This is a genomic window from Acidimicrobiales bacterium (assembly GCA_035630295.1).
Lineage (GTDB): Bacteria > Actinomycetota > Acidimicrobiia > Acidimicrobiales > Iamiaceae > Iamia.
In genome coordinates, this window is sequence record DASQKY010000008.1 from 1 (window position 1) to 55179 (window position 55179).

Here is a 55179-nt window from a genome sequence, read left to right on the forward strand (position 1 = left end):
TATGTTCGCAACAAATGGCCGCCAATCCATCTCATCGTCATGTCGGGCAAAGTCGACCTGGCGTCCATTCGGCTGCCCAGCACCGCCCGCTTCATCGCCAAGCCCTACCAGGAACGCCACCTCTTGCGGATCATCGATGAAATGCTGACCTCCAACACTGGTGGCCAGGCCTGAACGCTGTGACTGATCCTGCCCTGGCGACGCGCGCGCCCGGCGCCAAGAGCTGGGACGCCGCCGCCGTCGTCGTCGCCGCCTGTACCGGGCTGGTCATCGTCATCTTCGCCATCTTTGGCCTCTTGGTCTGGCAGGCCTATGCCAGCGCCGGCCCGCGCGCCGAGCGCGAGGCGCAGGCGAGCGCCGACCTCCTCGCCGAGGAGGCGCAGTGGCTGGTGGGCGGCGCGCTCACTCTGATCACGCATCTGTCGACCGACGCGCTGCGCAACCCGGCGCAGATCACCACCGCCGACAAGCCCGAACTCGACCAGTTGCTCAAGACCCTCCCGGCCGACGTCGAGCTCGCTTATTACGACGCCAACGGCGACGTCCGCTTCGGCACCCCGTTCATGCTGCCGCAGTCCATCGCGGCGGCGCGCTTCTTCACCAACCTCGCCGGCGCCACCGAGTGGACCATCACCGCCCAGCCGCTGGCCGGGCGCCAGACGCCCGGAATCATCCTTGCCAAGCGCATCGAGCGCCCCGACGGCGACGGACCGGCCGGCGCCGTGGTGCTGGCCATCGACACCGCTTTCCTCGAGCGGCATTGGACGGCGCAGGATCTGGGCCAGGATTCGACCATCAGCCTCATCGAGCGCAGCGGCGCCGTGGTAGCGCGCTATCCCGCGCTCACCGGCCCGCTCAACGTCGGAACGCAGCCGGGCTTTGTGAGCGCCGCTGCCGCCGACAGCGGCACCTACTGGTCGGACAGCTCTCCCGCCGATGGCGTGGCGCGCGTCGTCGGCTTCCGCCACATCCCCGCGCTGAACCTCATCGCCCTCGCCTCGATCTCCCGGGACACAGTGTACGCCGGCATCCTCAACTCGACCTTGATCGTCTTGGCGCTGCTCGGCCCGATCGCCCTGGCGCTGCTGCTCGGCTCGATCCAGATCGCCCGCGAGATTCGCCGGCGCGAGGCGACGATGGCGAGGCTCTCCGAGGCCGTGGCCCAGAACGAGGTGCTGTTCCGCGAGATCCACCACCGGGTGAAGAACAACCTGCAGACCATCTCGTCGCTGCTGCGCCTGCAGGGCCGCCGCCTGTCCTCGGCCGAGGCCAAGGGGGCCATCGGCGAGTCGGTGCGGCGCATCTCCTCGATCGCCCTGGTGCACGACATCCTGGCCCGGGAGGCGGGCGAGGACATCCCGTTCATCGAGGTGTTGCGGCCCCTGGTGCGCATGGTGGAGGAGAGCCTGACCTCGCCCGACCGGGAGGTGCGCTTCAGCGTGCACGGCGACCCCGGCATCCTCCCCGCCCTGGTGGCCACGCCCATGGCCGTGGTGCTGAACGAGCTGTTGCAGAACACCATGGACCACGCCTTCCCCTCGGCGCCGGACCGCTCCGACCACGACGGCCAGGCGGGCGGGGCGGAGGGGGACGGCACCGACGACGACGCCGAGCGGCCCGTCGGGCAGGTGCGGATCGAGATGGAGAACGACGGCCAGCAGCTCGTCGCCCGGGTCATCGACGACGGGGTCGGCCTGTCGGAGGGGTTCTCGGTCGAGACGGCCACGGGGCTGGGCCTCTCCATCGTGCGGGCCCTGGTGACCTCGGACCTGAACGGCACCATCGACATGTTCGAGCCCCTCGACGGCGGGCCCGGCACCGAGGTCGAGCTCCGCATCCCGCTCGACGCCGAGCACTCGGGCTGAGGGGCCCGGACGCGACGACGCCCGGGGAGGGGGTGCCCCGGGCGACAGTGCGGGTGTGGCGGTGGCGGTGCCGGGCCGGGGCCCGGCGGGGTCAGGCCGTCTGGCGGGCCCGCTGGGCCTGCTTGCGGAGCTGGCGACGCTCGTCCTCGGAGGTGCCGCCCCAGATGCCGGAGTCCTGGTTGGTGTCGAGGGCGTACTCGAGGCACAGGGTCTGGGCCGAGCAGGCCCGGCACACGGCCTTGGCGTTCTCGATCTGCTCGATGGCCGGGCCGGTGGTGCCCACCGGGAAGAAGAGGTCCGGATCGGTGTCCTGGCAGGCGGCGTCGCGGCGCCATTCGGCCGAGGCGACGGTCAGGGACAGCAGGTGGCTGGGGCTCAAGGCCACGAGGGGACCTCCAAGGGTCGGTGAGGGAGGTCTCGTGACTCCCTTCACATGCGTCGCACCCGCGAAGAAAGACGGTGTGCGCGGCGGCGGGTACCGGGGGAGGCTACCCCTCCTTGCTAGCTGCGGCAAGCACTTTTTTGCTCCATGACCGGCGCATCGGCTAGCGACGTGACATCCGTCGGTCCGGAGGGGGCACGTGGCCACTGAGCGTCCCACCATCATCGCCCACCGTGGGGCCTCAGTCGCTCACCGGGAGAACACGGTGGCTGCCTTCGCCGCCGCCGGGCCGTTGGGCGCCGACGCCGTCGAGCTGGACGCCCGCCGCACCGCCGACGGGGTGATCGTGGTCCACCACGACGACACGCTGGACGACGGCCGGGTCATCGTCGAGCTGGAGCGGCCCCAGCTGCCTCCCCACGTGCCCACCCTGGCCGAGGCCCTGGACGCCTGCGGCGGCCTGGTGGTCAACGTCGAGGTCAAGAACTGGCCCGAGGACGCCGACTTCGACCCGGGCGAGGCGGTGACCGAGGCCGTGGTGGCCGAGCTGGCCCGCCGGGGCCGGCCCGACCGCTACCTGGTGTCGTCGTTCCACCGCCCCTCCATCGACCGGGTCCGGGAGCGGGCCCCCGGGCTGGCCACCGCCTTCCTGCACGCCCAGGTCGACGGGGCCACCGCCCTGGCCGAGGCCGTGGCCCACGGCCACCGGGCCCTGCACCCCTGGTACGGCTGGGTCACCGAGGAGCTCATCGCCGCCGCCCACGCCCAGGGGGTGGTGGTCAACACCTGGACCGTCGACGACCCCGAGCTGATGGCGCGCTTCGCCGGCTGGGGCATCGACGGCATCGTCACCAACGTGCCCGACATCGCCCTCGCCGCCCTGTCCTGACCCCCCGACCCGGGCACGAGCGTGCCCGACATCCCGACACTTTCGTGCTCGGTGCGGCGGGGGTCGACAACCCGGCATGAAAGTGCCCGACGTCCCGGCGCCTTCGTGCTCGGTTGGGCGATGAGGTCAGCGGCCGAGGAGGCCCCCCAGGCCGCCGCCAATGCCGCCGCCGGCCGCCCCGCCGGCCGGGCCGGTGTTCTGGCCGCCCTGGTTCATGGTGGCCAGGTCGAACTCCGAGGGCTGGACGATGACCCAGCCCTGGCCCTGGAAGCCGATCTGCAGGGCCTCGCCGCTGCCCCGGCCGATCAGGTTGCCCAGCTTGAACGACGAGGCGACCGAGGTCTGGAGGTTGGCCGACCAGGCCACCACGGCGTTGGAGTCCACGAAGGTGGGGGAGTCGGTGGAGAGCACCACCGGGCTGCCCTTGGAGGTCACCGCGATCCAGCCGTGTCCCTGGATGATGGTGTTGAACAGGCCACCGGCCGCCATGCCGCCGCCCCCCACGAAGTGGACATCGGCCTCCAGGGTCGACTGGTAGGCCAGGACGTTGCGCCCGTTGATGGAGATGGCGTCGCCCTCCAGCAGGATCAGGTGGATGTCCGAGGCCTGGTCGGCGAAGAACACCTCGGCCTGGCCGCTCACCCGCATGGTGGCCACCCCCTCGCCGGTGAGCTTCTGCTTGAGCATCTTCCCGAGGCCGCCGGCCCCCTGGTAGTCGAACTGGGCCTGCCCCTGGTAGGCCACCATGGCGCCCTGGCGGGCCAGCATCTCCGGCGGGTTGCCGTCCAGCCCGAGTCGGACCTTCAGCATCTTGGAGTTCTGGAGGGTGAACGCGTCGGTCTGGGTCGACTCGGTGTTGGAAAAGATGTCGCTCTTCATGGCGCGCACACTACGCACCGTCGCCCACAGCCGGAAGGGGTAGCGACCCGAGATCGTCGGGGGTCGGGTCCCCGATCGCGCTGCTGCTACTCGGGCCGGGGCCGGGGGAGCGGGAGGACGACATCGAGCACGTCGGGCCGGTGGCGGATGGTGAGCGTCTCGGCGTCACCCAGGTGGTCGCCGTCCATCTGGTAGGGGAACGGGCCGTGGCCCACCACGTCCACCGCGGTCACGCCCCGGCGCTCGTCGACGGCGCCGATCCGGCCCACCCGCCCCCCGCCCTGAAGGGCCGCCCCGGCCACCCGCAGGATGGTGTCGATGCGCATGGACCGGATGGTGATGACCACCAGCGGCGAGTCCAGGGTGGCGGTGGGGGCGATGTCCAGGGGCCGGTTCCCCAGGTACGTGTAGGGGTTGGTGTTCAAGATGACGGCGAAGGAGCCGTCCTCCACGGTGCGCTCGGGCTCGGGCCCGTGGGGGAAGCACACCCGGAAGCGGGGGTGGCTGCGGTCGAAGTGCCGGAACCAGGTGCTGAAGGCCGAGTACACGAACAGGGGGTGGCCCAGGTAGCGCTTGAGCTGGGGCCGCCGCTCCACCTGCTCGATCACCGCGGCGTCGAAGCCCAGCCCGGTGTGGAACAGGAAGTAGCGGCCGTTGAGCGAGCCCAGGCCGATGCGGCGGATGGACCGGGCGGCCAGGGCGTCGAGCAGCTCGCCGGTGGCCTCGATGGGGTCGTTGGTCAGGCCGATGGTGCGGGCGAAGACGTTGGTCGAGCCGCCCGGCAGGGCGGCCAGGGCGGTGGCCGTGCCGGCCAGGCCGTTGGCCGCCTCGTTGAGGGTGCCGTCGCCGCCCAGCACCACCACCACCTCCGCCCCTTCGGCGGCCGCCCCCTTGGCCAGGTGGGTGGCGTGGTCGCGGCGCTGCGTCTCGACCATCTCCACGTCGTGGTCGGCGGAGAGGGCCTTGCGGATGACCACCCGGGCCCGGGCCGTGACCGAGGAGGAGAAGGGGTTGACGACCAGGACGATGCGCACAGCGGCCCGACCCTACCGGTGCCCCCCGGCCGAGGGCCCGACGCACCCGACCGGCGACCCGACGGCCCGGAAGGAGGCCCGGAGGAGGCGTCCCCCGGCCGCTTCGGAGAGCTCCGAGCCGGATTTGGCCGACCGTCGACCAGCCGACAGACTCCCTGCCCATGAACGTGGTCGTCTGTGTCAAGCAGATCCCGGACCCCGCTGATCCCGGTGCTCTCGAGCCGGATCACACCCTGAAGCGGGACGGGAAGCTCATCCTCGACGAGTCCGACACCTACGGCGTCGAGATGGCGCTGCAGCTCGTCGACAAGGCCGGGGAGGGCGAGGTCACCCTGGTGTCCATGGCCCCCAACGGCGAGGTCTCCGGCCTGCGCCAGGCCCTGGCCATGGGGGCGGCCAAGGCCATCCTGGTCAGCGACGACACCCTGGCCGGCGCGGGCGCCCTCGACACCGCCAAGGTGCTGGCCGCGGCCATCGGCAGGGCCGGCGGCTACGACCTGGTGCTGGCCGGCGTGGAGTCCTCCGACGGCTACACGGGCGTCGTGCCCGAGCAGATCGCCGCCCTCCTGGACCTGCCGTCCATCGGGTTCGCCAAGTCGGTCGACGTGGCCGACGGCACCCTCAAGGTCCAGCGCCAGACCGAGGCCGGCTACGACGAGTGCGAGTCGCCGCTGCCGGCCCTGGTGTCGGTGACGGCCGGCGTGGTCGAGCCCCGTTACCCCTCCTTCAAGGGGATCATGGCCGCCAAGTCCAAGCCCCTCGACACCCTCACCGTCGCCGACCTGGGCATCGACCCCGCCACCGTGGGGTGGGACGGGGCCGGCCAGGAGATCGTGGACGTGACCGCCGCCCCCGAGCGCGAGGCCGGCGAGAAGATCGTCGACGAGGGCGACGCCCACACCAAGATCGTCGAGTTCCTCGACGGCCTGAAGGTCATCTGAGGGACGGAAGGAACGCTCATGGCACTCTCCAAGATCTGGGTCCACGTCGAGGTCAACGAGGGCACGGTGGCCCCCATCACCCTCGAGATCCTGACCAGGGCCCGCGCCCTGGCCGACACCGTCGAGGCCTTCGTCGGCGGCTCCGCCGACGGCCTGGCCGAGGTCCTCGGGGCCCACGGGGCCACCAAGGTCCTGGCCACCGGTGACCTCGGGGGCGGGCTCCAGGGCGCTCACGTGGCCGGTGCGCTGGCCGCCGCCATCGAGGGCGGCGACGCCCCCGACGCCCTCTTCTTCGGCACCACCTACGACGGCCGCGACATCGCCGCCCGCCTGTCGGTGAAGCTGGACAAGCCGGTCATCTCCAACAACACCGACGTCGAGGTGGACGGGGACAACCTGGCCGTGTCCACCCCGATCTTCGGTGGCACGCAGGTCGTCAAGACCCGCTTCGCCGCCGGCAGCCCCGCCATCGCCCTCTTCCGCCCGAAGTCGTTCGTGGCCGAGGCCTCCGCCGGCGGCCCCGCCGAGGTGGCCGAGCTGGCCCGGGGCGACGTCGGCGCGGCCGGCGCGGCCAAGGTCCTCGACCGCCACGTGGAGGAGACCTCCGGTCCCAAGCTGGACGAGGCCGCCGTGGTCGTGGCCGGCGGCCGGGGCCTGGGCGAAGCCGGCAAGTTCGACATGATCGAGACGCTGGCCAAGCTGCTCAAGGGCGCCCCCGGCGCCTCCCGGGCCATCGTCGACGCCGGCTGGGTGCCGTACGCGTACCAGGTGGGCCAGACCGGCAAGGTCGTGAAGCCGACGGTCTACATCGCCGCCGGCATCTCGGGCGCCACCCAGCACATGGTGGGCATGAAGGGCTCCAAGAACATCGTGGCCATCAACAAGGACGAAGAGGCCCCGATCTTCGGCGTCGCCGACCTGGGCATCGTGGGCGACGTCCACAAGGTGCTGCCCAAGCTCATCGAGGCCCTGCAGGCCCGCTGAGCCCCCCGACCGCGGACACGGCCCCGGGTGCGCCCGGGGCCGTGTCGCGCTCGCCCCATCCCCCGACCCCGCCCCCCGAGGCCCCGCGTGCCCGCCCCATCCCTCTCCCGGCTTCGTTGGCGGCGCGCCCGCCGCGAGGTCGCGGCCCGGCGGGGCCACCTGGCCGGGGGCGGGGCCGTCGAGCTGCCGTGCCGGGCCCGGCGGACCACGGCCCGGGGCTGGGGCGAGTGGGTCGGTGGCCGGCTGCGCCTGCCCGGCCCCGAGGGGGGAGGGGCCGACTTCGTGGCCGACGACCCCCACGAGGTGGCCCTGGTGACCCGGCGGGGCGAGGCCCCCGTCCGCCTGGAGCCGCCCCTGGAGGTGGCGGTGCGGGGCGTGCGCTACCGGGCCGAGGCCTTCCACGGGCCCGAGGCCGAGATCATCACCGTCACGTCGCCGCGCCGGGTGGTGGAGATCGCCCTGCCCCCCGGCGAGGTGGAGTCGACCGCCCGACGGCTGGCGGCCCTCACGCCGGGAGGCTGAGCCCCCGCAGGGCCATGGCCAGCAGGTCGTCGACCAGGGCGTCGCGGTCGGGCCACGGGAGGCCGGGCTTGGAGACGAGCAGCGAGGCCAGCCCGTGGACCGCCGACCAGAGCAGGAGCCCGACGTGCAGGTCGCCCCGCTCGGCCACCTCGGGCCGCAGGGTGCCGGTGCCGATCAGCTCGCCGGCCACCCGCAGGAGGAGGTGGAACGACCGCCCCTCGGTGACCATCTCCTCGACGTACTCCTGGGCCGAGAGCTCGTAGCGCGCCATGAACAGCAACCGGTAGTGCTCCGGGTTGTCCAGGGCGTAGCGGATGTAGGCCCGGCCCAGCGCGTGCATGACCTGCCTCGGGTCGACGATGCCGGCCAGGGCGCCCTCCAGGGCCGTGTCGAAGCGCTGGAAGCTGTGGCGGCACACCTCGAGCAGGAGCATGTCCTTGTCGGCGAAGTGCCGGTAGATCGACGGCGGCGTCACGCCCACGGCATCGGCCACGGCCCGGATCGAGACGGCGTCCTCGGAGCCGGTGGCCAGCAGCAGGCCCTCGGCCGCTTCCAGGATCTCCTCCCGCAGGCGCTCGCCCTGGCCCCGGCGCGACCGGGCCCGGGTCACCGGGCTCATGGGCGACCCACCCCCACCCGCCGGTCGGCGTCGTCGCCCGCCCCCGCGGTGTCACCGGGCCCGAGGTCGTCGCCCCCCCCGGGCCTGTCCAGGTCGACGTGCTCGCTGATGCCGAACCGGGCGTGGAACCGGCGCAGGGGCCCGGGCGCCCACCAGTTGGCCTCGCCGGCCAGGCGCATGAAGGCGGGGACGAGCGTGGCCCGGATGACGAAGGCGTCCATCAGCACGGCCAGGGTCAGGCCCACGCCGAAGAGCTTGATGAAGCTGACGTGCGAGGTGGCGAAGGCGGTGAACACGACGGCGATCAGGAGGGCGGCGGCGGTGACGATGCGGCCGGTGCGCTCCAGCCCCACGGCCACGGCGGAGCTGTTGTCACGCCCGGCGTCGTGCTCCTCCTTGATGCGCGACAGCAGGAACACCTCGTAGTCCATGGACAGCCCGAAGGCGATGCAGAACATGAGCACGGGCGTGGTGGCGTCGATGGTCCCGGTGGCGGTGAAGTCCAGGGCGTCGGACAGGTGCCCGTCCTGGAACACCCAGACCATGGCCCCGAAGGTGGCCGACAGGCTGAGCAGGTTCAGCACCAGTGCCTTCAACGGCACCACCACGCTGCCGAACATCAGGAACAGCAGGGCGAAGGTGACCAGGGCGATGATCCCCAGGGCCAGTGGCAGGCGGTCGAGCAGGCTGGCCTTGCTGTCCACCATCCGGGCCGGCTCGCCGGTCACCAGCACCTCGAACGGGGCGTCGAGGGCGCGGATGCGCTCGACCAGGCGCTCCCCGGCGGCCGACACCGGCTCGACGTCGGGCACCACCGACAGCCAGGTGCCACCCTCGCCGGCGAAGCGCGCCGTCACCTCGGGGCCCACGGGGATCTCGGCCCCGTCGATGTACACACCGGTGCCGGCGTCCACCCGGCCCACGCCGTCCAGGCGGGACAGGGTGGTGGCGTAGCGGGCCACGGCCTCCTCGGCCGCCGGGCCCGAACCGGCCGACGCCGTGTCGGGCACCACCACCGACAGGGCGCCCGCCTCCTGCGAGCCGTAGTCGTCGCGCAGCACGTCGGAGACCTGCCGGCTCTCGGCCGAGGCGGGCAGGACCCGGTCGTCGGGGCGGCCCAGGTCGAGGTGGCGGAACGGGCTGCCCACCAGCACCAGGCCCACCACCACCACGGTGATGACGGGGATGGGCCGGCGCATGACGGCGGTGGCGATGCGGTGCCACACCCCCTCGCCGACCGGCGGGGCGGCCCGGCGCCCCAGCGCCAGGGCGTCGACCCGATGGCCGAGCACGGCCAGGAGGGCGGGCAGCACCACCACGGCGCACAGGCCGGCCAGGGCCGCCACCGCCACCCCGGCATAGGCGAAGGACCGCAGGAAGGCCTGGGGGAAGACCAGGAGCGCGCACAGGGAGGCGGCCACGGTGAGGGCGCTGAAGGCCACCGTGCGCCCCGCCGTCCGCACCGTGCGCACCACGGCGTCGTGGGGGGCGTGCCCGGCGGCCAGCTCCTCCCGGTAGCGCGACACCACGAACAGGCTGTAGTCGATGGCCAGGCCCAGGCCCATGGCGGTGGTGAGGTTCAGGGCGAAGATCGACACCTCGGTGGCCTCGGCCAGCCCGCGGAGCACCACGAAGGTCCCCACCACCGAGAGGGCCCCGATGGCCAGGGGCAGCAGCGAGGCCACCACGCCCCGGAAGATGAGGAGGAGCAGGATGATGGTGATGGGAAGGGCGATGACCTCGGCCCGCAGCAGGTCCTCCTCGACGGTGTGGTTCACGTCGCCGAAGACGGCGGCGAACCCGCCGGTGGTCACCGTGGCCCCGTCGATCCGGCCCCCGAAGCGCTCCCGCAGCTCGCCGGCCCGGGTGACGACGTGGTCCTGGTCGCCCTCGATGCGGGCCACCACCAGGGCGGAGTCGGCGGCCTCGGAGCGCAGCGGCGGCGGCCGGCCCAGGCTCCAGTACGAGGCCACGTCGTCCACGTCGGGCTCGGCGGCCAGCTGGTCGGTGAGGGCCTGGGCCGAGGCGGCCACGGTGGCGTCGTCGACGGTGGTGCCCTCCTCGGCGGTGACCAGGAGGACGAGGTTGGGCGAGCCCGTGCCGAACCGCTCGGCCAGGACGTCCTCGGCCCGGGACGACTCCGACGAGGGGTCGTCGAAGCCCCCGGCCGAGAGGTGGTCGGCCACGCCGCCCCCCACGGCCCCGGCGGCCACGAAGGCGACGGCGGCCAGGACCAGGATCAGGACGCGGCGGCGGACGGAGAGGTGGGCGAGCCGGGTCAGCATGCGGGGGCCCTCGCTTCCAGGTACCATCGATAACGTAACGTTGATAACCATGCCGGGTCGAGGCGGCGCTGTCGAGATGACGTGCGTCACCGGCCCGATGTGACGACATTGACCCCGGTCGGGAACAGAACCGGCCCCCCGTGCGTCTGGACAGTTGATGAGCGAAGGGAGGCGGGGCCTCGTGGTCGCCCGTGAGGACGAACCCACCCCCTCCCAGGCCGGCCACCACAGCCGACCTGCCTCCTGGAGCCGCTCTGGCGGGAACCAGCCAGTCGTCGGGGCCACGAACCCCGACGGCTGGCCTTCCGGCCTGGCCGAGCTCTACGTCGAGGAGCGCCTGGCGTTGGTCCGCCTGGCCTACCTGCTGACCTCCGACCCCCAGGTGGCCGAGGAGCTCGTCCACGACGCCGTCCTCGCCCTCCGCCCCCGGTGGGACGACATCGACCACCCCCCGGCCTACCTGCGCACCGCGGTGGTCAACCGGTGCCGCTCCTGGCTCCGCCGGGCCCGCACCGAGCGGGCCCACGCCCCCCTGCCCCGGCCCCCGGCCGAGCTGGAGGCCGACGAGCTGTGGGACGCCCTCGCCACCCTGGACGACCGTCGCCGCACCGCCATCGTCCTCCGCTTCTACGAGGACCTGCCCGACGAGCAGATCGCCGCCGTCCTGGGCTGCCGCCCGGCCACGGTGCGGACCCTGATCCACCGCGGCCTCCACCTCCTACGGCGGGAGATCGCACGATGACGCCCCCCCCGGGCCCGGGCCCCGACATCGAGCTGGAGGGCGAGGTGCGGGCCATGCTGCGCCGCCGCGCCGCCGACGTGCAGGTCGGCGGCCTCGCTCCCGGCCTGCCCGCGGGCCGGCGCCCGTCCCCCGGCGCCGCCGCCCGACCCGGCCACGGCCCGCCCCCGGCCCGGCTGGCGGTCCTGGCCGCGGCCCTGGTGCTGGTGGTGGCGGTGGCCGCGGTGCTGGTGACCGAACGGGGGGGCGGCGACGACGAGCCGATCATGGCCGAGGGCCGCGACCCGGCTGCTGTCGAGGTCGTGGGCGTGCTCGAGGTCGACGACCTCCCGGCCCTCGACCTGGCCTCCGTGCCCGCGCTGTGGACCGCCGACGAGCCGGCCATCGACGTGGCCACCGCCTACCTCTCGGCCCGCCTCCGGACCGGTCCCGGGCGCTCCCTGGCGGTGGAGCCCGGCGAGGTCCAGGGGCCGCGCTGGGCGTCGGTGTCGTGGTCCCTGGACGGCGGGCGCCCCACGTCGCCGCCCGTCCCCGCCACGGGCACCACCTACCTGCGCCGCCACGCCGCCGGCTGGAGCGTGGTCGCCACCCTGAGCGGCGGGGTCGACCTCACCACCACCGCTCGCCGGGGCGGTGCGCTCCTGGGATCGGTGGAGAGCACGACCGACGGCTCGTTGGCCGTCGACGTCACCGACCTCGACGGGGTGCCGGTGCCCGGCTCCCCCAACCTCGACGGCGCGGCCTCGGGCCCGGGGGGCCCTCCACTGGGCACGGCGGCCCGGTCGGCCGAGCGGCCGGTGACGGTCGACGTCCCGGTCCCCGACGGCCAGCCCGCCGTCCTGCGGGTGTCGCACCTGGACGGCGACCAGGAGCCGCGGGACCTCTCCGAGATCGCCTTCCCGCCCGAGCCGGACCTCGAGGACGAGAGCGAGACCGCCACCACGTTCTCCCCGCCGTTCGAGGAGCCCGATGTGGCCCACGTCTGGAGCTCGGCGCCCGGCCAGCCCGGCCAGGTGGTCTCGCCGGAGGAGGCGGCCAGCCGGTTCGTCTCCGAGCGGGCCGGGGTCGAGGTCGTGGCCGCCGAGGCGGCCGGTCCCGACGGCACCGGCGCCGTCGAGGTGGTGGCCACCGTGCCCGGGGGCGCCCGGGTCCGGGTGGACCTGGAGCCGGCCGGCGGCCTCTGGCTGGTGGTCGAGGTGGGCGGGGGAGGGGTGGCCCTGGCCACGCTCGACGGCGTGCCCACGCCCACCTGGGACCGCTCCCGGGTGCCTCCCGCGGCCGACACCTACTCCACCGACGTCCGCGACCGGGGCCGGGGGTGGCGGGACCGCTACTCGGCCGGCGTGGCCGCCGACGGGCCCGGCCCCCCGCTCACCCTGCCCGGGACCGGCCCACCCCCCGGTGACATCGGGGCCGCGGTGGTGGTGTGGCGCGACGGTGCGGGCCAGGTGGTGGGCATCGCCGCCAACCCCCTCTGAGGGCGCCCGACACCGGCGCGCTGGTCAGATCAGGGGCCAGGGGATCCGGCGGCCCGTCGGGTCGTGGGGGAACTGCCGGGCCGAGCGCAGCACCCGGGCCCGGCGCAGCACGGCCTCGGCCTCGTCGTCGAGGAGCAGAGCGGCGACCGGCCCGGGCAGGCCGGTGGCCAGCAACGTGGCCACCCCGTCCATGACGTCGTCGGGCACCGGCAGGCCGGCGAAGTCCCAGATGACGGTGCGGAGCCGGGCCTCGGTGGAGAAGCACAGGCCGTTGTCGATGCCCCAGACGTGGTCGTCGCCGTCGACCAGGACGTGCCCGCCCTTGCGGTCGGTGTTGTTGGCCAGGAGATCGAAGGCGCACATGCGCATCAGCTGGCCGTCGTGGTGCCCTTCGTCCCGCAGGACGAAGTAGTGCCGGGAGAAGTCGGCCTCCACGAAGCGCTGGAGCGAGCCCACGCCCAGCGGCGCGTCCTCCCGCACCACCGTGCCCGGGACCAGGTCCCAGCCCAGGGCGGCCGACAGCTCGTAGGCGGCCGCCTCCCGGCGGAACAGCCCCTCGGGGAAGTCCCACAGCGGCCGCTCACCCCGCAGGGGCTTGTACACCGCCTTCAGCCCCGGCGGCAGGTCGGAGGTGTCGCGCCGTCCCGGGGGGCTCCGGTCGGGGGCATCGTCGCCGGCCTCGACGCGCACCTCGGCCCCGGCCGCGGCCAGGGGCTGGCCGGGATCGTCGCCGGGGTCGTCATCGGGATCGGCCCCGCCGGCCTCGACCTCGGCCACCGACACCAGGAACGTGGCGTTGCTGCTCTCGACGATGCGACCCAGCAGGGCCACGGGCGCGGTGCGCAGCCGATCGAGGGGTTCCGGGGGCGGGGCCACGACGGTCGGCCGGGCGGGATCAGCGGGGCGGGCCGTGGCCGTTGGTGCGCGGGCAGGCGTGGTCGGGACCCATGGGGTGGCCGCACACCGGGCACGGGGGCCGGCCCCCCTCCACCAGGGCGGTGGCGTGGTCGACCAGGGCCGTGACCTGGGCCCGGGTCAGGCGCACCCGCAGGCTGGCCCGGTTGGCACCGAGGAGGTCGTCCTCGTCGTCGAGCTCGCCCGCCTCCTCGACCAGGATGACGATGCGGTCGGCCACGTCGTCGTAGGCCACCGAGAGGGTGCCGGCCACCCAGGCCGGGTCGTGCGGCGGGACCAGGGCCAGGTCCAGCGCCGGGTCGCCCTCCACCACCGGGAGGTCGGCCAGCACGCCCTGGAGGTACTCGGCCAGGGCCGCCACCTGCTGCTTCTCGCACTTCACGGTGACCTGGGTGTCCCCGGCCACGGCCTGGAGCAGGAAGACCCTCCGGCCGGGCTCGCCCACCGCGCCGGCGGTGAAGCGGTCGACGGCCTCGAAGTCCTGGCTCTCGCTCATCGCCGACCTCCCCGGTGGGGGGGACGGCCGGGACGGGAGCCGTCCCGCCGGCGGGGGGGCCCGCTCACGAGGCGACCAGGGCGCCCAGGTCGCCCTCGGTGGTGTTCACGGCCAGGACCACGGTGGAGGTGGGCCCGTAGGCCACCGCCGAGACGGAGCACGGGGACACCACGATGCGCTGGAAGGCGTCCAGGTGGGCCCCCAGGGCCTCGTTGAGGGCCGCCTTGATGGGATCGGCGTGGCTCACCAGCACGATGGTGGCCCCGGGGTGGGCGGCGCACAGGCGGCGGGTGGCCCCCACCACGCGGCCCTGCATCTCGGCGAAGGACTCCCCGCCCGGGAACCGGAAGGCGCTGGGGTGGCCCTGGACCGCCTTCCACTCCGACCGCTTCCGCAGGTCGGCCAGCTTCGCCCCCGTCCAATCGCCGAAGTCGGCCTCCAGCAGGCCCTTGTCCACCTTGACCCGCAGCCCGAGGGCCCGGCCGATGGGGGCCGCCGTCTCTTGGGTGCGCTCCAGGGGCGAGGCGTAGACCGCCGCCACCCCCTTCAGCCCGCCGATGCGGCCCGCCGTCGCCTCGGCCTGGGCCCGGCCCTGGTCGGCCAGGTGCAGGCCCGGCGCCCGCCCGGGCAGCACGGCCCCGGTGGTGGGCGTGGCGCCGTGGCGCACGAACAGGACGCGGGTGGCCTTCGGCTGGGTCGGGCGAGCCATGCGTCGGGCAACCTAGCGGCCCGTCTCCCGTGCCCCTCCCCGCCGCGCCGGGCCGGACCGGCCCGTCCACCCCGTACCCTCCGGGCGTGGCCCCCCGCCGTCGCCCCGACACGCTGGCCCGGCTGGAGGCCGACATCGTGGCCTGCCGGGCCTGCCCCCGCCTGGTGGCCTGGCGGGAGCAGGTCGGCCGGGACAAGCGGGCCGCCTTCCGGGACGAGGAGTACTGGGCTCGCCCCATCCCGGGCTTCGGCGACCCGGCCGCCCACCTGGCCATCGTGGGCCTGGCCCCCGCCGCCCACGGGGCCAACCGGACCGGGCGCATCTTCACCGGCGACCGTTCCGGCGACGTCCTCTACGCCGCCCTCCACCGGGCCGGCTACGCCAACCAGCCCCACAGCACCCACCGGGACGACGGGCTGGAGCTGACCGGGGCCTGGATCACCTGCCCGGTGCGGTGCGCCCCGCCCGGCAACGCTCCCACCCCGGCCGAGCGCGACACCTGCCGACCGTACCTGGAGCGGGAGATGGCCCTGCTGGCCGACGTGCGGGTGCTGCTGGTGCTGGGCGGCTTCGGCTACCAGGTGGTGTGCGGGCTCCTGGGCGTGCGTCCCCGGCCCCGCTTCGGCCACGGCGTGGAGGTGCCGCTGCCCGATGGCCGCACGCTCCTGTGCTCGTACCACGTCAGCCAGCAGAACACCTTCACCGGGCGCCTCACCCCGGCCATGCTCGACCAGGTGCTGAGCCGGGCCCGGGCCCTGGGCAGCGATTCGGGGGCATCCGGGGGGCGCCGGTAGGGTCGACGCCCGATGTCGCGCTCCGTCCCGTCTCCCCGCTCCCGGCGCCTGGTGCTGGTCGCCGTCGCCCTGGCGCTGGTCGCCCTGTTCGGGGCCTGCACCCACCAACGCCAGATCCCCGACAAGTACGGCGAGACCACCGAGAAGAACTTCGCCGAGGGCTGCACCCGCACCCTCCGGCAGAGCAGCCCCGACGCCGAGGGGGCCAACGCCACCGACCTGGGGGGCTCCGAGCCCTACACCGCGGCCGAGGCCGAGGACGTGTGCACCTGCACCTACGAGGGCATCTCCGGCGAGGGGGGCATCCCCTACGAGCGGTTCAAGGAGATCACCGCCGACCGGGAGGAGGAGGCCGGGCCCCTGCCCGAGGAGGTCCTCACCATCGTCGAGCGGTGCCGCTCCGAGGTCCGCCCGGGCTGATCCCTCAGGCGCCGGCCCCCGGCGCGGTCGCGGCCGCAGTCGTGGCCTCGGCCGGGGCCCCCGGGGCGGTGCTGGCTGCAGGGGCCGCGTCCGGCTTGGGTGCCGGCGGCGGGAGCATGCGAGGGGTGTCGACGGGCACGCCCTCGGCCGGCCAGCGCTTGCGGCTCTTGGCCGCCAGCTTGTGCATCAGCTCGATGGCCCCGGGGTCGTCGTCGCCCGGCCGGGTCTCGATGCGCCCGGCCGCCACCAGCCGCTGGATCACCTCGCGGCCCAGCTCGGTGCGCACGATGGTGAGCGTCCAGTCGTTGTACTTGCCGATGCCGCCGGTGGAGATGTCGGCGTGCTCGGCCGCGAAGTCGGGGCAGTGGGTGCAGCCCTCCCGGGTCCAGGCGTGGCACTCCTTGAGCGGCACCTCGTGGTACTCGCCGTCGTGGGTCCAGATCTGGAACTTGCCCTTGATGTTGACCTTCTTGATCATGGCCCGGGTCAGGCCGTACTTGGCCTCGAACAGCTCCTCGAAGATGGCGTCGTCGAAGGTCTTGGAGCACAGCAGCCCGATGTTGAACTTGATGGGCTTGCTGACCTTGCCCACCTTCCTCGACCACATCACCGGCGGCACCGAGCTCTGGCAGCTCATCCCCACCAGGGCCAGGTCCTTCAGGCCCCTCTCCATGGCCTCCGGGAGGGCCAGGGTGTTGGCGGAGTACGTGTAGCGGCTGCCGGCCGCGGCCATGATCTCCTCCGGCGTGGTGGCCAGGCCGGGGACGGCCTTCCAGGTGGAGCCGTCGCCCTCCAGGTAGGAGACCAGGGCGCCGTCGATGTAGCCCTCCTCCAGCAGCCACAGCAGCATGGCGCTGACCAGGCCGCCGTCCTGGCCGGCCTCGTGGACGCCGTCGTCGGAGGCCCGGGTCAGGAGGATGTCGGAGTAGACGCCCGAGATCTCGTCCTCGGTGCGGGCCCGGCCGAAGAGGTGCTCGTCGGCCTGGCTCTCCCAGTGCTGGTAGCGGGGGCAGGCCCGCGTGCAGGTGGTGCAGCCCTTCTGGCCGTGGACGCAGTCGCCGGCGCCCAGCTCCTCCTCCAGGTGGAAGGGCTTGTAGCCGCCGGCGACGTGGTCGTAGCCGATCACGTCGTGGGGGCACGAGATCACGCAGCCGGCGCAGCCGGTGCAGAGGTTGGTCGTGATGACCTCCTCGTAGAGCTCCTTCCACTGCGCCGTCCACCGCGTGCGGGGAGCCGGCGCGGCAGGGGGGGAAGAGGCCGCTGCCACATCCGTCATGCGGCGCATCGTAGGACCCCGCCCCGGGCCCGCCCCACCGACGGGGCGCCGTTGGCGCCGCCCGGGGCGGTCGACCACCATGGCGCCATGGACCTGACCTATCCGGCCGAGGCCGAGGAGTTCCGCCGCCAGATCCGGGCCTGGCTGGTGGAGAACCTCCCCGAGGGCTGGTTCGACGAGGGCTTCGAGATGAGCCCCGAGGAGCGGGCCGCGTTCAACGAGCGGTGGACCAAGACCCTCTACGAGGGCGGGTGGATCTGCGCCACGTGGCCCGAGGAGTACGGGGGCAAGGGCCTCTCGCTCATCCAGGGCGTGGTCCTCTCCGAGGAGTTCTCCCGGGCCAAGGCGCCCATGCGGGCCGACTTCTTCGGCGACACCCTGGTGGGGCCGACCATCCTCCAGTGGGGCACCGAGGAGCAGAAGCAGCACCTCCTGCCCCAGATCCTGAAGGGCGAGGTGCGCTGGTGCCAGGGCTTCTCGGAGCCCGAGAGCGGCTCCGACCTGGCCTCGCTGTCGACCCGGGCCGTGCTCGACGGCGACGAGTGGGTCATCACCGGCCAGAAGGTGTGGACCACCCAGGCCCAGTTCGCCGACTACTGCTTCCTCCTGGCCCGCACCGACCCCGACGCCAAGAAGCACGCCGGCATCTCCTACCTGCTGGTGCCCATGCAGCAGGACGGCATCGAGGTGCGGGGCATCGTGCAGCCCGACGGCACCGACGAGTTCAACGAGGTCTTCTTCGACGGGGCCCGCTGCCCCAGGGGCAACGTCCTGGGCGGGCTCAACGACGGGTGGAAGGTGGCCAACTCGACGCTCGGGTTCGAGCGGGGCATGTCGGCCACCACCGGCCACCGCCGCTTCGAGGAGGAGCTGCGCCTGATGGTCGGCGCGGCTCGGGCCAACGGCGCCATCGATGACCCCCTGGTCCGCCAGGGCCTGGCCCGCTTCCACACCAAGATCCAGATCCTGCGCATCAACGGCCTCCGCAACCTGACCGCCAACCTGACCGGCAAGCGGGACCCCGGCGTGGCCGCCCTGGGGGCCACCAACAAGATGTTCTGGTCGGAGATGCACAAGGAGGCCATGGAGCTGGCCCTGTCCATCTTCGGGGCGGGGTCGCTGCTCTCGACCGTCGGCCCCGAGAGCGGGGGCTGGCCGGGCACGGTCCGCTCCGCCGGCCGGGAGGCCTACCCCGTGAGCCCCATGGTCTCGGCCTTCTTCTTCAGCCGGTCCGAGACCATCTGGGGCGGCACGTCGCAGATCCAGCGCAACATCGTGGGCGAGAAGGTCCTGGGCCTGCCCCGCGAGCCCAAGCCCGCGTCGTCCCCGGCCGCCGGGTAGGCCCCCGGTGGGCGGGGAGGGGAGCGGCGACGGGCTGGTCGAGGCGGGCTGGTGGCGGGCCCGGCAGGACGACTACCTGGCCGCGGCCACCACGGCGTGGTTCCCCCGCTCCCCGCTGAACGTGATCGACCACCTCGAACGGTCGCGCCGCCAGCCGGAGCACCGGTTCGACCCCGCCGTCCTGGACGAGGAGGTGGTGGCGGCCTGGTGCCGGCGCGTCGACGGGTGGCTGGACTGCGCCGACTTCGACGTCCTGCGTCTGCTCACCCTGTGGCACGGCTACCGCGACCTCCTGCCCGACCACGTCCTGGCCGCCCTGCGGGAGCGGTTCCTGGGCTTCCGCTACTGGTACACCGACCCGGCCCCCGACGGCGTGGTCGACCACCGCTGGTACTGGTCCGAGAACCACCGGCTGATCTTCCACACCTGCGAGCACCTGGCCGGCCAGGCCTTCCCCGACGAGCGCTTCGGGGCCGCGGGCCTGACCGGCGACGAGCACCGCCGCCGGGCGGCCACCGCCCTGGGCCAGTGGTTCGACGAGAAGGCTCGGGACGGCTTCAGCGAGTGGCACTCCGACGCCTACTACGAGAAGGACCTGGTGCCCCTGGTGAGCCTGGCCGAGCTCGCCGACGACCCGGCCCTGGCCCAGCGGGCGGCCACCTTCGCCGACCTGGTCCTCTACGACTTGGCCCTCCACTCCCACAGCGACAACAACGGCTCCACCCACGGGCGCTCGTACATGCGGTTCAAGGCCACTGCCCCCAGCCAGACCGTGTTCTCGGCCCTCAAGCTCTGCTTCGACCGCACCGACGCCCCCTGGCCCCTGGAAGACGGCGACGAGGCCGAGCTGCTGCCCCGCCACGAGGGGGCCACCTTCCTGGCCCGGGCGGCCCGCTACCGCCCCCCCGACGTCGTCCGCCGGGTGGCCCGCCACCAGGGCGAGGTGGTGGACCGGGAGGGCATGGGCGTGGCCCTCGACCCGGGCGAGCCGCTGGCCGACGACCCGCAGCGGCCCGACGGACTGTCCTACACCGACCCCGACCTGGTGCCGTTCTGGTGGGATCGGGGGGCGCTCACGCCGTGGCAGCTCATCGGCTTGACCGTCGACACCCTGGACCGGCACGACCTGTGGGACAGCGCCCTGTTCGCCCAGTTCAAGGCCGTGCGTGACGTGTTCGGGTCCGACCCGGCGGTGTTGCGCCAGCTCACCCACGACCTGCATCGCCTGGTCAACGCCGGGCTGCTGGAGCGGGTCGACACCTACACCTGGCGCAACCGCCACGCCCTGCTGTCCACCGCCCAGGCCTACCGGCCCGGCTGCGTCGGCTACCAGCACCACATCTCGCAGGCCACCCTGGACGAGCACGCCGTGGTGTTCACCACCCACCCCGGCAACGGGCCGTCACCCCGGGCCGGCGACTACCTGGACCACGACCGGTGGTGGACGGGGAGCGCCACCCTGCCCCTGGCCGTGCAGCACGGGAGGGTGGTGGTCCAGGCCTACGCCCCCGGCTTCCCCTCACCCGGCGAGGGCCCGCTGGCCCCCTTCGCCTACTGCGACCACACCCACGCCTACCTGCCCACCGAACGCTTCGACGAGGTGGTGACCGAGGGGGCGTGGACGGTGGCCCGGCGGCGGGACGGTTACGTGGCGGTGTGGTCGTGGCGACCGACGCGGTGGGCCCACCACGACCCGGCCGAGGTGTTCACCAACGGCCTGGTCGAGCCGTTCGAGCTGGTGGCCGAGGGCGGGCCCGACAACGTGTGGGTCCTGGAGGTGGGCGACGCCGAGCGGTGGGGCAGCTTCGACCGGTTCCGGGCCGCGGTGGCCGCCGCCCCGGTCGAGGTGGAGGACCAGGGCTGGGGCGACGACGGCGCCCACCGGGGCTTCGCCGTCCGCTACGCCTCGCCCGCCGAGGGCGTGGTGGAGGTGGACCCCGACGGCTCGCTGCGGGTCGACGGCGAGGCCGTGGCCATCGACGGCTACCCCCGCTTCGCCAACCCGTTCTCCACCGTGGCCGGCGGCGATCCGGAGCTCACCATCGCCGACGACCTCGGCGCCTTCACCCTCGACCTGGCCGCCGGCACCCGCGGCCCGACCGACCGACCGACCTGACGAGGAGGGCCCCGTGCCCGGCATCACCCTGGAGCGCCACGACGGCGTGGCTGTGCTCACCGTGGACAACCCGGAGCGGCGCAACGCCCTCGACCCCGGCATCGCCCGTGACCTGATCGACGTGTGCGACGAGGTCGACGCCGACCCTGCCGTGGGCGCCGCGGTGGTGCGGGGGGCGGGGGGCACGTTCTGCTCGGGCGCCGATCGAGCCGTGCTCGACTCGGGCCAGCCCCAGGCCGGCGACGAGACCTACAAGGCCATGGGCCTGGTGTACCGGTCGTTCCACCGGGTGGGGCAGCTGGCCGTGCCCACCGTGGCCGCGGTGCGGGGGGCGGTGGTGGGGGCGGGGCTCAACCTGATGCTGGCCACCGACCTGCGGGTGGTGGCCGACGACGCCAAGGTGCTGGCCGGGTTCCTGCGCATCGGGGTCCACCCGGGGGGCGGCTTCTTCACCCTGGCCGGGCGGTCGGCGGGCCGGGAGGCGGCCGCCGCCCTGGGCCTGTTCAGCGAGACGCTGGTGGGCCCGGCCCTGGTGGAGGCGGGGGTGGCTTGGCAGGCCGTCCCCGACGGGGAGGTGGACGAGCGGGCCCTGGCCCTGGCCGGCCGGGCCGCCGCCGACCCCGAGCTGGCCCGCCTGGCCGTGCAGTCGTTCCGGCGGGAGCTGGGCCCCCCGGCCATCCCGTGGGACGTGGCCATCGACTTCGAGCGCCCGTCCCAGATGTGGTCGCTCGACCGCCGCGCCGCTGTCACCGACCCCTGATCCTCGGCGAGGCACCGCCGTCGACTAGAACGGAGCATATGCTCGGTTTCGGGGGGGAGGGTGGGACGGCTGGCGGCCGCCCCCGGGGGGTGGGGTCGTCGTGACCGGGCTCGAGGTGCTGGTGGCGCTGGCCGCGGTGGCCGCCGGGTCCACCGTGCAGCGGACCCTCGGCTTCGGAGCGGCGCTGGTGTCGGTGCCCCTCCTGTTGCTGATCGACCCCCGCCTGGTGCCCGGGCCCATCACCATCGCCGGCCTGGCCCTCATCGGGCTGATGTTGGTGGGCACCCACCGCGACGCCGACTGGCGGGGCGTCCGGTGGATCGCCGTCGGGCTGGTGCCGGGCACGGTGGTGGCCGGCGTGGCCGTGGCCCTCCTGCCCCAGACGATGCTGGTGGCGGGGGCCGGCCTGCTCATCCTGGCCGCGGTGGGGGCGGTGCTGGCCCAGCGGCACCCCCCGGTCGGGCGCCGGTCGCTGTTGGGCAGCGGGGCCCTGTCGGGCTTCATGGGCACCACCGCCGGGGTCGGCGGGCCCCCCGTGGCCCTGCTGTACCACGGGGCCCAGGCTGCGGTGCTGCGCGCCACCCTGGCCCGGGTCTTCCTGGTCAGCGCGGTGCTTACCCTGGTGGCCCTGGCCGGGGCCCGGCGCCTGGGCACCACCGAGTGGATGACAGGCCTGGCCCTCATGCCGGGTGGCCCCTTGGGCTACGCCGTCGGTGGGCGCCTGGCCGGGCGCGTCGACGGGGCCCGGCTCCGCACCGGTGTCCTGGTGGTGTCGGCCCTCTCCGCCCTGGCCGCCATCGCCCGCGCCCTTCTCTGACCCTGGAGGGACGAGCGCGTGGCATCCCGTGGGTCAGCCGGGGAAGGCCCAACGGGTGGCGCGGGTGGAGAACTCCTCCTCGCGCTCGATGACGGCGAGGGCGCGGTCCGGGGCCACCGCGTAGCAGGCGTGGCTGCGGATGAAGTCGGCGTTGATGTCGGGGGAGATCGGCTGGTACTTGGCCAGGTAGGCGGCGATCCACCGCTCCCGGTCGTCGCCCGGTTCCACCGGTGTGGCCGTGCCCTCGACTGACAGGCACTCGACGGTGTCCTCGGTCATGACCACCACTTGGGGGTTGGCGGCCAGGTTGCGGGCCTTGCGGGCGTTGGGGGAGCAGGAGAAGAAGAAGCCGGGGCGCTCGCCGTCCCACACCCCCCAGACGGGCAGAGCGTGCGGCCGGCCGCCGGCCGAGACGGTGACGACCCAGAAGTTGCGGTTGGCGGCCAGCCGCTCGGCGGCCCACGACCAGGGCAGGGGCTCCCAGTCGGGCCCGCCGACCCCGTAGTCGGACATGGACGGCTGCTCGGTGCGGGGCTCGGTCACGCCGTGGCACCCTACGCCCACCAAGGTGTGTCCGACACCGACTCCGTCCTCGCCGGCTTCCCCCGCGTCCTGGTCCGCCTCGACCTCCGGTGACCGCGGGGTCGTTGGAGGTCCCTGCCGACCGGGCCGCTCCCGAGGCTCGAGCCGAGGCCCCGCGAGGCCACGGCCCGCCTGGACGCACTGGTGCCGAGCGGTGGCTCAGCCCGGCCGAGCCACGGGCCGGGTTGTGGCGCTCGGGGCCGGCATCAGGTGGTGGCGGGAACGTCGAGGCTGGCGAGGAGGGCCTCGACGCAGGCCCGGATGTCGTCGCGGATGGGGCGGACGTGCTCGAGGTCCTGGCCGGCGGGGTCGTCGAGATCCCAGTCCTCGCAGCGCTTGCCGGGGAAGAGAGGGCAGGCGTCGCCGCAGCCCATGGTGATGACGACGTCGGCCGCGCCGACGATCTCGTCGGTCCAGGGCGTGGGGTGCTCGCCGGAGATGTCGATGCCGACCTCGGCCATGGCGGCGATGGCGACCGGGTTGATCTGGGTGGCGGGTTCGGAGCCGCCGGACCAGGCGACGGCGCGGTCGCCGGCGAGGTGGGTGAACCAGCCGAGGGCCATCTGGGAGCGGCCGGCGTTGTGGACGCAGAGGAACAGGACGGTGGGCCGGCCGTCGGTGCTCCTGCCTTCGGCCTTGGCGGGGTCGGGATAGAAGCTGCGGCCGGCCCAGAGGGCGACGTAGACGAGGGCGACGAGCACGGGGACCTCGATGAGGGGGCCGACGACGCCGGCGAGGGCCTGGCCGGAGGTGACGCCGAAGACGCTGATGGCCACGGCGATGGCGAGCTCGAAGTTGTTGCCTGCGGCAGTGAAGGCGACGGTGATGTTGCGGTCGTAGGGCAGTCCCAGGCGGAGCCCGAGAGCGAAGGCGCCGCCCCACATGAGGGCGAAGTAGGCGAGCAGCGGGATGGCGATGCGGGCCACGTCGCCAGGTGCGGAGGTGATGGCGTCGCCCTGGAGGGCGAAGAGGACGACGATGGTGAACAGCAGCCCGTAGAGGGCGACCGGGCCGATGCGGGGCAGGAACCGCTCCTCGTACCACTCCCGGCCCCGGCGCGCCTCGCCCAGGAGGCGGCTGAGGGAGCCGGCGGCGAGGGGGACGCCGAGGAAGAGGAGCACGGCCCGGGTGATGTCCCACAGGCCGACGCCGAGGGCTTCACCGTCGCCCCAGCCGAGCCAGCCCGGCAGCAGGTCCAGGTAGAACCAGCCGAGCAGGGAGTAGGCGGCGATCTGGAACACCGAGTTGACCGCCACCAGGAACACCGCGGCCTCCCGGTTCCCGCCGGCCAGGTCGTTCCAGATGAGGACCATGGCGATGCAGCGGGCGAGGCCGACGACGATGAGCCCGGTCCGGTACTCCGGCAGGTCCGGCAGCAGCGCCCAGGCGAGGACGAACATGAGCGCCGGGCCGATCAGCCAGTTCAGGGCCAGCGAGGCGCCCACCATGCGCCGGTCGGTGGTGACGGTGCCGAGCTGGGAGTACCGGACCTTGGCCAGCACCGGGTACATCATCAGCACCAGCCCGACGGCGATCGGCAGCGACACCGAGCCGACCTTGATGGCATCGAGGCCGTCATCCAGCCCGGGGACCACGCGCCCCAGGCCCAGGCCGAGGGCCATGGCGGTGATGATCCACGCCGGCAGGAACCTGTCCAGCGGCGAGAGCCGGTCGAGGACCGCGGGCTCGTCGCGGTGGGTCCTGGTGGTCGCCACCGCCGGTCAGCAGCAGCCGGAAGCGGAGCCGGGCGCGGCCCCGGCGGCGACCGAGGCGCGGATGGCCGCCGGCGTGCAGCAGCTCGCCGTGCCCCCGTCGGGAAGGGCCGTGGTGGCCATCTGCTCGGCGTCACCGGTCTTGACGTAGACCTCCCACGGCGCCCCGTCGGGATCGTTGACCCACGTCTCGGTCTTCGCCGCGTAGCAGCACGTCGTGTCGTCCACCCCGGTGGTCGCCATCCCCTCGCCGGCCAGGCGGGCCTCGGTGGCGATGACCTCGTCACCGGTCTCCACCTCGACCCCGAGGTGGTTCAGGGTGCCGCCCCCCTCGCCCTCGATCAGCACCAGCTTCAGCGGCGGGTCGGCCACGGCGAAGTTGGCGTACCCGGGGCGGACCTTGGCCGGTTCGGTGGCGAGCAGCCTCGAGTAGAAGGCCACCGCCTCGTCGATGTCGGACACGTTGAGAGCGAGCTGCACACGGGACACGATCACTTCCTCCTGATAGATTCAACTGCGTCGATGGATCGACTCTCGCGAATGGATAGAGCGATGTCAATACGTCACGCGGCATCTGACGCCCCCGCCGCCGGGGAGTGCTGCCCGTCCCTCCTCGGCGCACCCATCGGCGTCGACCAGGCCGACGAGCTGGCCGCCGCCTTCGCCGCCCTCGCCGACCCCGTCCGCCTCCGGCTGCTCAGCCTCGTCGCCGACGCCGGAGAGATCTGCTCCTGCGACCTGCAGGAGCCCCTGGGCAAGTCCCAACCCACCATCAGCCACCACACCAAGGCCCTCGCTGACGCCGGCCTCATCGTGGGCGAGAAGCGCGGTCGTTGGGTCTGGTGGTCGATCGTGCCGGACCGCCTCGCCGGGTTGCGCGCCGCCCTCGACACCTGACGTGGCGGAAGGATCTCGATCTGGTCTTCGAGCGCGCCGTCTGAGCGCTCAGTCGGCCGACCTGCTCGCCGGCGCGGCCGCGCCCGTCACCCCGGTTCTGCGACCTCGATGGTCTGGTCCGCCTCGACGCCGGGCACGACGACCTCCTCACCGGTCGCCGGGAACCGGACGGTCACCTCGACCGGATCGGTGTCCTGTCCCAGACCGACGTGGGCGGGGAGCTCGCTCTGGCCGAGGAAGTGGGTGGCCACGCCGATGTGGCGCACCTGGCGACGGCCGCCGGCGCTGGTCACGGTCACGACCGCGCCGAGGGCCTCCCGTCCCGAGGTCGAACCTCGCACCGCGATCCGCAGCCAGTGCCCCGCCTGCCGGGGGCGCGTGAGCAGCACCCGCGGCGGGGCGCCGGTGTCGGCGATGACGACGTCGAGCACGCCGTCGCCGTCGAGGTCGGCGACGGCGAGGCCCTTGCCGTCGCCGTCGGGCACCGGCCCGTCCGGCCCGAGGCCGGCGTCGGTGCTGACATCGGTGAAGGAACCGGTCCCGTCGCCGACCCAGGCGTGGTCGGTCGTGCCCGCGAAGTCCTTCGAGGGTGATGGCGGGACCCCGGGGTCGTACCCGTTGGTGGCCACCAGGTCGAGGTTCCCGTCGACGTCCAGGTCGGCCAGGGCCGTTCCCCAGCCCCACTCGACGTCGACCACCCCGGCGGCGGGCGTGAGCTCGGTGAAGCGCCGGCCGCCGTCGTTGCGAAACAGCTTGCTGCCGGAGTGCTCGCTCACGCAGCCCGGTGGCTCACAGGTGTCGAGGAAGCCGATCGAGGTGGTGAACCAGTCGAGGTCACCATCGCCGTCGACGTCGCCGAAGGTCGAGCCCATGGCGTTGGAGACCGAGGCGAAGGGCGTGTCGGCCGTTCCCTCGGTGAAGGTGCCGTCGGCGTCGTTCCAGAACATCCGGACGGTGCCGAAGTCGCTGGCCACCAGGAGGTCCTGCCAACCGTCGCCGTCCAGGTCGACCAGCGTCGACCCGAAGGCGTCACGGGGGACCATGTCCGCCGGCGTCTCGTCGCCCCGGTTGTCGGGCGTGTCGGTGAGGACGACGCCCGCGGCCTCGGTCACGTCGTCGAACACGCCCGGTTCAGCCGCTCCGCGGTTGCGGAGGAGTCGGGCGTGGGACGAGGGCGCCTCCCCGTAGCGATGGGGAGCGGTCCACTCGGTGGTGTGGATGTCGGTCCACCCGTCGTTGTCGATGTCGCCGAAGCTCACGGTGAAGCCGGCGCGGGGCTCGTCGTCGGCCAGGGCGACGTTGCGGGCCACGGCCTCCTCGGTGAAGGGCCCCGAGCCGTCGTTCATGAACAGGTGGAAGCGGTCGTCGGCGATGGTGGTGACGTAGAGGTCCGGGAACCCGTCGTTCTCGAGGTCCGCCCAGCCCGCCCCGTTCCCGTTCATCGGGCCCTGGTCGAGCCCGTGCTCCTCGGTCACGTCGGTGAAGCGCCCCGAGCCGTCGTTGGCGTACAGCACCCCCGGCGCTCTCAGCCGGGTGAAGTAGAGGTCGGCGTCGCCGTCGCCGTCGAAGTCCCCGGCCGCCACCCCGCCCGCCGACCGCTCCTCCTGGCACGCGGCCAGGGCCTCGATGGCCTCACGGGACGCCTCGCGGGGCGGCGGGTCCCCTGGTTCGCTGAAGAGGCATTCGGGGGGCAGCACGGGGTCTCCCTGGGTGTGGGTGATCCCGATCTCGGCGGCCACCTCCTCGAAGGTGAACGGGGAGGGAGCAGACGGGTCCGCCGACGACTCGGACTCCGGCGTGGTGGCGACGTCGACGTCCGGTTCGACCTCGGCCACGGTCGCGGTGTCCTTCTCGTCACCGTCGTCGCCCAGGCGGGTGGCGAGCACCACACCCATCAGAGCCACGCACGCCACGGCAGCGGCGATGCGAAAGCGGGCCGAGAAGGGCCGCGGGGCCCCCGCCGCCGGATCGCCGGACCTCTCGCTGCGCTCGCTCACGGGGCCGGATCGAAGCTGCCGATGAGTTGGTGGTCCCCTCCCGGCTCCAGGACGAAGCGGCCCCGCACCGGCGCCGGGGCACTCGTCCTGACCAGGTGGCCGTCGTCGATCCAATCGACGGCCACGGTGCCCTCCACCTCGAAGGCGAACAGGGCGGCGGCCTGCGGCGTGGTGTCGGCCCGGGCGATGACCAGCTCGAGGGCGGTGAAGGTGTAGGTGGACACCTCGACCGGGCCCCCGGCGGCCAGCGCGGCCCGGACCTCCTCGATCCGAGGACCGGACACGGCGGTGGCGGCGAGATCGGCGTCACCCCGGCGCAGGGCGTCGGCCTCGATGACCAGACCCTCGACCAGGTCCCGGGCCATGGAGGCGGCGACGTCGTCGGTGAGAGCCGAGATGACGTCGGTCCCCTCGCCCAGGGTCACCGCGGGGACGGCACCCAGTGGCAGTTCGACGACGGGCCGGCCGGCGAAGTTCACGGCCCTCGGGGGATCGACCTCGGGCGTCACCGCGGTGACCGCCAGCGCCGCCCCGAGGGCCAGCACGGCCACCGCCCCGGTGGACACGACCCGGGCCGGGCGGAACCAGCTGCGGAGCCGATCGCTCTCGCTCCCCGCCCGGGGCAGCCACCGCTCGACCAGAGGTCGCAGGCCACAGACCAGGACCAGGCCGCCGATGATGGCGACCTTGGTCGAGAACTCGGTGGCGAAGCCACTGGCCAGGATCGACGACATCGCCCCCACCGTGGCGGCGAACACGAGCCGGGCGACGCGGCCCTGCGGCGCCGTCTTGGGATCGGTGATCATGAAGAAGAGGAAGATGAGGATCTCCGGCGAGCCGACCAGGGCCCACCAGTAGTCGAACCCCTCGACCGCCCCGATGTGCCAGCGGGCCGTCATGGCGTGGCCGCTGGCGGCGACCACGGCCACGATGCCGGCATAGGTGACCCAGAACGTCGCCGCCGCGGCCAGGAGGTGGAGCCGACGGGTGATGGCGACGCCGCCGCCGACGATCACCGCGTAGGTGAGCACCAGCCCGGGCGACCACGGACCCCACCACAGGTCCTGGGGGTTGGCGTGACGGGTTCCGACCACCACGAAGACGATCAGCAGGCCGATGTTCGAGGGGTTGAAGACGTGCTCGCCCCGATACCGGATGACGTACTTGGACAGCAGGGACACGCCAGCGGTGGCCACCCAGATGTGCCAGCCGTCGAGGCTCCACCAGTCGCCGTGCTCGGTGCCCGCGGTGCGGAGCAGCAGCGCCACGCCGTTGCCGGTGAGCAGGGCGCTCGCCGGCCAGGCGATGACCCGGCGGTAGGCGAAGGTGATCCCGAGCTCGAGCACCGCGCAGGTGCCCAGCGACAGCAGGATCTGGGCGATCGACAGCTCGAAGCCGAGGACGGTCTGGCCCAGGACCTGGACCGACAGCAGCACGCCGGCGACGTGCAGGCGCGGGTCGTGCAGCGACGGCAGGAGCACCGGGTACCGGTGCGCGCCGAGGCGGACGCTGTGCTCCCGCGCCGACGCCACCTTCGCGGGAGGTGCCTTGCCCCGCCCGATCGTCACGATGTCGGTCATCGTCCGGCCTCGCCGATCGGCTCAGGCCGGTGCCGGGCCCAGGCGAGACAGCTCGTCGATGGCCTTGAGCCGGCACCCGCAGGCCGCCGGCTTGCTCCGCTCCGACACGGGCGGGACCATGTGGACGTACATGGCCACGACCATGGGCGCGAACACCACGACGTTGTAGAAGAGGTGGAGCTCGACCCGGGGGTAGAAGAGCTGGACGACGCTGGTGGGCACGTCCTTCCCGAAGAACGGCGTGTCGGTGGCGGCCTGGACGAAGAGCAACAGGTGCTCGATGTGGTGCCAGAACTGGAGCCCGAGGGCGATGGTCCACCACGTGCGGGCTCGTCCCGTCATCCCCGGGCGGAGGAGGAACAGGCCGATCAGCATCACCACGGCGTAGCCGTAGTGGAGCCACTCCTCCTTGATCAGGACGGGGAAGGCCGCACCGAGCACACCCCGGGCTTCCGGCCGCGGCGTGTCCGACACCCATATCTGGAAGGCCTGCACCAGGTGCTCGGCCCAGTGGGCCACGACGATGCCGAGGAAGGCCCACATGGCCGTCCGATGCCATCGCCCGTTCAGGGCGGCGACGAACCGCCGCGCCCCTCCCGTCTCCTCCGTGGCCGCGTCCGAGGTCGTCGTCGTGGTCGTGGTCATGATCCCCTCCCCTACCTCGCCCCCTCGGCGAAGTGACGAAGATCATAGCCCCACACTCGTGAGATGTGTCGAGGCATCAGGATCACCTCGGCGGCGAGCAACCTCGCCGCACGTCCGCGGGCTCGGTCATCGACGGGTGAAGGTCACGTGGGTGACACCGCTGGGTGAGGAGGCCGCCTCGATCTCATAGCGCTCCTCGACGCCCTCGATGCCGTCCCACAGGCGAACGCCGCGGCCGAGCAGGATCGGCACCTGCACGACGTGGAGCGTGTCGATGAGGTCGGCGGCGAGGAAGTCGCGAACGACGGTCGGACCACCGCCGAGGCGCACGTCGAGGTCGCCGGCGGCCTCTCGGGCGAGGTCGAGCACCTCGTGCGGGGTGGCGTCGACGAAGTGGAACACGGTGCCGCCCTCCATCTCGATCGATGGGCGCGGATGGTGGGTCAGCACGAACACCGGCGTGTGGAACGGTGGGTTCGGCCCCCACCAGCCACGCCACTCGTCGTCGGTGCCGACATCGGTCCACGGGCCGGTCTGCGGGCCGAACTTGCCCCGGCCCATGATCTCGGCCCCGAAGCCCAGGCCGTGGCGTGCGGCGAACGAGTGGTCGACACCTGCGGTGCCACCGGGCTCGCCGACCATCGACCGCCAGAACCGGGTGGCGAACATCCACTCGTGCAGGTGTTCCCCGGCGTGGCCGAACGGCGCATCGAACGTGATGCCGTCGCCCGTCCCGAACCCGTCCAGGGAGATCGAGAAGTTGTGGACCCGGACCTGGGACATGGCGGCCTCCCGAGCGGTGGCCGCCGAGAGTATCCCGATCAGGGTCGGAGATCGGCGGCTCTGACGGCGTCCCGTGGTCACGAGACGCTGATGAGGGCCGGTCGCCTACGGTGGCGCATCCGGATCCTTGTGTGTGCGTCGGCCGCGCCGCTCCCGCCCTTCGACGGGATGCGACGCCACCTGCGGACGCTGGTCGATGCCCTGGCGATCGACCACGACGTCTGTGTCGTCGCCCTGCGGTGGCCGGGCCAAGCGGGGGTCGTCGAGGGCGTGGAGCTTCACCTGCTGGAGCCGCCCGACGGTGGCGGGTGGCGGGGCGCACGCGACCGGGCGGCCGCGGTCCTCCTCGGACGGCCGGTCGACTGGAGGCGGCAGGCCCGCCCCTTCCGCGGCAGCCTCCCGGGGCTCCTCGCCGAGCGGTCCTTCGACGTCGCTCACATCGCGCTCGACGACCTCGCCCTCGTGGCTCCCCTGCTGGGCCGCCTGCCGGCCGTCGTCGCCCCGCTCGACGCCCGCCACCTCACCATCCGGGCCCAGCGCCTCGACGCGACGGGCGCTCGACGCCACTGGCGGGCCCACCAGGAGCGAGCGGTCCGCCGCGCCCTCGCCCGGGACCTCCGGCCCTTCGGGGCAGCCGTGTTCGTGACCGACGAGGACGCCGAGGCCGTCCGACGGCTCGATCCGGCACTCCCGACGCGGGTGATCCCGATCGCGGTGGACGCCACCGTCTACGCCCCTCCCGACGAGGCGCCCCCGCGGGAGGAGGAGCTGATCGTCTTCACCGGCACGCTCGATGCGCCGGCCAACGTGGCCGCCGCCCGGCGCCTGGCGACCAGCGTGCTGCCCCTCGTCCAGGATCACGTCCCCGGCGCCCGGCTCGCGTTGGTCGGACGGGCTCCGGCGGCCGCGGTGCGGGCTCTCGGGGGGCGCCCCGGTGTCGAGGTGGTGGCGGACCCCGATGACCTCCGGCCCTGGCTCTGGCGGGCCGGCGCCTTCGCCAGCCCCACGGCCCAGGCCAGCGGGATGAAGAACACGCTCCTGGAGGCCATGGCGGCGGGGGCGGCCGCGGTGGCGTCCCCGGCCGCCTGTCGTGGGCTCGACGTGCGCGACGACGTCCACCTGCTGCTCCGCCGGAGCGACGAGGACCTGGCCGAGGGCATCACCGCCGTGCTGCGGGATCCTCGTCTCCGAGACCGGGTCGGTGGCGCGGCGCGGCGTCACGTGGCCACGCACCACGCGCCCCGGATCATGGGCGCACGCTTCGCCGCCGTCTACTCCGAGGCGGCGGGCCGAGGGGCCTGACCGCCGGGGACGACGGGGTCGTGCCTCGCCACCCGGTGCAGCAGTGCGGCGGTCCGGGCCTTGGCGCGGGCCCCGAGCGCGTTCGACAACCAGGAGGCATCATCCCAGGTCAGAGGTCGGAACACACCGGCGAGGACGGCGGCGGCACTCAGCGTCGCCACCACGCCCGCGGCCAGCCCGATCGGGCCCCCCATGAGGACCACGACGCACCAGCCGACACCCCCGGATCCAGCGGCGACGCCGGCCGCCCTCAGGGTGGACGCGACGTGCACCGGGATGGGACCGACCCGCCGTCGCGCCACGACCCAGAGGGCGCCGATCGTCGTCAACTGGCCCAGGACGCTCGCCAGCGCGGCGCCGAGCGCACCATGGGCGGCGACCAAGGGCACGGCGACGACGAGGTCGAGGACGCACGCGCCCAGACCGGCCAGCAGTGGGGAGGTGGCATCGCCGCGGGCCGCGAGGACGGCGGCGCTCACGGTCCACAGTGGCAGGAGGGCCATCGTCGTCAGCATCACCAACAGGACAGCACCGCTCCGGTGGTACTCGTCGCCGTACACGACGCGGATCGCGGCCGGGCCGAGGGCGGCGGTCCACGCGGTGACGGGCAGCATGGCGACGGTCAGCACGCGCAGGGCGCGGGCCCCAGCGGCCCGGAGGGGCCCGGCACCGTCGCCTGCGAGACCGCTGAAGGTGGACGTCATGACGGTCGAGCAGCGCTCCGACAGGGCCAGCAGGATGGCCGAGAGCCCGAAGGCGACGGAGTACCGGGCGACCTCCTCGTCGCTCGCCAGCGCGGCCAGCACCAGCAGCTCCGACCGGCGCCACACCACCACCGTCATCGTCACGCCGACGGCGCTGAGCGCGGCGAAGCGCCACGGCGGCTCCGGCCGGGGGCGGGCCCCGTCGTCGGCCCCGGCCAGGGCCCGCCGCGCCAGCAGCGCGGCCACCGTGAGGTTGACCGCGATCATGACGGCTTCGACCGCGAACACGCCGGCGACTCCCCCCCCGGCGCGGAGGACGAGGATGGTGGCGGGCACCGCCGCCGCCCCGGTCACCAGGCCCACCACGTTGGCCTCTCGCCATCGCCGGCATCCGATGAGCACCGCGGCCGGGACCATCTGCATGGTGCCCAGCAGGGTCACCACGGCGGCGAGGAGCCAAGCCGCCCGCAGGTCGTCGTCCCACAGGGCGGGCAGGGCGACCAGCGCCGCGGCCGACGCCCCGGTGACGCCGTGCAGCCGGGCTCCCCACCGGACGAGGTGACGCGCCCCGGCCCGGTCGTGGCTGGCGTGCGTCGAGGCCACGGAGCGCACCAGGGCGATGAAGCCGCCGGAGCCGGCCAGCGTGATCGCCGCGGTGGCGGCGAAGGCGATCACGCTCTGTCGCCCGAGCCCACCGGCGCCGAGGGTGGCGTCGATGGCCACCGACAGCACCCCCACGTACAGGTTGGGCACGACGACGCTGGCGACGACCCACAGGCCGCCACCGAGCGGCGTGTCCCGCTGGCCCTCAGCCGTCACCTGACTGCGCCGGAGAGGCCGAGGTAGGCCGACTCGTAGGCGGCGAGCATCCGATCCCGGTCGTGGCGGTCAGCCGTCAGCGCCCGGCCGGCGCGGCCCATGGCGGCCACGACGTCGGGCCTTCGCAGGAGGTCGACGACGGCGGCGGCCACGGTGGGGGGGCGGGTGTCGGCGAGGAGGACGCCGGCGCCCCCGCCGAGGAGCCGCCGCATGCCGCCGACGTCGGGGGCGACGAGGGGCGTTCCGGCCCGCAACGTCTCGAGCGCGGCCAGCGAGAGGCCTTCCGATCGGGAGGTCGACACCACCACGGTCGCCCGCTGGACCACGGCCCGGGCGTCACGACGAACACCCAGGAACCGGACGTGGGCGCCGAGGCCCAACGAGGTGGCCAGAGCCTCGAGAGCGGTGCGCTCCGGCCCGTCGCCCACCACGAGCAGACGGGCGGTGGGGACGGCGTCGATGACGAGCCGGGTGGCGCGGATGGCGCGGTCGACGGCCTTGACGGCCACCAGCGAACCGACCACCGCCACCGTGGGCCCGTCGCGCCCGAGCTCGGCGTCGAGGCCGGCCAGAAGGGGATCGTCCGGCGCCAGGGCCGGACCGACCCCGTTGAGGATGACCTCCGTCCGGTCGGCCGCGCACCCGTGGGCCACCATGCGGTCCCGCAGGTCGTCGTCGACGCAGACGAGGCGGTCTCCGCTCCGCAGCAGTCGGGCCGCAGCTCGGTCGCCCTCGACTCGACCGCCGTGGAACGTCGTCAGCAGGGGTGGGCCGCCGCCCGCCAGCAGGCGCGCCGTGCGGGCCACGGCCGCCATGCGCGGGTTGTGGGCGTGGACGACCGTCGGTCGACGGGCGCGGATGGCGCGGGCGACGGAGACGGCGGCGGTCGCCACGCCGAGCGGCGAGCGGCCGAGGCCCGCGACGTGGAGCCGGGCGATGCCGGCCGCCGCGAGCTCGTCCTCGAGGGGGCCGGGCGGGGCCACCAGGGCCACGTCGTGCCCGCGGGTGGCGACGTGGCGCGCCAGGTCGACGGCGATGCGCTCGGCCCCGGCCACCTCCAGCGTCGGCGACAGGACCAGCAACCTCACCGGGCCGACCTGTCGAGCGCGTCTCGGTAGGCGGCTTCGACGGCGGCGGCCGTCGCCGGGGCCGACCGATGGGCCTCGATGTGCTCCCGGGCGCGCCCGATCCTCGCCGTGGTGCCCGCCTCGTCGCTCACCGTCCGGCGAACCGCCTCGGCCAGGGCCGCGGGATCGTCGGGCGGCACGGTGACCAGGGTGTCGGGAGGGGCCATCTCGGGGATGCCCCCCACCCGGGTCGCGACCACCGGCACCCTGGCCGCCATGGCCTCCAGCACGGCCATCGGGCTGTTCTCGAAGTGGGAGCTCACGACCAGCACGCGGAGCTCAGCCAGCGCCACCGCCGCCGGGACGTGGCCCGGGAAGCGCATCACCCCGTCGAGCCCCGCCTGCGTCGCCATGGCCTGCAGCTCGTCCCTCTCGGAGCCGTCGCCGAACACCACGAAGCGCGACGACGGGTCGTCGCGGTGCAGCAGCGAGGCCGCACGGATGAACACCTCGACGCCCTTGACCCGCTCGAGCGCGGTCAGCATGCCGACCTCCGCGCCGCCACCGGCATGCCGGTCGACATCGACGCCGTTGGGGATGATCGTGGCCAGGGTGGTCCGGTACCCGGCGTCGGTCGCCCGGCGCAGGAGGGCTCGGGAGGGCACGATCAGGACGTCGGCCCGGCCCACGAGACGCCCCTCGACCGTCCCGTAGGCGAGCCGGTGGCGGCGGAGCGTGCCGGCCGGGGCGCCGGGGAGGGGCACGAGGACGTCCGGGAGGCCGTGCAGGGTGTGGACGCGGGCGGTGCCGGGGCCCGGCCGCCGACCGGCGAGGCACCACAGCCCGCTGCGCCGGTCGTGGCTGTGGACGACGTCGACGTCGCGGCCGAGTCGCCGCACGCGCCGTGCGCTCATGGCGTCCCACGGCGACCGGGACCGGACGACCACCGGGTCGGAGCCGGCGCGGGCGAAGGCTTCGGCGGCCCCGGTCGAGGCGGCGACGACGCGCACGACGGCGCCGGCGGCCACGAGGTCACGCGCCAGCAGCCGGGCGTGCTCCACCGGTCCACCGCGCTCGATGGTGGTCACGAGGAGGACCTTCACGGCGAGGCCGCGTCGGGCGCGCTCCGGCGGACGAGGGCCCGCAGGACCACCGCCAGGGCGCCGACGAACCACAGCGGCGGTGCGATCTGCACGCTGAGGAACAGGGCGCCGACGACGGCGACGATGTGGCTGGACTGCAGGGCGGTGGCGATCGCCTCCAGGTCGGAGCGCCCGTGCCGGCGAGCCTCGTGGTGGCTCCGGTGGAGGAGGAGCCCCGTGCCGGCCACGAAGGCGAGGAAGGCGACGAGGGCCGGCACCCCGTTCTCGGCGAGCACCTCGAGGTAGGCGTTGTGCGCCACCGGCCGGACGAGGTGGAGCGGGTCGTCGACGACGTAGTCGGCGGCCCGCGCCGGGTACAGCCCCGTGCCCACCCCGAGCAGGGGGTGGTCCTCGGCCATGTCCACGGCACCGCGCCACAGGGCGGCTCGGGAGTCGACGTTGTCGCCGGCGATGACCCCCTTGGCGCCGAGGCGCTCCTCGATGAAGGGTCGCTCCAGGACGAGGGCGAACCCGGCCCCGACCACGAGGACGGCGGCGGCTGCGGCGACGCTGCGAAGGCCGACGCGACGGGCCAGGACCGCCCAGACGGCCGCGACGGCGAGACCGATGAGCGCACCGCGCGACAGGGTCCCGGCGGTCCCGGCGACGATGGCGACCACGGCCGCTCCCCACGCCCAGCGGGCTCGCCCCTCCCGTGCCACGAGGTGGAGGCCGAGCGGGACGGCCGTGGCCAGCACGTAGGCGAAGTCGTTGGCGTCGCCGATGGGCCCCGACGCCCGATCCGCGGTGCCGACGAGGAACCGGGAAAGCCCCACGACGGCCGCCGCCGCGGCCGAGGCCGTCAGGACCCCGAACAGCGTGACGATCCCCTCGCTCGTGCGCACCACCTGGATGACGAGCACGACCAGGGCGGCGTACTGGACGTAACGCGCCGTCGGGCCGCTCCCGCCGCCGACGTCCCCCGACGTGAGCCACGATGCGGCCACCAGCGCGAGGAAGACGGCCATCGGGACCAGGATCGGGGCCAGGACGGGCGGCGAGCGCCACGGGGCGCTAGCCACGAAGGCCACGCCGAGGGCCAGCCCGAGCAGCTTGACGATCGAGAGCGTCTCGGTCGGGTATCCGAGGGTGTCGTCCCACGGGAAGGCGGCGACGAGCGCGGCGAGCAGGAGGAAGGCCAGCCCCCGGTCACCGGTCCACGAACGACGCTCAATCGGCGCCGAGGGTGCGCCGATAGGCATCCGACCAGCCTTTCACCATTCGCTCGGCCCCGTGGCCCCGTCCGCGGGCGCGTTGCGCCTCCAGGAGCCGCATCCGGAGGCCCGGTTCCTCGACCACCCGTCGGAGCATCCGAGCGGCCTCGTCGGACGACGCGAACAGCTGGTCGCCGTCGAGGATCTCGCGGTTGGCCGGGATGTCCGAGGCGATCACGACGACGTCCCGGGCGATCGCCTCGAGGACGGCGACGGACTGCCCGTCGGTGGCCGACCAGTGGAGGTAGGCGGTCGTCCGGGCGAGGTGCTCCAGCACCTCGTGGTGCGGCAGCCAACCGGTCACGGGGACACCGAGCGCCTCCACCGCCTCGACCATCGTGGCCGGACCGCCGCCGACCCACCGCGTCCGAGCCAGGCCGTCGAGGGACCGCAGGATCCGGGCGCTCTCCACCGGTCGCCGAGACCCCACCAGCCGGCCGCCGGCCACGACGGCGGCCCCGTCATCGACGCGTCGCACCGGCGGGGCGTGGTCGTCGAGCTCGGGGAGCCCGTTGGCGACGACGACGACGCGTCGGGCGCCGAACCGGCGGGCGACCTCGGCCTCGGCCTCGCTGACCGTGCCGACGACGTCGCTCCGGCGGGCCGCGATGCGGTCGGCCACCGCGCCCACGACCCGGTACGGCCAGTCGCGGTGCGTCGAGGCCCATCCGTGGGGGGTGTAGAGGCGAGGAACCGACCGGTCGAGTGCGCCACCGACGAGCCCGGCGAAGGTCGAGTGCAGATGGACGACGTCGGGCCGGAGCCGGGCGACCAGGCCGCGGAGCTGGCGGGCCGCCGTCACCTGGGCGGCCGCGGTGCGTCGGTCCCAGTCCAGCTCATGGACGTCGTACTCGCTGTCCCCCCCCAGCACGGGAGGGGTCTCGGGGTGGCGGCCGAAGGCGAGGGTGACCTCGTCCCCCTGGCGGGCCAGGCCGCAGCACAGCGTCTCGACGATCCGCAACGTCCCGGCGTAGGAGGCCTCGGTCACCTGGAGGATGCGCACCGAGCAGGATCTTTGCAGCACCCGGCGGGTCAGGGCCCCTAGGACCGTCCGGGCCATGGCAGAGGGCAACGTCCGGCCGTCGCCTCACGGGCGCCTGCACCTCGGCCGTCGCGGGGCGGTACGACCCGCCCGAGGTCCACGATGACGAACGATCGACTCCGGCGAGGGTCGGTGATCGTCCCCACGCACGCACCGGTCGCGCCCCGGGCGCGGTTCTGGCGGGGTTCCAGCGGTCGCTGAGCGGAGAACGCACGAGGCCCTGACCTGCGAGAGATTGTCGCTGGTCAGGGCCTGTTCTGTGGAGCGCCCTCGGGGCGACTCGAACGCCCGCACACGGCTCCGGAGGCCGATGCTCTATCCGCTGAGCTACGAGGGCTGGGTGTCGCAGCGTAGCAACGGGCTCGGGTAGGACCCCAAGGCGTTGACCGGGGTGCCGGCGGAGGCACGCCGGCGGCGAGGGGAACGGGGTCCCGGCCGATGCGAGGCGGCCGACGACAGGACCACACCTAGGATGCGCGGCCGTGACGCCCACCATCCTCGTCGTCGAAGACGACCCGGTGATCCTGGACCTCCTGGCCCTCACCCTCGAGATGGAGGGGTGGCAGGTCCTGCGAGCCACCGATGCCGTCACGGCCGTCGAGATGGCCCGGTCGGAGCAGCCCGACCTGGTGCTCAGTGACGTGATGATGCCGGGTCGGAGCGGGCTCGACCTGTGTGACGACATCGCCGCCGCCACCGAGACGGCGGGGACCCCTGTCGTCCTCCTCTCGGCCCGGGCCCTGCCGGCCGAGATGGCCGCCGGCTTCGCCGCGGGTGCCGCCGACTACGTGACCAAGCCGTTCGACCCCGACGACCTCATCGGGCGCATCCGGGCCGTCCTCGAGGGCCGGGCGCCCGACGGCGCCGGGAGCCCCTGACCGTGGCGACGGGCGGGGAGGGCGGCTCAGGCGCCCCACCGGGCGACGTCGATCGTGCGGGGGCCATCGCCCCCGGCCTCCTCCCCGACACGGCGGCCGTCGGCCCCGACGGGACGCTGTGGGTCGGCGGGTGCTCGCTGCTGGACCTGGCCGAGCGGTTCGGCACCCCGCTGTTCGTCTACGACGAGGCCCACCTCCGGGCCCGCTGCCGGGAGGCGCTGGCCGCCTTCGGGGACGGCGTGGCCTACGCCACCAAGGCCTTCCTGTGCCGGGCCATGGCCCGCCTGGCCCACGAGGAGGGCCTGCACCTGGACGTGGCCACCGCCGGGGAGATGCACGTGGCCCTGGCCGCCGGGGTCCCCGCGGAGCGCCTCGTGCTGCACGGCAACAACAAGTCCGACCTCGAGCTCTCGGCGGCCCGCACCGTCGGGATCGGCCGCATCGTGGTCGACTCCTTCGACGAGCTGGACCGGCTCGACCGGCTCCACGCCGCCGACGGGGCCCGGCCCCGGGTGCTGCTGCGGGTCACGCCCGGCATCGAGGCCCACACCCACGAGTACGTCCGCACCGGCCAGGACGACTCCAAGTTCGGCTTCACCCTCTCCTCCGGCGCCGCCGCCGAGGCGGTGGCCCGGGCCCAGGCCTCGCCCTCGGTGGAGCTGGTCGGCATCCACTTCCACATCGGCAGCCAGGTGTTCGTGGCCGGTTTCTTCCACGACGCGGTGGCCGCCGTCGCCGCCTGGTTCAACGCCCTGGGCCTCCCCGAGCTGTCCATCGGCGGGGGCATCGGCGTCGCCTACGTCACCGGCGAGTCCGCCCCCTCCATCGCCGAGTGGGGAGCGGCGGTCCGGGCCGCCTGCGCCGAGGCCGGCATCACCGCCCGGGTCACCGGCGAGCCGGGACGGGCCATCGCCGCCGCCGCCGCCCTCACGCTCTACACCGTGGGCACGGTCAAGGACCTCCCCGGCATCCGCACCTACGTGTCGGTCGACGGCGGCATGAGCGACAACCCCCGCCCCGTCCTCTACGGCAGCGGCTACGAGGCCTTCCTCCCCCGGGACCCGGGGGCGGCCCGGCCCCGGGTGGTGACCATCGTCGGCAAGCACTGCGAGTCCGGCGACCTCCTCGTCCGCGACGCCCGGGTCCCGGCCGGCCTGGCTGTCGGCGACGTGCTGGCCACGCCGGTCACCGGCGCCTACGGCCACTCGATGGGCTCCAACTACAACAAGGTCCTCCGGCCCGCGGTGGTGTTCGTGGCCGACGGGCACGCCCGCCTGGTCGTCCGGCGGGAGACGCCCGACGACCTCCTGGCCACCGACGTGGCCTGACGGTCCGGCAGGGGCCCCCGGCGGGCTCGTCAGCCGTCGGCCAGGACGGCGGTGAGGGCCCGGCGGCCGAGGGTGCCGTAGGCGGGTGCATCGGCCGAGTGGGCCAGGTAGGCCAGGCCGAGGGCCAGGGCCCAGCCCCGGGCCCGGTCCCAGGTGGCGTCGTCGCCGGCGTACCCCGCTTCGGCCCGCAGCACCGGGCGGGCACCAGCCGGCAGCAACGACCAGGCCACGGCCAGGTCGGTGGCCGGGTCGCCCGAGGTGACGTCACCGAAGTCGACCACGCCGCTGAGGCGCCCCCGGTGGACGAGGAGGTTGCCGGGGTGGAGGTCCCCGTGCAGCCAGACCGGTGGCCCGGCCCACCCCGGTGTGGCCACCAGCTCCTCCCAGCGGCGGGCCAGGGCTGGGGCGTCGATCACCGCGGCCAGCTGGGCCAGGCGCTGGGCCACCGCCTCGGCCCGCTCGACCAGGGGGACGCCCCGGTACGGGTTGGGCGGGGCGTCGGCCGGCGCCGGCCGGTGGAGGGCGGCCAGGAAGCGGCCCAGGTCCTCGGCGGCCCGAGCGGGGTCCTGGGGCGGGGCGGCGATGGCCGATGCGCCCGGCTGCCACGGCACCAGGCTCCACGGCCACGGGTAGCCCGGGCCGGGACGGCCGGCGTGCACCGGCACGGGCACGGGCAGGGGCAGGCGGGGGGCCAGGGCGGGCAGCCACCGCTGCTCGTGGTGGACCAGGGCCACGGCCGCCTCCCGGCGGGGCAGCCGGGCCACCAGGTCGTCGCCGACCCGCACCATCACGTTGTCCCAGCCCGAGGCCAGCTCCACCAGCGGGCGGTCGACCAGGTCGGGGCGCTGCTCGGCCAGCAGGTCCCGCACCACGGCGACGTCGATGTCCACCTCGGCCGCCGGTCGGGGCTGGGGGGACATGGCCGCAGGCTACGGCCCCGGTGGGTCGGACCTGGCCGGGCCCCTCAGCCGGCGGCGGCGGGGGAGCGGCGCCGGTGGGGAGCCGGGGCCGGCCCGGGTCGACCGGGGGCCCGGCCCGGGTCCAGTCGGCCCAGGCCCCAGGACAGGGCGACCAGCCACACCGCGACCAGGCCGGCCAGGACGGCGTAGGCGGCCCGCTCCAACCCGACCCGGTCGGTGCGGGCCTCGCGCTGGAGCACCTGCTTGTCGGCCACGAAGGTGACGGTGCCGTCCCGGGCCGGCACGGGGTCGAGGCCGAGCGCCTCGTCCCCGGCCAGGTACACCGGGGCCGAGACCATGTCGCCGGCCGTCTGCAACCGGATCAGGGTCTTGGCCGACCCGGACACCGGCACCGGCTCGGCCGTCCGGTACCGGCCGTCGCCGGCGGGGACCAGGTCGACCAGGGCCGAGCCGCCGGGCTCGTCGTCACCGGCCCCCTGCCACGACAGGACGTGGAAGGTCACGCCGTCGGCCGCGGCCCGGGCCGCACCGCCGGCCGACGGGGTCACCACCAGGTCGGCCCGGGCCACGCCGGCCACGGTGGCGGCCGGCGCGACCTCCACGTCCGCCGACCAGCTCCGGGGCGCGCCGATGGGCAGGCACAGGGCCACGACACCCAGCGCGCCGGCCCACGCCACCGGACCGACCCAGCGGGGCGCGGCCTGGCGGGCCACGTCGCCGGGGGCCAGGGCCCGGCCCACGAAGCCGCCCATCAGGCCCCCGGCCACGCCGGCCACCACGCACAGGGCCACGGCCTCGGGCAGGAGCGCCCGGTTCCACGGCAGGGGCATGGCCACCTGGCTCCACAGGGCCTCGCAGGCCACGCCGACGGTGCCGACGGCCAGGCCCGCCACCGCCCCGGCGGTGAGCTGGCGGTGGCGCCCGACCCGGGCCACGGCCAGCTCCACCACCAGCGCCGCCCCCAGGTACAGGGGCAGGTGGAACGTGCTCCGCCCCGAGAGCTCGACACCGAGGCTGAGGGCGCCCCGGATGGCCAGGAAGACGGCCACGGCCAGCAGGGCCCCGCCCCGGCCCAGGCGGAGGCGGGCCGCGACCAGGGCGATCGCGCCGCCGAGGGCCAGCAGCACCGGGTGGTACAGCATCCGGAACTGGGGCACGCCGTAGTCGAACTCCACCTGGAGCGTCGACAGGCCGACCAGGAAGGCCCCGGCCAGCAGGACGTCGTGGCTCCGGGTGATCCACGCCCCGAGGCGGGCCGTGGGCTCCGCCGCGCAGCGCTCGCCCTCGATCAGCAGGGCCCAGCAGCCCAGCGTGGCCAGCGACGCCCCGCCGATGAGCTGGATGTGGGTCGGGCCCCAGGCGGTGACGTCCTGGCCGAAGAGGCGGTGCCAGATGTCGTCGAGGGGGAACCCGGCCAGGGCGACCAGGCTGCAGGCGGTGAGCATGACCCCGCCGACCGGCACCCGCCAGCGATCGGTGATCCGCACCGAGGCCCGGCTGCGCCCGTCGCCCAGCACCATGGCCAGCAGGGCGGCGAAGGCGATGCCGTCCAGGCCCACGATGATGAACCAGTGGGCCGGGTTGGCGAAGGCACCCTCGTCCCGGCCCCGGTCGATGTGCCAGGAGACGTCCCAGTAGTAGCCCCACACCGCCACGGCCAGGCTGAGGAGGACCAGGGGCACCGGGAGCATGGCCCAGGCGGGGCGGCCGGTGCGTTCCTCGACCACCTGGACCAGTGGGTCGAGGAGGCCCCGCCGGCGGTGGGCCACGCCCAGGGCGACCACCGCCGCCACCGACGCCAGGGCCACGGCCGAGGCCGCGGCCACCTCGCCCACCGGGGCACCGCCGGCCGAGGGCTCGGCGGCGAGGACGAGGGGGAGGGCCACGGTGACTCCTCGGTCAGTTGCGGGGGCGAGCGGCGCCGGGGACGGCCAATGTGTTACCCAAGGTAACGGGAGGTCACACGCCCGAGCCCGCGCCCTACCAGGTGTCCACGTGGGGTCGCCGGGGGGCGGGGCCGACGGGCGCGGCCAGGAGAGCGGTGGTGATCCAGTGGCGGGTGTCGGCCGGGTCGATCACGTCGTCGATCTCGAACTGGGCGGCCACGTTGGTGGCCTTCCCGTGCTCGTAGGCGGCCGTCACCATCTGCTCGAACAGGCGCTGGCGGGCCTCGGGATCGGGCTCGGCCTCCAGCTCGGCCCGGAAGCCCAGCCGGACCGCCCCCTCCAGGCCCATCCCACCCAGCTCGCCGGTGGGCCAGGCCACCACGAACACCGGGGCCTTGAAGCTCCCGGCCGCCATGGCCTGGGCCCCCAGCCCGTAGGCCTTGCGGAGGATCACGGTGGCGCACGGCACCGACAGGTTGGCCCCGGTGACGAACATGCGGCTCACGTGGCGGACGGCGCCGGTGGCCTCGGAGTCGGGCCCGACCATGAAGCCGGGGGTGTCGCACAGGAACAGCACCGGCAGGCCGTGGGCGTCGCACAGCTGGAGGAACCGAGCGGCCTTGTCGGCCGCGTCGCTGTCGATGGCCCCGCCCAGGTGGCGGGGGTCGTTGGCCACCAGGCCCAGGGCCCGGCCCTCCACCCGGGCCAGGGCGGTGACCGCCCCGGGGGCGAAGCCGGCCCGCAGCTCCAGCACCGACCCCTCGTCGGCCAGGCCGTCGAGCACCGCCCGCACGTCGTAGACCCGCAACCGGTCCTGCGGCACCAGGTGGCGCAGGCGGCGGGCATCGGGCGCCGTCCACCCCTCCACCGGGCCCTGGAAGTAGGACAGGTAGCGGCGGGCCACGGCCACCGCCTCGGCGTCGTCGGCCACCACCACGTCGACCACGCCGTTGGCCGCCTGCACGGCGACGGGGCCGATGGCCTCGGGGGGGAAGGTCCCCAGGCCGCCCCCCTCGACCATGGCCGGGCCGCCCATCCCGATGGTGGCATCGCCGCTGGCGATGACCACGTCGCAGCACCCCAGCAGGGCGGCGTTGCCGGCGAAGCAGCGGCCGGAGGCGATGCCGACCAGCGGCACCGTCCCCGACAGGCGGGCGAAGAGGTGGAAGGCCAGGCAGTCCAGCCCCGAGACGGTGGTGGTGTCGGTGTCCCCCGGCCGGCCGCCCCCGCCCTCGGCGAAGAGCACCACCGGAAGGTGCTGGGCCGCGGCCAGCTCGAAGAGCCGGTCCTTCTTGCGGTGGTTCTGGAAGCCCTGGGTGCCGGCCAGCACCGTGTAGTCGTAGGAGGCGACCACGGCCCGGGCCCGCTCGGCGCCCACGGCGGCGGCGTTGACGGTGGCCACCCCGCCCACCAGTCCGTCGGCCGGGGTGCGGGCCATGAGGTCCTCCAGCGAGCGGCGCCGGCGCTGGGCCGCGATCACCAGCGGGCCGTACTCGACGAAGGAGCCGCCGTCGACCAGGTCGTCGATGTTCTCCCGGGCCGTCCGCCGGCCCCCGGCGTGGCGGCGGGCCACCGCCTCCGGGCGCCCGGCGTCCAGGCCGGCGGCGTGCCGGGCCCGAACCTCCTCCAGGTCGGGCCGGGGTGCGTCGAGGTCGACCGGGTCCGGACCGGCGGCCGGCCCCGACCCGCCGGTCGCGCCGGCGGGGATCTCACCCAGCACGACCACCGGCTGGCCGGCGTCGACCTGGTCGCCGGCGGCCACGACCACCGCCGTCACCGTGCCGCCCCGGGCCGCGGCCACCTCGTGGTGCATCTTCATCGACTCGACCACGGCCACCACCTGGCCGGCGGCCACCACGTCGCCCGGCGCGGCCCGGACCTCCACCACCACGCCCTGCAGGGGCGACGGCACGGCGAGGTCGGCGGGGGCGCTCATGGCCGCCGAGGATGCCACGCCCCCGCGGGGCGGGCCGCGGGGCGAGGTCGGGCGGGCCTCGGTAGGGTTTGGCCCCATGCCGACCCGTCACCTCGGTCCGGCCGCCCTGCTCCCGCTGCTCCTCCTGGCCCTCGCCGCCTGCGGTGACGGCCAAGGTCCCGACGTCGTGGCCGACACGACGGGGGCGCCCGCACCACCCACGGCCTCCGCCGACCCGACGGAGACCTCCACCTCGACCGTCGAGCGCCCGCCCCCCAGCCAGACCCGTGCCACGTCCAGCACCGCGCCGGACCCGCCCGGGCCGCGGCCCTGCGGGACCGTCACCGCCCCCGACGGCACCGACCTCTCGGTGGTGATCCTCTCGGGCGGCGGCGACTGCGGCGACGCCGAGGCGCTGGTCGACATCTACCACCACGAACCCCCCACCGCGCCGTCCGGGCCCCGGCGCCTGGTGAGCATCGACGGGTGGGAGTGCACCACCGACCCGGCGGCCCAGCCCGGCCCCGTGGTGACCTGCGTGCTCCCCGGCGCCGGCACCGTCACAGCCCACCCCTGACCGGCGGCCGTGGCCCGCCCGGCGGTCAGGCCGGCTGCTCGTAGAACCGGCGCTCGACCACCTGGCGGGCCCGGCGGGTGAGGCGCCGGTAGCGGTCGCGCAGCTCCGGGGCGGTGGTGTCCAGGGACCGGGCCAGGGTGGTGAGGGCCGCCCCGGTGGGCAGCGCGTCGTGGCCCCGGCCGGCGACCAGGGTCCAGCGGTTCCTCGCCCGTTCGCAGAAGTCGTGGGCCGTCCCGAGGGCGGCCGCCTCGTCCTCGTCGAGCAGGCCGTCGGCCCGCAGGCGGTCGAGGCCGGCGGCCGTGCCCGCCTCCCGGCAACCGTGCCGCAGGAGCAGCAGGGCCACCGTCAGCTCCACGTCGGCCAGCGCCCCCGGCCCCAACTTCAGGTGGAAGGTCGGGTCCTCCCCGGCGGGGATGCGCTCGGCCTCGGCCCGGGCCTTCACCCGCCGGATGGCCCGCAGGTCGCCCGGGCCCAGGGGGCGCCACAGCGCCGGCTCCACCTCGGCCAGCACCCGCGCCGCCAGGTCGTGGTGGCCGGCCAGGGGCCGGGCCCGGCTCAGGGCCAGGCGCTCCCAGGGCTCGGCCCACCGCTCCAGGTGGGCCACCACGCTGGCCCGGCTGCGAGCCAGGGGCGCGCTCCGGCCCCCGGGGCGGAGGTCGAGGTCCACGTCGTAGATGCGCTCCCCGGGCGTGGTGCCCACCAGCGCCCGGCGGACGGCCTCGGCCACCCGTGACGCCTCGGCCGTGGCCGCCTCGCCCTCCCCGTCGTGGACGAAGAGCAGGTCCAGGTCCGAGGCGTAGCCCAGCTCGCCGCCGGCCAGCCGCCCGGCGGCCAGGACGGCGAAGGGCACCTCGGGCGCGGCCAGGGCCACGGCGGCCTCCACCGCGGCCCGGGCCACGGTGGCCAGCGCCCGGCCCACCACGGCCACCGGGGCGTCGTCGAGCACGTCGTGGGCGGCCACGGCCAACACCTCCCGCCGCACGGTGCGGTGCAGCACCGCCGGCCCGGCCCCGTCGCCGTCGGCCCGCAGGGCCATGGCCCGGGCCACCCGGGTGCCGGGGTCCTCGGCCAGCAGGGCGGCCAGCGCCTCGGCCCGGCCCACGGTGGGCAGCGCGTCGGGAGCCCGAGCCAGCTCCCGCACCAGGGACGGGCTGGTGCCGGCCAGGGTGCACACCCGGTGCGCGGTGACCGGCGACTCCCGGAAGGCGGCGGCCAGGGAGCGGGCGTCGGCCGCCGCCAGCTGGCGCAGGCCCAGCAACCCCCGGTCGGGGTCGGGCGATGTGGAGAGCCAGTCCAGCACCAGGGGCAGCATCTGGGCCATGAGGCGCGACGAGCGGGTCAGGCCGTGGGTCAGCTCGGTCACCGCCTGACGGGTCCGCTCGGCGTCGGCGAACCCGAAGGCGCGGAGGCGGGTGGCCGCCGCCTCGGGGGCCAGCGGGGCCCCCACGCCGGTGAACGCCTCCAGCAGGGGCCGGAACCACACCCGCTCGTGGATGGCCCGCACCGTCGCCCGGCAGGCTCCCAGCTCGCGGTCGAGCTCGTCGAGGGCCGACGTGCGGGGCCGGTCGGCCAGGCCCAGCACCCGGGCCACCCGGGCCCGCTCGGCCCGGCCGGTCGGCACCGTGTGGGTCCGGCGGTCCTCGTCGAGCTGGAGGGCGTGCTCGACCCGGCGCAGGAACCGGTACGACGCCGCCAGCCAGCGGGCGTCGTCGTCGGCCACGTAGCCGCCGGCGGCCAGCCCGGCCAGGGCCGGGAGCGTGCCCCGGACCCGCAGGGCCGGGTCGTGGGGGCCATGCACCAGCTGGAGGAGCTGGGCCGCGAACTCCACGTCGCGGATCCCGCCCGGCGAGCGCTTGATCTCCCCGGCCGCGCCCCGCCGGGCCAGGGCGGCCTGCTCGGCCCGGGCCTTGAGGGCCCGGACCTGGTGGAGGGCCTCGGCGTCGAAGGGCCGGTCCCACAGCACCTGGCCGGCGGCCGCCGCGAAGGCCTGCCCGAGGGTCGGGTCGCCAGCCAGGGGCTGGGCCTTGAGCAGGGCCTGGCGCTCCCACGGCTCGGCCCATCGCTCCCAGTGGGCCCGGTAGCCGGCCAGGGAGCGGACGAGGGGCCCGTCCCGCCCCTCGGGCCGGAGGTCGAGGTCGATGCGCAGGGCGGCCCCGGCGACGTCGAGGAACCGGCGGGCGGCCTCGGCCTCCGGCGGGCCACCGGTCGGCCCGACCAGCACCACGTCGACGTCCGAGGCGTAGTTGAGCTCGGTCCCGCCGGCCTTGCCCATCCCGATGACGGCCAGGCTGCCCGCCCCGGCCTGGTCGAGGGCGCCCTCCAGCACGGTGGCGGCCATGGCCGTGACCCCGGCCATGGTGGCCTCCACCGGGTCCCGGCCGGTGAGGTCCCGCGCCGCCAGGCGCAGGTGCTCGTGGTGGCGCCACCGGGCCAGCCCGCCGGGGTCGGAGGCGGCGAACGGGACCCGCCGGTCCAGGGCGGCCAGCACGTCCAGGGCGGCGGGGTCGGTGACCACCAGCCGTCCCAGCCACCTGCTGCCGGCGGCCACGGCCACCACCGCCTCGGCCAGGTCGTCGTCGGCCAGGAGCCGTTCGAGGTCGCCGGGTCGCGCCTCCCGGAGCCGGTCCGCCACCGTCCTGGCCCGCTCCGGGTCGGCCGACCGGGCCACCCGGTCCCGGAGCGAGGACGCACCCACCCCCGCATCCTGCCCCGGCGGCCCCGGTCGGGGGCGAGCTACCAGGTGACCTCGGTGCAGCCGGTGTGGCTGTCGGGCTCGACCTGGAAGGTGGTGTGGTCGATGGCGTAGCCGTCGTGGAGCAGGGCCCGGGCCCGGTCCAGCACCTGGTGGGGGTCGGCGTCGGGCGTGGTCATCAGGTGGGCCGAGGCGGCGTCCATCTCCGAGGTGAGGGTCCACACGTGGAGGTCGTGGACGTCGACCACGCCGGGCACGCCCCCGAGCTCCCGCTCCAGGGCGGCCACGTCGAAGCCCAACGGGGCCGACTGCAGCAGCACCCGCACGGCCCGGCGGCCGAGGCGGAACGTGCGGGGCAGGATCCACAACCCGATGGCGGCGCCGATCACCGGGTCGGCCCACGTCCACCCGAACACCTGGAGCAGCACCCCGGCCACGATCACGCCCACCGACCCCAGCGTGTCGGCCACCACCTCCACGTAGGCGGCCTCGACGTTGAGGCTCTCCCGGGCCCCCTCCCGCAGGAGGGCGAAGGCGACCAGGTTGACGGCCAGGCCGAGCACGGCGACCACCAGCATGGGCGCCCCCACCACCTCGGGCGGGTCGCCCAGGCGGCGGACGGCCTCGACCAGCACGTAGCCCGCCACCCCGAAGAGGAGCAGGGCGTTGACGAAGGCGGCCAGGATCTCCAGCCGGTAGAGGCCGAAGGTGTGGCGGCGCTGGGCGGCGTGGCGGCGCCGGCCCTCGTGGCGGGAGGCCAGGTGGATGGCGGCCAGGGCCAGGCCCAGGCCCACCACGTCGGCCAGCATGTGGCCGGCGTCGGAGAGGAGGGCGAGGGAGCCGGTGGCCACGCCGGCCACCACCTCGACCACGAAGAACGCGGCGACCAGGGCGAAGCTGGCCAGCAGGCGCCCGGCGTGGCGGGACCCGGCCCGGGTCGGGGCGGCCCCGTTCCCGTGGTCGTGGCTCACACCGGCACCCTCGTCACACATGCGAAGGTACGCATATGTCGGTCGAAAGGCAACCGCCCGGGCCGGCCGGAGCCGGTCGGTACGCTGGCCCGGTGGCCCGCCTGCGCATCGCTGCCTGCCAGATCGACACCCGCGTCGGCGACCTGGACGGCAACGTCGAGCGCATCCTGGCCGCCTACCGGGAGGCGGTCGAGGCCGGGGCCGATGTCGCCGCCTTCCCCGAGCTGGCCGTCACCGGCTACCCGCCCGAGGACCTCCTGCTGAAGCCCGGCTTCGTGGCCGCCAACGTGGAGGCCCTGCGGGCGGTGGCGGCCCAGACCACCGACTGCGTGGCCGTCGTCGGCTTCGTCGAGCACGCCCGCGACCTCCACAACGCCGCGGCCGTGTGCGCCGGCGGGGAGGTGCGGGGCACCTACCGCAAGTGCGAGCTGCCCAACTACGCCGTGTTCGACGAGCTGCGCTACTTCGCCCGGGGCCGCGAGCCCGAGGCCCTCTACGCCGTGCGGGGTGTGCCGGTCGGCGTGTCGGTGTGCGAGGACGCCTGGAACCCGGCCGGTCCCATCGCCGACCAGGCCGACAGCGGGGCCGAGATCGTCGTCAACATCAACGCCTCGCCCTACGCCGAGGGGAAGCTGGCTCGCCGGGAGCGCATGCTGGCCACCCGGGCCGCCGATGCCAGCACCGCTCTGCTCTACGTCAACCAGGTGGGCGGCCAGGACGAGCTGGTCTTCGACGGGGGGTCCATGGCCTTCGCCCCCGACGGCACCCTCCTGGCCCGCTCGCCCCAGTTCGTCGAGGACGTGATGGTGGTCGACGTGGAGATCGGCTCGGTCTACCGCAAGCGCCTGCTCGACCCCCGGGGCCGGCCGGTCGACGACCAGCTCCCGGTGGTGGACGTCGCCCCCGTGCCGGTGGTGGCGGGCGAGCCCGAGCCCCACCCGCCGGTGGCGGCCCCGACCGTGGCCGCCCCCCTCCACCCCGACGACGAGGTGTGGGAGGCGCTGGTGGCGGGCACCCGGGCCTACGTGGAGAAGAACGGCTTCACCGACGTGGTGATCGGGCTGTCGGGCGGGATCGACTCGTCCATCGTGGCCGTGATCGCCGCCGACGCCCTGGGCCCCGAGCGGGTCCACACCGTGGCCATGCCGTCCCGCTACTCCAGCGACCACTCGGTCTCCGACGCCGAGAAGCTGGCCGCCGCCCTGGGCGTGGACCACCGCACCGTGGCCATCGAGCCGGCCCACACCGCCCTGCTCGACATGCTGGCCCCGTCGTTCGCGGGCCGGGAGCCGGACCTGGCCGAGGAGAACCTGCAGAGCCGCATCCGGGGCCAGGTCCTGATGGCGCTGTCCAACAAGCTGGGGTGGCTCGTCCTCTCCACCGGCAACAAGAGCGAGGCCGCCGTCGGCTACGCCACCCTCTACGGCGACACCGTCGGGGGCTACGCGGTGATCAAGGACGTGCTCAAGACCCGGGTCTTCGCCCTGTGCCGGCGCCGCAACCAGCGGGCCGGGCACGACCTCATCCCCGAGAGCGTGCTGACCAAGGCGCCGTCGGCCGAGCTGCGCCCCGACCAGCGCGACGACCAGAGCCTGCCGGCGTACGAGGTGCTCGACCCGATCCTCCACGCGTACGTGGCCCTGGACCGCACCGCGGCCGAGATCGTGGCCGCCGGCCACGACCCGGAGGTGGTGGCCCGCGTGGCCCGGCTGGTCGACACGGCCGAGTACAAGCGTCGCCAGTCGCCCCCCGGCCCCCGGGTCACCGACAAGGCCTTCGGCAAGGACCGCCGCCTCCCCATCACCAACGGCTTCCGGGGCTGAGGGCGGTGGCCACCTTCGACGAGCTGTACGACACGTTGCGGTCCCGGGCCGCCGAGCGGCCCGAGGGCTCGGCCACCGTCGAGGCCCTCGACGCCGGCGTCCACGCCATGGGCAAGAAGGTGCTGGAGGAGGCCGGCGAGGTGTGGCTGGCCGCCGAGCACGAGGACGACGAGCACCTGGCGCTGGAGATCTCCCAGCTGCTCTACCGCCTCCAGGTGGTGATGGTGGCTCGGGGCCTCACCCCGGCCGACGTCTACCGCCACCTCTGACCCGGCCGTCCCCGGGGGGTCGCGCCCGGCCCCCGGTCGGCCGGCTGGGCGCCGGCCGACCGGCCGACCAGACTCCGGGGCGGCTCCGGCCACCCACCGCTCGACCCCTGCGACCCGAGGTCCCATGCTCACCGTCGCCCTGCCCAACAAGGGCGCGCTCTCCGAGGGCGTGACCACCATGCTGGCGGAGGCCGGCTACCGCAGCCGCCCCGACGGGCGCGACCTGACCGTCGTCGACCCCGGCAACGCGGTGCGGTTCTACTTCCTCCGCCCCCGGGACGTGGCCGTCTACGTCGGCTCGGGCGACGTAGACCTCGGCGTCACCGGCCGGGACCTGGCCCTCGACTCCGGGGCCCCGGTGCGGGAGGTGCTGAGCCTGGGCATCGGCGGGTCGCGGTTCCGCTACGCCGCCCCCCCGGGCCCGGGTGGGGCGCCGTGGACCATGGCCGACCTGGCCGGCCGGCGGATCGCCACCTCGTACGCCGGCCTGGTGTCCGCCGACCTGGCCGGCCGGGGCATCGAGGCCACCATCGTGCGGCTCGACGGCGCGGTGGAGATCTCCGTCGAGCTGGGTGTGGCCGACGCCGTGGCCGACGTGGTGGGCACGGGGCGCACGCTGGCCGCCCACGGCCTGGTCGCCTTCGGTGACGTGCTGTGCACCTCCGAGGCGGTGGCCGTCGAGCGCGACCCCGACCGGGCCGGCGGCCCCGCCCCCGGGCCCGAGGACGACGGGCGGGCCGGGGCCCGCCGCCAGCTCCTGCGCCGGTTGGAGGGCGTGGCCGTGGCCCAGCAGTACGTCATGGTCGACTACGACTGCCCTCGCCACCTGGTGGAGGAGGCCGTGGCCCTCACCCCGGGACTGGAGTCGCCCACCATCGCCCCGCTCCGCGACGAGGCCTGGGTGGCGGTCCGGGCCCTCGTGCCCAAGGGCGACATGAACCACGTCATCGACGCCCTGGCCGACCTGGGGGCGAAGGCCATCCTGGCCAGCGACCTGCGCAGCGCCCGGCTGTGAGCCCCTCCCGCGCCGGCCTGGGCACCGCTGCCCTGGCCCTGGCCGGGATCCTCTTCGGCAGCACCTTCCTGGTCGTGCAGCGGGCGGTCGAGGAGGCCGAGCCCACCCCGTTCCTGGGTGCCCGCTTCCTGATCGCGGCGGCGGTGCTGGCCCCCTTCGCCCTCCGTCGCCGCTCCTCGGGCCGGGCCGAGGTCCGCCTGGGGGTGGTGGCCGGGCTCTTCCTGTCCGGCGGCTACCTGCTGCAGACCTTCGGCCTGCGCTCCACCACCACCTCGACCTCGGCCTTCATCACCTACCTGCTGGTGGTGCTGGTGCCGGTGATGGTGGCGGGGCTGGAGCGGCGGCGGCCCGAGGGCCGGACCGTGGCCGGCGTGGGGCTGGCGGTGGCCGGCCTCTGCCTCCTCTCCGGCAGCGGCGGGGACCCCTTCGACTGGGGCGAGGTCCTGACCATCGGCTGCGCGGTGGGCTTCGCCGCCCACCTGGTGGCGGTGGGGCGGGGGGCCGAGCGGTTCGACCCCGTGCGCTTCACCTTCGTCCAGGTGCTGACCGTCGGGGTGACGTGCGCGGTGCCCGGCGCCCTGCTCGGCGGGTTCGCCATGGGCGCCGGGGCGTGGGGGGCGGCCGCCTTCACCGGGGTGTTCGCCACCGCCGTGGCCTTCTTCTGCATGGTCGCCGGCCAGCGGACCGTGCCCAGCTCCCGGGCCGCCCTGATCCTCCTGGTCGAGCCGGTGTCGGCCGGCCTCCTGGGGGCGGCCACCGGCGAGGACCTGGGGTGGCGGGGGCTGGGCGGGGTGGCCCTGATCCTGGGCGCCATCCTCCTGGTGGAGATCGTCCCGCTGCTCACCGGTGCGGTGGTCGACGACCCGGCGCTGGAGCCCACCGTCCACGGGTGACCGGCGGCGCTGGTCGCCCTACGCTGCGCGGCCATGGTTGCCGACCCCCCGCCGTCGTCCCCCGGCCCCCGTCCGGCGCCGGCTCCGGTGGGGGCGGTGGCCACCAGCGCGCACCTCGGCGCCTCGCTGTGGTGGTGCGAGGAGCTGTTCGCGGTCGTCGGGGCGTGGGTGCCGTCGGTGCCCGAGGCCCCCGCCCGGGCTCACCTGGCCGAGCTGTCGCGGGTGCTGGGCGAGGTGGCGGACCAGCTGGCCGCCCACCTGGCCCGGCCGTCGCCGATCGAGGCGCGGGCCTGGGTGGTCGCCCCGTCGGCGGCCGCGCCCCGGGTGGTGGAGGCCCTGGCTGCCCCCGAGGCCACCCTCGACCGGTTGGCCGGCGTGCACCGGGTGCTCGTCCCCCGGCTGCTGGTGGCCTGGGCCGCCCTGGTGGCGGAGCCGGGGGAAGGCACGGGCCGGGCCCTGGTCCGGGCCGTGCGCCGGGCCCGGGGCGACGTGGGCGAGCTCGGGGAGGAGGGCGAGGCGCTGGTGCAGGCGCATGTGGCAGTCGCTGACGATGGGGCCCGCCGCGCCGGCCACCACGTGGGGGTGGTGGAGGGGGCCCTGGTGGCCGCCGGAGGCCTGGTCCCCGTGGGTCCAGGCGCCCTGCCCTCACCCGCCGATCCCGTGTGACGGGTGACACGACGCGTGACATGCACCACGTCAGATGGCCCGAAACCTCATCTGACCACGTCAGGTGGCCGATGTGGACGGCAACGCGGGGGTGATCCCCGGGTGGGAAGGGTATTGACCGTCCCGGTATCGTGAACCAGAACCAAGTGGCCGGTGCTGTGCGCACGTCCCCCGCGTCAGGCCCGGAACGGATCCGGGCGCGGGCGCGTCGGAGGCGCACACCCACCGCCGTACGTCGTCTCGGCCCAACGGCCACAGCACTAGAGGAATGATCACCTTGGCCAAGGAGCGCGTCGAGCGCGATGAGGAGGACCTGGTCCGCCTCTACCTCACCGATATCGGGCAGTACCCGCTGCTCACGAAGGACGACGAGGTACGCCTGGCCCAGGCGATCGAAGCGGGTGCCGAAGCCCGCACCGCGCTGGAGTCGGGAGAGAAGGTCACGCCGGCGCGCAAGCGCGAGCTGCGCCGCACCGCCCGTGACGGCGAGCAGGCCGAGCGCACGTTCGTGCAGTCGAACCTGCGCCTGGTCGTCTCCATCGCCAAGAAGTACCAGGCCTCCGGCCTCCCCCTCCTCGACCTGATCCAGGAGGGGAACCTGGGCCTGATGCACGCCGTCGAGAAGTTCGACTGGCGCAAGGGCTTCAAGTTCTCCACCTACGCCACCTGGTGGATCCGTCAGGCGATCACCCGCGGCATCGCCAACACCGGCCGCACGATCCGCTTGCCCGTCCACGCCGGTGACACCCTGGCCCGCCTCCAGAAGGCCCGGGCCCGCCTCGAGCTCAAGCTCGGTCGGCCCGCCACCCTCGCCGAGCTGTCGGCCGAGGTCGAGATGCCTGAGGACAAGGTGACCGAGGCGCTCCGCTTCGCCGCCGAGCCGCTGTCGCTGTCCGAGCCCCTTCGGGAGGACGGCGACGCCGAGCTGGGCGACGTCGTCGAGGACCGCTCCGCCGAGTCCCCGTTCGAGGTGGCCGCCACCGCCCTGCTGCCCGAGGAGATCTCCCGGCTGCTCGCCCCGCTCGACGAGCGCGAGCGCGAGATCCTCAAGCTCCGCTTCGGCCTCGACCGTGGCGAGCCCCGCACCCTCGAAGAGGTCGGCGAGCACTTCAACCTCACCCGGGAGCGCATCCGCCAGATCGAGGCCCGGGCGATGTCCAAGCTGCGCCACCCGTCCTCCGATACCGGCGCGCGGGACCTGCTCGCGGTCTAGTTCTTCGGTTCGGAACCGGAGGTTCCGAACCGAGTGCTCGCTTCGCCGTCTGGCGACGGCTGCGCTCGTGATGGAAGCGGCCTCCCGGCCGCGCCCACTGCCGGACCCGACCAAGCAAGTGGGATCGGGTCCGAGGCGAGGGGGCACGCGCAGCGTTCCCCCTCCCGCACCCCCTCCGCCGACTCCCGCCGCTCCACGTCAGTGGGCGGCTCCAACCTGTTGGCGTGTCAGCGAAGCGGTCTGCGCGCTCAGTCGCCGACGTAGCCCAGGGGGCGGTCTGGCTCGGTGGTCTGGGGGGGTGGGGCGTCGAGGGCGTAGATCTTCACGGTTCCTCTTGGTTCTTCCAGGGTGGCGACCTCGCGGAGGCCGGGGTGCGGGTCGCCGTC

General features: G+C 74.7%; 50 protein-coding genes and 1 tRNA gene. 24 read left to right on the plus strand and 27 right to left on the minus strand.

Features of this window, described 5'->3' with window-relative positions; translation table 11 throughout:
• The first annotated feature begins 179 nt into the window (after window positions 1-179).
• Complete coding sequence (locus VEW93_02575; GenBank protein ID HYI60670.1) at window positions 180-1865, plus strand: histidine kinase dimerization/phosphoacceptor domain -containing protein; 1686 nt, start codon at window positions 180-182, stop codon at window positions 1863-1865.
• A 91-nt stretch (window positions 1866-1956) separates the two neighbouring features.
• Here the strand turns inward: VEW93_02575 and VEW93_02580 are convergent, their stop codons facing one another.
• Window positions 1957-2244, minus strand: coding sequence for a WhiB family transcriptional regulator (locus VEW93_02580; GenBank protein ID HYI60671.1), 288 nt, complete (start codon window positions 2242-2244; stop codon window positions 1957-1959).
• 202 nt (window positions 2245-2446) lie between these two features.
• Between VEW93_02580 and VEW93_02585 the strand changes: the two genes are divergently transcribed.
• Window positions 2447-3136 (plus strand): glycerophosphodiester phosphodiesterase, encoded by a 690-nt coding sequence (locus VEW93_02585; protein ID HYI60672.1) that lies wholly within the window; start codon window positions 2447-2449, stop codon window positions 3134-3136.
• Window positions 3137-3262: 126 nt separating this feature from the next.
• Here VEW93_02585 and VEW93_02590 read toward each other — a convergent pair whose 3' ends face one another.
• Together VEW93_02590 and VEW93_02595 are read right to left on the minus strand one after the other, a co-directional pair.
• Window positions 3263-4015: an AIM24 family protein gene (locus VEW93_02590; protein ID HYI60673.1), complete on the minus strand. Its 753-nt coding sequence runs from the start codon at window positions 4013-4015 to the stop codon at window positions 3263-3265.
• An 86-nt stretch (window positions 4016-4101) separates the two neighbouring features.
• Window positions 4102-5049 (minus strand): diacylglycerol kinase family protein, encoded by a 948-nt coding sequence (locus VEW93_02595; GenBank protein ID HYI60674.1) that lies wholly within the window; start codon window positions 5047-5049, stop codon window positions 4102-4104.
• A 161-nt stretch (window positions 5050-5210) separates the two neighbouring features.
• Here VEW93_02595 and VEW93_02600 point away from each other — a divergent pair, with 161 nt between their 5' ends.
• The 3 genes from VEW93_02600 (at window position 5211) to VEW93_02610 (ending at window position 7496) form a co-directional block, all read left to right on the plus strand.
• On the plus strand, window positions 5211-5990 hold the full coding sequence (locus tag VEW93_02600) for an electron transfer flavoprotein subunit beta/FixA family protein (protein HYI60675.1): 780 nt from the start codon (window positions 5211-5213) through the stop codon (window positions 5988-5990).
• An 18-nt stretch (window positions 5991-6008) separates the two neighbouring features.
• The gene (locus VEW93_02605; GenBank protein ID HYI60676.1) at window positions 6009-6974 is read left to right on the plus strand and encodes an electron transfer flavoprotein subunit alpha/FixB family protein; all 966 of its coding nucleotides are present in this window, start codon (window positions 6009-6011) and stop codon (window positions 6972-6974) included.
• An 87-nt stretch (window positions 6975-7061) separates the two neighbouring features.
• Window positions 7062-7496: a hypothetical protein gene (locus VEW93_02610; GenBank protein HYI60677.1), complete on the plus strand. Its 435-nt coding sequence runs from the start codon at window positions 7062-7064 to the stop codon at window positions 7494-7496.
• On the opposite strand, the gene VEW93_02615 is transcribed toward VEW93_02610, so the two are convergent.
• Together VEW93_02615 and VEW93_02620 are read right to left on the minus strand one after the other, a co-directional pair.
• Complete coding sequence (locus tag VEW93_02615) at window positions 7480-8115, minus strand: TetR/AcrR family transcriptional regulator (GenBank protein ID HYI60678.1); 636 nt, start codon at window positions 8113-8115, stop codon at window positions 7480-7482. The two genes, VEW93_02610 and VEW93_02615, sit on opposite strands and share 17 nt — an antisense overlap.
• Window positions 8112-10400, minus strand: coding sequence for an MMPL family transporter (locus VEW93_02620; GenBank protein ID HYI60679.1), 2289 nt, complete (start codon window positions 10398-10400; stop codon window positions 8112-8114). Before VEW93_02620 ends, VEW93_02615 begins: the two co-directional genes overlap by 4 nt.
• 181 nt (window positions 10401-10581) lie before the next feature.
• Between VEW93_02620 and VEW93_02625 the strand changes: the two genes are divergently transcribed.
• Both VEW93_02625 and VEW93_02630 read left to right on the plus strand, forming a co-directional pair.
• On the plus strand, window positions 10582-11142 hold the full coding sequence (locus VEW93_02625; protein HYI60680.1) for a sigma-70 family RNA polymerase sigma factor: 561 nt from the start codon (window positions 10582-10584) through the stop codon (window positions 11140-11142).
• Window positions 11139-12617, plus strand: coding sequence for a hypothetical protein (locus VEW93_02630; GenBank protein HYI60681.1), 1479 nt, complete (start codon window positions 11139-11141; stop codon window positions 12615-12617). Before VEW93_02625 ends, VEW93_02630 begins: the two co-directional genes overlap by 4 nt.
• Window positions 12618-12641: 24 nt before the next feature.
• Here VEW93_02630 and VEW93_02635 read toward each other — a convergent pair whose 3' ends face one another.
• The 3 genes from VEW93_02635 to VEW93_02645 all read right to left on the minus strand — a co-directional run bounded on the left by VEW93_02635 (window position 12642) and on the right by VEW93_02645 (window position 14737).
• Window positions 12642-13448, minus strand: a complete 807-nt coding sequence (locus tag VEW93_02635; protein ID HYI60682.1) for an SCO1664 family protein — start codon at window positions 13446-13448, stop codon at window positions 12642-12644.
• A gap of 64 nt (window positions 13449-13512) precedes the next feature.
• Window positions 13513-14028, minus strand: coding sequence for a DUF3090 family protein (locus VEW93_02640; protein HYI60683.1), 516 nt, complete (start codon window positions 14026-14028; stop codon window positions 13513-13515).
• A 64-nt stretch (window positions 14029-14092) separates the two neighbouring features.
• A complete protein-coding gene (locus VEW93_02645; GenBank protein ID HYI60684.1) occupies window positions 14093-14737 on the minus strand; it encodes an MSMEG_4193 family putative phosphomutase in 645 nt (214 codons plus the stop codon).
• An 86-nt stretch (window positions 14738-14823) separates the two neighbouring features.
• Here VEW93_02645 and VEW93_02650 point away from each other — a divergent pair, with 86 nt between their 5' ends.
• Window positions 14824-15531, plus strand: coding sequence for a uracil-DNA glycosylase (locus VEW93_02650; GenBank protein HYI60685.1), 708 nt, complete (start codon window positions 14824-14826; stop codon window positions 15529-15531).
• A gap of 12 nt (window positions 15532-15543) precedes the next feature.
• A complete protein-coding gene (locus VEW93_02655) occupies window positions 15544-15951 on the plus strand; it encodes a hypothetical protein (protein HYI60686.1) in 408 nt (135 codons plus the stop codon).
• A 4-nt stretch (window positions 15952-15955) separates the two neighbouring features.
• Here VEW93_02655 and VEW93_02660 read toward each other — a convergent pair whose 3' ends face one another.
• Window positions 15956-17227: a Coenzyme F420 hydrogenase/dehydrogenase, beta subunit C-terminal domain gene (locus VEW93_02660; protein ID HYI60687.1), complete on the minus strand. Its 1272-nt coding sequence runs from the start codon at window positions 17225-17227 to the stop codon at window positions 15956-15958.
• A gap of 87 nt (window positions 17228-17314) precedes the next feature.
• Between VEW93_02660 and VEW93_02665 the strand changes: the two genes are divergently transcribed.
• From VEW93_02665 to VEW93_02680, 4 genes are all read left to right on the plus strand, one after another.
• Window positions 17315-18568, plus strand: a complete 1254-nt coding sequence (locus tag VEW93_02665; GenBank protein ID HYI60688.1) for an acyl-CoA dehydrogenase family protein — start codon at window positions 17315-17317, stop codon at window positions 18566-18568.
• A gap of 7 nt (window positions 18569-18575) precedes the next feature.
• A complete protein-coding gene (locus VEW93_02670; GenBank protein ID HYI60689.1) occupies window positions 18576-20684 on the plus strand; it encodes a hypothetical protein in 2109 nt (702 codons plus the stop codon).
• Between the two features lie 13 nt (window positions 20685-20697).
• Window positions 20698-21444 carry an enoyl-CoA hydratase/isomerase family protein gene (locus VEW93_02675; GenBank protein ID HYI60690.1) on the plus strand — a complete coding sequence of 249 codons (747 nt, stop codon included), beginning with the start codon at window positions 20698-20700 and terminating at the stop codon, window positions 21442-21444.
• Between the two features lie 100 nt (window positions 21445-21544).
• Window positions 21545-22261, plus strand: a complete 717-nt coding sequence (locus VEW93_02680; protein ID HYI60691.1) for a sulfite exporter TauE/SafE family protein — start codon at window positions 21545-21547, stop codon at window positions 22259-22261.
• Between the two features lie 33 nt (window positions 22262-22294).
• Here VEW93_02680 and VEW93_02685 read toward each other — a convergent pair whose 3' ends face one another.
• The 3 genes from VEW93_02685 to VEW93_02695 form a co-directional block, all read right to left on the minus strand.
• Window positions 22295-22804: a pyridoxamine 5'-phosphate oxidase family protein gene (locus VEW93_02685; GenBank protein ID HYI60692.1), complete on the minus strand. Its 510-nt coding sequence runs from the start codon at window positions 22802-22804 to the stop codon at window positions 22295-22297.
• A 245-nt stretch (window positions 22805-23049) separates the two neighbouring features.
• Entirely contained in the window at window positions 23050-24558 is a 1509-nt protein-coding gene (gene arsB, locus VEW93_02690) for an ACR3 family arsenite efflux transporter (GenBank protein ID HYI60693.1), read from the minus strand.
• A 6-nt stretch (window positions 24559-24564) separates the two neighbouring features.
• Window positions 24565-25035: an ArsI/CadI family heavy metal resistance metalloenzyme gene (locus VEW93_02695; protein HYI60694.1), complete on the minus strand. Its 471-nt coding sequence runs from the start codon at window positions 25033-25035 to the stop codon at window positions 24565-24567.
• 72 nt (window positions 25036-25107) lie between these two features.
• On the opposite strand from VEW93_02695, the gene VEW93_02700 reads away from it, so the two are divergent.
• Window positions 25108-25452 carry a metalloregulator ArsR/SmtB family transcription factor gene (locus VEW93_02700; GenBank protein HYI60695.1) on the plus strand — a complete coding sequence of 115 codons (345 nt, stop codon included), beginning with the start codon at window positions 25108-25110 and terminating at the stop codon, window positions 25450-25452.
• An 86-nt stretch (window positions 25453-25538) separates the two neighbouring features.
• Here VEW93_02700 and VEW93_02705 read toward each other — a convergent pair whose 3' ends face one another.
• The 4 genes from VEW93_02705 to VEW93_02720 form a co-directional block, all read right to left on the minus strand.
• Window positions 25539-27347, minus strand: coding sequence for a VCBS repeat-containing protein (locus tag VEW93_02705; GenBank protein ID HYI60696.1), 1809 nt, complete (start codon window positions 27345-27347; stop codon window positions 25539-25541).
• 98 nt (window positions 27348-27445) lie between these two features.
• Complete coding sequence (locus tag VEW93_02710; protein HYI60697.1) at window positions 27446-29029, minus strand: hypothetical protein; 1584 nt, start codon at window positions 29027-29029, stop codon at window positions 27446-27448.
• A gap of 21 nt (window positions 29030-29050) precedes the next feature.
• Window positions 29051-29674 carry a hypothetical protein gene (locus VEW93_02715; protein HYI60698.1) on the minus strand — a complete coding sequence of 208 codons (624 nt, stop codon included), beginning with the start codon at window positions 29672-29674 and terminating at the stop codon, window positions 29051-29053.
• 126 nt (window positions 29675-29800) lie between these two features.
• Window positions 29801-30457, minus strand: coding sequence for a dihydrofolate reductase family protein (locus tag VEW93_02720; protein HYI60699.1), 657 nt, complete (start codon window positions 30455-30457; stop codon window positions 29801-29803).
• Window positions 30458-30625: 168 nt separating this feature from the next.
• Between VEW93_02720 and VEW93_02725 the strand changes: the two genes are divergently transcribed.
• A complete protein-coding gene (locus tag VEW93_02725; GenBank protein ID HYI60700.1) occupies window positions 30626-31759 on the plus strand; it encodes a glycosyltransferase in 1134 nt (377 codons plus the stop codon).
• Here VEW93_02725 and VEW93_02730 read toward each other — a convergent pair.
• The 6 genes from VEW93_02730 to VEW93_02755 form a co-directional block, all read right to left on the minus strand.
• Window positions 31729-33282 carry an oligosaccharide flippase family protein gene (locus tag VEW93_02730; protein HYI60701.1) on the minus strand — a complete coding sequence of 518 codons (1554 nt, stop codon included), beginning with the start codon at window positions 33280-33282 and terminating at the stop codon, window positions 31729-31731. The genes VEW93_02725 and VEW93_02730 overlap by 31 nt on opposite strands.
• Window positions 33279-34370, minus strand: coding sequence for a glycosyltransferase (locus tag VEW93_02735; GenBank protein ID HYI60702.1), 1092 nt, complete (start codon window positions 34368-34370; stop codon window positions 33279-33281). Before VEW93_02735 ends, VEW93_02730 begins: the two co-directional genes overlap by 4 nt.
• On the minus strand, window positions 34367-35452 hold the full coding sequence (locus VEW93_02740; protein ID HYI60703.1) for a glycosyltransferase family 4 protein: 1086 nt from the start codon (window positions 35450-35452) through the stop codon (window positions 34367-34369). The genes VEW93_02735 and VEW93_02740 overlap by 4 nt, the downstream gene beginning before the upstream one ends.
• Window positions 35449-36693: an O-antigen ligase family protein gene (locus VEW93_02745; GenBank protein ID HYI60704.1), complete on the minus strand. Its 1245-nt coding sequence runs from the start codon at window positions 36691-36693 to the stop codon at window positions 35449-35451. Before VEW93_02745 ends, VEW93_02740 begins: the two co-directional genes overlap by 4 nt.
• Window positions 36662-37765: a glycosyltransferase family 4 protein gene (locus tag VEW93_02750; protein HYI60705.1), complete on the minus strand. Its 1104-nt coding sequence runs from the start codon at window positions 37763-37765 to the stop codon at window positions 36662-36664. The genes VEW93_02745 and VEW93_02750 overlap by 32 nt, the downstream gene beginning before the upstream one ends.
• Window positions 37766-38012: 247 nt before the next feature.
• Window positions 38013-38084 (minus strand) — tRNA-Arg (locus tag VEW93_02755).
• A gap of 145 nt (window positions 38085-38229) precedes the next feature.
• Here VEW93_02755 and VEW93_02760 point away from each other — a divergent pair.
• On the plus strand, window positions 38230-38625 hold the full coding sequence (locus VEW93_02760) for a response regulator (protein HYI60706.1): 396 nt from the start codon (window positions 38230-38232) through the stop codon (window positions 38623-38625).
• Window positions 38626-38627: 2 nt separating this feature from the next.
• Complete coding sequence (gene lysA, locus VEW93_02765; protein ID HYI60707.1) at window positions 38628-39953, plus strand: diaminopimelate decarboxylase; 1326 nt, start codon at window positions 38628-38630, stop codon at window positions 39951-39953.
• 29 nt (window positions 39954-39982) lie between these two features.
• Here lysA and VEW93_02770 read toward each other — a convergent pair whose 3' ends face one another.
• The 3 genes from VEW93_02770 to VEW93_02780 all read right to left on the minus strand — a co-directional run bounded on the left by VEW93_02770 (window position 39983) and on the right by VEW93_02780 (window position 44695).
• Entirely contained in the window at window positions 39983-40873 is an 891-nt protein-coding gene (locus VEW93_02770; protein ID HYI60708.1) for an aminoglycoside phosphotransferase family protein, read from the minus strand.
• 44 nt (window positions 40874-40917) lie between these two features.
• Entirely contained in the window at window positions 40918-42759 is a 1842-nt protein-coding gene (locus VEW93_02775; GenBank protein HYI60709.1) for a hypothetical protein, read from the minus strand.
• 94 nt (window positions 42760-42853) lie between these two features.
• A complete protein-coding gene (locus tag VEW93_02780) occupies window positions 42854-44695 on the minus strand; it encodes a carboxyl transferase domain-containing protein (protein ID HYI60710.1) in 1842 nt (613 codons plus the stop codon).
• Window positions 44696-44771: 76 nt separating this feature from the next.
• Between VEW93_02780 and VEW93_02785 the strand changes: the two genes are divergently transcribed.
• On the plus strand, window positions 44772-45251 hold the full coding sequence (locus VEW93_02785; GenBank protein ID HYI60711.1) for a hypothetical protein: 480 nt from the start codon (window positions 44772-44774) through the stop codon (window positions 45249-45251).
• 25 nt (window positions 45252-45276) lie between these two features.
• Here VEW93_02785 and VEW93_02790 read toward each other — a convergent pair whose 3' ends face one another.
• Both VEW93_02790 and VEW93_02795 read right to left on the minus strand, forming a co-directional pair.
• The gene (locus VEW93_02790) at window positions 45277-47946 is read right to left on the minus strand and encodes a bifunctional [glutamine synthetase] adenylyltransferase/[glutamine synthetase]-adenylyl-L-tyrosine phosphorylase (GenBank protein ID HYI60712.1); all 2670 of its coding nucleotides are present in this window, start codon (window positions 47944-47946) and stop codon (window positions 45277-45279) included.
• A 38-nt stretch (window positions 47947-47984) separates the two neighbouring features.
• Window positions 47985-48914 carry a cation diffusion facilitator family transporter gene (locus tag VEW93_02795; GenBank protein ID HYI60713.1) on the minus strand — a complete coding sequence of 310 codons (930 nt, stop codon included), beginning with the start codon at window positions 48912-48914 and terminating at the stop codon, window positions 47985-47987.
• A 92-nt stretch (window positions 48915-49006) separates the two neighbouring features.
• On the opposite strand from VEW93_02795, the gene VEW93_02800 reads away from it, so the two are divergent.
• The 6 genes from VEW93_02800 (at window position 49007) to VEW93_02825 (ending at window position 54793) form a co-directional block, all read left to right on the plus strand.
• On the plus strand, window positions 49007-50737 hold the full coding sequence (locus VEW93_02800) for an NAD+ synthase (GenBank protein HYI60714.1): 1731 nt from the start codon (window positions 49007-49009) through the stop codon (window positions 50735-50737).
• Between the two features lie 5 nt (window positions 50738-50742).
• Complete coding sequence (locus VEW93_02805) at window positions 50743-51006, plus strand: phosphoribosyl-ATP diphosphatase (protein ID HYI60715.1); 264 nt, start codon at window positions 50743-50745, stop codon at window positions 51004-51006.
• Between the two features lie 124 nt (window positions 51007-51130).
• Window positions 51131-52021, plus strand: a complete 891-nt coding sequence (gene hisG / locus VEW93_02810; GenBank protein HYI60716.1) for an ATP phosphoribosyltransferase — start codon at window positions 51131-51133, stop codon at window positions 52019-52021.
• Window positions 52018-52914, plus strand: a complete 897-nt coding sequence (locus tag VEW93_02815; GenBank protein HYI60717.1) for an EamA family transporter — start codon at window positions 52018-52020, stop codon at window positions 52912-52914. Before hisG ends, VEW93_02815 begins: the two co-directional genes overlap by 4 nt.
• Window positions 52915-52947: 33 nt before the next feature.
• Window positions 52948-53580, plus strand: a complete 633-nt coding sequence (locus tag VEW93_02820) for a hypothetical protein (GenBank protein ID HYI60718.1) — start codon at window positions 52948-52950, stop codon at window positions 53578-53580.
• Window positions 53581-53848: 268 nt separating this feature from the next.
• The gene (locus VEW93_02825) at window positions 53849-54793 is read left to right on the plus strand and encodes a sigma-70 family RNA polymerase sigma factor (GenBank protein HYI60719.1); all 945 of its coding nucleotides are present in this window, start codon (window positions 53849-53851) and stop codon (window positions 54791-54793) included.
• Window positions 54794-55179: the final 386 nt, after the last annotated feature.

What these genes read in the sequence shown, in the direction of transcription:
- VEW93_02590 (HYI60673.1), bottom strand. Translation starts at nt 4,015, where the DNA reads ATGAAGAGCGACATCTTTTCCAACACCGAGTCGACCCAGACCGACGCG.
- VEW93_02600 (HYI60675.1), top strand. Translation starts at nt 5,211, where the DNA reads ATGAACGTGGTCGTCTGTGTCAAGCAGATCCCGGACCCCGCTGATCCC.
- VEW93_02605 (HYI60676.1), top strand. Translation starts at nt 6,009, where the DNA reads ATGGCACTCTCCAAGATCTGGGTCCACGTCGAGGTCAACGAGGGCACG.
- VEW93_02615 (HYI60678.1), bottom strand. Translation starts at nt 8,115, where the DNA reads ATGAGCCCGGTGACCCGGGCCCGGTCGCGCCGGGGCCAGGGCGAGCGC.
- VEW93_02620 (HYI60679.1), bottom strand. Translation starts at nt 10,400, where the DNA reads ATGCTGACCCGGCTCGCCCACCTCTCCGTCCGCCGCCGCGTCCTGATC.
- VEW93_02630 (HYI60681.1), top strand. Translation starts at nt 11,139, where the DNA reads ATGACGCCCCCCCCGGGCCCGGGCCCCGACATCGAGCTGGAGGGCGAG.
- VEW93_02640 (HYI60683.1), bottom strand. Translation starts at nt 14,028, where the DNA reads ATGAGCGAGAGCCAGGACTTCGAGGCCGTCGACCGCTTCACCGCCGGC.
- VEW93_02645 (HYI60684.1), bottom strand. Translation starts at nt 14,737, where the DNA reads ATGGCTCGCCCGACCCAGCCGAAGGCCACCCGCGTCCTGTTCGTGCGC.
- VEW93_02655 (HYI60686.1), top strand. Translation starts at nt 15,544, where the DNA reads ATGTCGCGCTCCGTCCCGTCTCCCCGCTCCCGGCGCCTGGTGCTGGTC.
- VEW93_02660 (HYI60687.1), bottom strand. Translation starts at nt 17,227, where the DNA reads ATGACGGATGTGGCAGCGGCCTCTTCCCCCCCTGCCGCGCCGGCTCCC.
- VEW93_02665 (HYI60688.1), top strand. Translation starts at nt 17,315, where the DNA reads ATGGACCTGACCTATCCGGCCGAGGCCGAGGAGTTCCGCCGCCAGATC.
- VEW93_02700 (HYI60695.1), top strand. Translation starts at nt 25,108, where the DNA reads ATGTCAATACGTCACGCGGCATCTGACGCCCCCGCCGCCGGGGAGTGC.
- VEW93_02705 (HYI60696.1), bottom strand. Translation starts at nt 27,347, where the DNA reads ATGGGTGTGGTGCTCGCCACCCGCCTGGGCGACGACGGTGACGAGAAG.
- VEW93_02710 (HYI60697.1), bottom strand. Translation starts at nt 29,029, where the DNA reads ATGACCGACATCGTGACGATCGGGCGGGGCAAGGCACCTCCCGCGAAG.
- VEW93_02715 (HYI60698.1), bottom strand. Translation starts at nt 29,674, where the DNA reads ATGACCACGACCACGACGACGACCTCGGACGCGGCCACGGAGGAGACG.
- VEW93_02720 (HYI60699.1), bottom strand. Translation starts at nt 30,457, where the DNA reads ATGTCCCAGGTCCGGGTCCACAACTTCTCGATCTCCCTGGACGGGTTC.
- VEW93_02725 (HYI60700.1), top strand. Translation starts at nt 30,626, where the DNA reads ATGCGACGCCACCTGCGGACGCTGGTCGATGCCCTGGCGATCGACCAC.
- VEW93_02745 (HYI60704.1), bottom strand. Translation starts at nt 36,693, where the DNA reads ATGCCTATCGGCGCACCCTCGGCGCCGATTGAGCGTCGTTCGTGGACC.
- VEW93_02750 (HYI60705.1), bottom strand. Translation starts at nt 37,765, where the DNA reads ATGGCCCGGACGGTCCTAGGGGCCCTGACCCGCCGGGTGCTGCAAAGA.
- VEW93_02770 (HYI60708.1), bottom strand. Translation starts at nt 40,873, where the DNA reads ATGTCCCCCCAGCCCCGACCGGCGGCCGAGGTGGACATCGACGTCGCC.
- VEW93_02780 (HYI60710.1), bottom strand. Translation starts at nt 44,695, where the DNA reads ATGAGCGCCCCCGCCGACCTCGCCGTGCCGTCGCCCCTGCAGGGCGTG.
- VEW93_02785 (HYI60711.1), top strand. Translation starts at nt 44,772, where the DNA reads ATGCCGACCCGTCACCTCGGTCCGGCCGCCCTGCTCCCGCTGCTCCTC.
- hisG (HYI60716.1), top strand. Translation starts at nt 51,131, where the DNA reads ATGCTCACCGTCGCCCTGCCCAACAAGGGCGCGCTCTCCGAGGGCGTG.
- VEW93_02820 (HYI60718.1), top strand. Translation starts at nt 52,948, where the DNA reads ATGGTTGCCGACCCCCCGCCGTCGTCCCCCGGCCCCCGTCCGGCGCCG.
- VEW93_02825 (HYI60719.1), top strand. Translation starts at nt 53,849, where the DNA reads ATGATCACCTTGGCCAAGGAGCGCGTCGAGCGCGATGAGGAGGACCTG.